The following is a 57,671-nucleotide window of genomic DNA, read 5'->3' as shown; positions in this document are numbered from 1 at the left end:
GTATCGACATGCCGGACACCCACAGTGTCGATCCGGCTACGATGGATATTCAGTTCTATTCTCCCTGGGCCTACCGCTCAGCTATCTTGCTGACACAATTTGACCGAGTGGTGTTATCGGCGATGACCGCGAAGAAGATGGGCCTCATGTTTGAGGATGATTGGACTGCCAGCATCGTGAAGTGTTCATCATTGATTCGATCAGTATTTGAGGCGAGTCGTCTTTGGGTGAATACATCAGTTAAGCGTGATGATTTGGCCGCGAACAACAAAGTGGCTCAACGTGCGGCAAAAGTATACGAGTCACACAAGCCGACTATGCCCTCATTGTCTGAGGATGTTCGTAAAGGTGAGCGTCGAGCAAAATTAGCGCCGCGTATTAAGACCGGTGAGTCTGCGGACGACCGACAAGAATCACTATCGGATATCTGACAGAGAGGAATATCGGTCATATGGCGGTCATTACTTTAAAAGGCCTTTTAATGGATAAGGGCGGTCACTCCGTTGATCGCTGGAAAGATCAGATTGTCCGGCAGCTACAGGCAGCCGATCAGACAGCTCGCAATACAGTGCAGGACTGGAATCGTTTTTATGGCCCTGAGTGTGAGTATGTCACTCTGTGTTACAGCCCAAGGGCTGGTAGTCATGTGAAGCGTTTCGATGTACCAGAAGTGCGCATAGGCGATCTACGATGGAGGGTGTTAGCCAATGGACAAGAATTTGGTTTCAGTCTTCACTCGTTTGTTCGGTTAACCTCTGGTGTCCGAGAGCGAGTAGATAATCGCGCAAAGGTCGCCGCAATGATGAGCTGCATTCAAGACGAGTCACCAAAATTTGCTGAGAGCATGTATTCCTACGATGCTGTTGGCATGAGACTGCGTGTAGAAATAGATTCGTATCTAGCGATATTCAAATCTTTGGTAGCCGCACAAGTCTGGAAAGACAATATTGCTGGTGAAGTTAGCCCCTATTCGAGTGGTAAAGAAATTCTCGTTCGATCATCTGTTGATGGCTTTGAAGTCTGAATCGTTTAGAAATGTATTTGTACGAAGTGAGATCAATTTAATAGTTGTCTGCCCCTACACTAGGGTTATACTAAAGCCACTTGCCTACAGTCCGACCGACTAAGCGAGTGCGCAATTATTCACGGGGGCTTGCCCCCGTTTCTTTTTCCTTCCTAATTTGCACACCTCTTGTTCAGTTAAAAGCTCTAACCCGTTCACAATTTTAAGTATCCTCAATCCTCCAAAATTTTATATTGAGAGGATGTCCCATGGCGCTCAGCATTTTTTCCCACGAGGGTAATGTCGGTTCATTTGAGTACAAAACCGTTCCGGTCAAAGGCGAAGATAAATCCGTTTTGAACATCTCATTTCGTGCCGATGTGAAAGCGCGTGACGAATCGGGAGAATGGAGCAAAGACAACGGGTTCTGGGTGGATGTGGAGTTCTGGGGCAAACGCTCGAAGGCTGTGGCTGAATTGCTAAAAGTGGGCGCTCGTATTGTCGTGATTGGCGAGCAGAGAATGGAGTCCTTTCAATCCAATGACCCAGCGACGCCAGGTCAAGAAATCTATCGTTTAAAAGTCCGTGCTGACTCAATCTCGTTCGCCCCAATGGGCATTGAATCCATTCAATACAAGCCAAAGGCCGGGCCGGCGAATCAAGGCTATCCAGCCGAGGATCAATCACAAGGCTAATTTTTCCATGTACTACATCGCGGGGGCAGGCGATGGAGAAGAAGACATTCCTGCAGAGACTGCGGGTACTTGAACGTGAGCTATTGAAGCTGCAGCAGTGCTCTCTGGATCAAAGCGTGAAGATCATTGACCCAGATGAAATGCTGTTCAATCGAATTGGGGTTGTGAGATCCCTAAAGCTAACGAACACATGTATCTACCTGAACATTGAAGTTGGAACAAACATCGGGTTGTACAGGTTGGAGCAACTGGGCGCGATGAACACGCCCCTACATTAAACCGGCGATGATTATGAGATATTTATTACTGATAGCACTGACATTTTCCGTAACGGCCAGCTGGGCGGGCCAAGATCCTATAGCCATCAAGACCGACCGGTATACGCTGGCTGTGATGGAGCCGACTCAAAGTTCGGTTAATCCACTCTACACGGCCGTGACCGCCGCCTTTGCGACTGATGTTATTACGATCGGTGAGGCTGTCGATGAGGTCCTTGACGGTACCGGATATCGCGTTCGGCGCAATGCCGACCAAACCCATCGAGGTATCTATCTCGATTCAATCCTGCTAAACCAGCCACTGCCTGCAGCGCATCGTGAGCTAGGTCCTCTCCCTTTGATTGAAATACTCCAAGTAATCGCGGGAAGCTCCTGGACAGTGAAAGGTTCTGACTTATCCCGCACAGTCACGTTCACCCTGAATGATGCCGCTGCACCTTCAAGTGCCTTGCTGGACATTCTGGTCGATGAGGTGGATGGACTGGCCTATACCCGGAAAGCGCCAACAGAAGTGATGGGGTCGACTGGAATGGCTGCCGGACAGTTCGAGCCAAATGCCGCGATTGGGGGCTCGACTACGAACGTGCAATCCAATGTGGCCGTCCACAGCAATACTGGGGGGCCTTCCCAACATTCTGTATCACCCCGCTCGGTAACAGCAGCAATACCTACTGGAACACCCATAGAGACGTCTACTGGGGCCTCCCTTGAGCTGCCTGATACAGCTGTCATATCCACACCCGGACTAACCCTGGCCGAAGGCGAGAGTCTGGTATCGGCGATCATGAAACTCCAGTCCCGGTTTGACTTGGATGGTGTGGTCTACAGCGTTCGAGATAAATCCTTTGATATTAACCGTCTGAATATTGGAGACGATATCGAAGTATCAGAGGATCTGATGAGCACCGAATCAATAGCGCTCAATGATGTGCTGAGTGGTTTCATCGTATCAGGCCAAGGTGATCGATCACTGATCATTACCGACAACTCTTCACTGAATGCATCCAACACCGTGGTATTTGATGTGAAGCCCGGTAGCGTGCAAAGCAATGCTAAGCGGCTGCTATCTGAATTTGGCTGGGAGATGCCTTTCAAGGATGGCTGGCAGGCTCAGGACTACCCCATTACGTCCTCCTTCCCAATCGCAATCTCGCGCGATGATCCCCGCCAGGCCTTCAGTGAACTTCTAGCCGAGTATCCCATTCAAGCGCGACTTAACCCGAGTACGACCACGGCGTATTTCGTACATCGCAATCCGATTCAATAGGGGCAGACATGCAATTCAGACAATATATTCAGCGAACTTTGGTGATGCTTGCCGCCTGCAGCGTTTCGGGCTGTGGAGTGATGGGATCATTCAATGACAGTAAACAAGGCCTGGAGTCGGCCGAAGAAAAGATTTCCGCAGCCGCTACCGATACCAGCCAGGATGCGGCGATCTATGTACAGCGTCCGGCCGCCAATCTAACGCCAATCAAAGAGCCCGAAGGTCCCGCTTGGGTAAACCAGCCCTTAGCGCATGACGTTGATGTGGCAGGTTTACCGATTGACCAGGTGTTGGATCTAGTTTTAACCGAGACCGGCATCGTGGCCCAACTCGATTACAACGTCGATCCATCCTTCCGGCTGTCTATGACCCATCGTGGCAGTGTACGTGGTGCCCTGGACAAGATTGCTTCGCTGTCCAATTACTCATATGAGGTCAGCGACACCTCTGTACATTGGAGTGCCTACGAAACCGAGACATTCACCTTACCAATCCTTGGTGGCAACTACAGCTACATGGTGGGGAAGAAAAAGCCCCGCGACGATAACGCCAATAACGGTGGATCGAGTGAAATGACACCGATTGATTCGTCGGCTTTTGATGTTGACCGCGATCAGTTCAGCAACACTCAGGCAGAAGGGTTAAATCCATTCACTGATGCTAAGACTACAGTCGAAAGCATTGTAGGCGATTACGGTGTGGTGATTCCCTCCGAGTCATCGTCGACCATTTTAGTAAAAACCACACCTGATTTGATGCGCACCGTGCGCTCCTATATGGAACCGTTAATTCAAGAGCTTTCCACTCAGGTTGTACTAGAAATTAGAGTCCTTCAGGTGACCACGGAAAACAATGCCGAGGTTGGTTTGGATTGGACGGCCGTGAAAAACACCGCCAGCAGTCAACTGAACTTTTTTGGCGAATCCCCCTTTGGTGTTTTCACTAATGATGCGCCGATTGCCTTTTCCGGTAGCCGTCAAACCGGATCAAGCTCTATTGATGTTCTGGTAAAAGCGCTTGAGCAGCAAGGTCAAGTGTCGTTTGTGACTGAACAGCGCGTCATGACACGCAGCGGTAGTGTTGCCGAAGTCGAGCTTGCCGATATCGAGGGCTATCTGGCCGCGTCTCGCACAACGAATACGACAGACGTGGGTAGTACGACAGAGCTTATACCTGGAATTCTCCAGGGTGGTTACACACTCTATTCGATGGCCAAAGTCTTTGACGAAAACCGAGTGTCGGTTGTACTAAGTAACAGTGGGTCCGAGCTGCAGCCCACCGAGACCATTGGTACTGAAACCGACTTCATCCAACTGCCTCGAATGAAACGTAATCGTTTCAACATTCAGCAAGTAGTAAGCGATGGCACAACAGTGGTAGCGGCCGCGGTTCGTCGTGAAGAAAACATGAGCAAGCAGGATTCCCCTATACGTACTGGCTGGGCTTCTACATCAGCTGGAGCCAGACACCGGGTGACCGATATCTACTTGCTGGTGACGCCCCGAATCATTCGGAATATCTGAGGTCGTCATGGGAATCATCATCGGTAATACCCGTTATGTGGTTGGCGCTCAACGTGAGCGTATTCCAGCGGCTCAACAACCCTCCAAGATTCAGATCAAGGTACAGCAGTTTAAGCAAGTTTATGAAAGTACCTATCCCTATGCGTCCATGTATGAGCGTCAGGGCTATTGGAACCTGGTGTTCAGCACCGAACAAGGTGTAGCACTGGGTGATCTGGTCAGAAGCAATATCGACGACAATAACTTTGTGTGGATTAACCAGGTAGACGATGGCTCACACCTGGTGGTCGTTGGTCATGGATCGGATGTTGACGAAAAACACGTAAAGCCTGGCGAGTCCGACAAGCTCTTTTGGAACAGCATTGTTAGGGATCTGGATCAGTACAAGGTATATCTATACGGAGAGTTGCCTGAGGATCTTAAGGGGTTTACGCAGTTTGACATCGATGAACGCTCGAATGCGGTTATCAGAGATTCCCCACTGATCAATAAACTGTCGTCTTTCACCGGCGCGACGCTAATGCCGCTGGAAGAGGCCTTGAAGAAACATACGAGTGCCGGCAACAAGCCTCTGCTTGTGGCAGGCCTGATAGCCATCGTGGCGATTGGTGGTGTGTTGTTCTTTACGCTGGGTGATAACGAGAAAGAGCAGGAGGTGGTCGATAACTTTGCTGACTACCGACAGCAGTTTCAAACCCCCTCCGCGACCGCTGTCTTCAATGACGTTTGGTCCATTACTGAGGGCATCCAGTTTATCGCGGGCTGGAACTTACGCAGCTGTTCTTTAAGTGGAAGCCATCTCAGTTGTGAATTTTCTCCCACGCTTTCCGCCTACGTCAGTGACCTGGAAAATCGGTTAACTCAGATCGGTCGAGACTTTACCGTTGATCTGGCGAAGGAGAACGCGGTAGCCAATATCGCGCTTCAATTGGAAGACAACTCAAGGCCTTACCTGATCACGCCCGTCTCTGAGTCGGAGCGAGAAGTTCGATTCAATCTGTTCTCGAACAAGGTGGTGGACAGTGTCGACTTTGATACCACCGTTCCAGGCAATCACTGGAGTTCTCGCCATGTCCTAGTCAAGAAATCCGGCGCGGGCTCTCACACCTTACTGCAGTTGGCTAAGGCCACTCGTCATCTGCCTGTGTTTATCGATTCTCTGACAGTGGATCGCGCGGGCGTTGCATACAACATTGAAGCAAATTTAAAAATCGTGGGTGCTAATTAAATTATGAAAACTTCAGAGAAGGTCCTTATTGGCATATTGGTGGTGGCCGGTGCAGCCATCGGTTACTCAGAGCTCTCTGGCGACTCGGACAGTGTAGCTGACAAAGAAATCGTCAAAGTGCCCGATCCGGTCCTGGTACCTGTTCAAGAGTACAAAGACCAATCCGTAGACCCAGTCATCCGACTTCCAGGCAATGCTGAAACCTTGATAACCAAAGAACATCAGCTGCTGGTCGCCGGTTACGACGCCAAGATCGCTGAGCATAAGAAAACCGCAGACATAGCGGAAGTCGATGTCGATAAAGCCAAGGCTGAGCTGGCTAATCGCCGTAAAGAGGGCGAAAGCCTGGCTAGTCATAACACAATGTACAACCCACAACAGCCCACAACGATTGATACAGCGGCAAGCAAATCTGAGCACGTGCCTTCACAGGTGGCCATCAACACGTTTCTCCCCGACGGCCGGGCGATCACCTCAATCAACGGTGTCTCTACCGTTGTCTCTGAAGGCCAGACCTATGCTGGCATCACGATCAAAAACATTGATCGATCTGGCCAACGGCTGACCTACACCGACGGCGGAGTGAGCAAGTCCATTGCCTATTCGAAATTGGTCGGACGTTCCCACCCGACAGTAAAACCTATGAAGTCGAGCACCAAGTAATCACCGAGAGCGCCTTATGACATCAGATATGCAGAGCATTGCGGATATGTGTGGCACCAGCCCTGTGCTGGACATGCGAGACATTGCCGGCACACCGGTTCAGGACGAACGCTTACGTTCCTATTTGGCTGACATGCAATCTTGTGTGCTCCTGGATACAGATGAGTTATTGACTGCAGACATATCCCACAAAGGCTTACAGACGGCCAGGAGAGCCAAGGATTTTTTAAAGACATCACACGGTCTGGACGTCACGATTCGCCCAGCGGAGCAACAAATCGTCTCGATGTTGCGCTCGAATAATACCGTTCCTCAAGGCACCGCCGAAGAACCTACTCAAAGTGAGTTAAACACCGTTGAGCGTTCCGCTATTCAAAGGCTCCTGGATATTCTGGTTCAGTCGGCCTACCAGGCCGGATCTTCCGATGTGCATATTGAGACCGATGAGATCCTGGGACGCTCGATCGTCAAGTTTAGGGTGCTGGGAAAGCTGGTCGAGCAAACGGGTACCAGTTTTCGCCTGACGGCAGAACAGGGCCGAAAATTAGGGGCTCTGATTGTGAACTTCGAGTCCTACCGCACCGGAGGGACGTCACCAAAGCCCTTTGACGTCAACATTCCGGTGGACGCCAGCGTCACGGTAGAGATCAGCGTGGGCGGCCGTCTGCGCAAGGTGAAGATCCGCTACGCCCACCAGCCCATGGATGATCCCAAGGGTATCAGCATTGTTCTACGGTTACTGTCCGCCGATGGCGAAGGTAAGAACCCAACATTCGTGGAGCTAGGCTACAGCTCAGGCCAAGTGGCGCTGCAGGAAAAAGCTTTTGCGTTCCCTCACGGGATTGTGCTTTACGTTGGCCCTACCGGTTCGGGCAAGTCCACAGCGCTGTCGGCCGGGGTTACCATCCTTGCAAAGGGCGGAACCCGGAAGATCATTACCTACGAGGACCCGGTAGAGAACCGAATCCCCGGTGTTTGCCAAACACAGGTCAATGAAAAGCGTCCTGAGACCTCCTGGGCAAGCTATTCAAAATCGACGATGCGTCAGGACCCGGATGTCATTGTCTACGGTGAGATCCGTGACCCTGAAGTACAGTCCAGCGCATTCCAGCAGGCGAATACCGGTCACTTGGTGTTATCTACACTCCACGCCAACAGCGGCGTTGTGGCCATTGAGCGAATGGTGGATCTTGGCGCTCAGCCGAGCCGGCTGGCCTCCCCAGGGTTAATCCGGGCCATCATCGCCCAGCGTCTGGTACCCGAGCTCTGTCCTGCGTGCAGTCAACGCTTGGAGGATGTCGTAGATAACCCCAGGGCTACGGATGATCACCGCCGTGTCTGGGATCACTTTAAGAAAATGACAGCGGAGAACAATTCAGGAGCTTTGAAACGTATTCGTACCAAAGCGGTTGGTGAGAACCACTGCCAGCATTGTGATGGCCATGGGATTAGCGGTCGCGTCCCGATTGCTGAAATCATTTTCCTGGACAAACTAGGACGCGGATACATCCGCAATGGCGACCTGAATGGCTGGCTGGATTACTTGAAGTCTACCGGCTGGAAGTCGATGGAAGACAATGCCGCCGATAAGATCCTCGCGGGGCGACTGTGTCCAATCATCGTTGAGAAGTCACTGGAATCTCCTTACGGGATCAATGCGGACAGCTTTGATTACGCGCAGTTTGATCGTGATATTGAGTCACGAAGAATCGCAGAAATTGAGTCACGCCAGGCAGCGATTGCCAACAGGTCGTTGGAGGTCGTTGAGAATGGATAATTACTTTACTGAGCTCGTTAATCTAAACTCTTTGAGCGAGTCGTTTAACGATTCACTACAAGGTTTAAAGCGGTCTTTTCGGTTTAGTCGTGCGAAGCAGGCTGATTTTCTTCGCGCGTTTGCTGGCCCCATGACAGTGGGGAAGCAACCGATTGAAATCTGTGAACACATACGCAAACACGGCTCGACCATTCAGAAGGAAGTCGCCACACTGATTCTTGCGTCGCTCGAAGAAGGTGGTGGTATTGCATCGGCTATGGAAGGATGGATCGATCCGGTTTCTTTGTCTGCACTTAAGGCGACCGAGGAAGCGGGTTCAGAAGTGTTTGTACGTGCCTTGGAGCGCATTGCGGATGCACTGGAAGTGTCGTCACAGGGGCGCGCCAAAATCATCAAGCTTGCCATCTATCCCTCGATTATCTTGATTGCGACGATCGCTATTATGATTTACCCCGTTGGGCCGGTGATTGAAAGTCTTAAGTTGATGATTCACGGTAAATCCGATCCAACACTCGACAGTATGACCTCTCTCATCGAGTTTTATGTTCATTGGTTATGGCTGGCGGCACTGATCGGTATCGGGCTGTTCATTGGATATCGCTGGTATATGGCGAACAGTATCTCCAGCTTCAGACACAGAATCGATCAAATACCGATTTTTTCTGGGTACCGGCTTTCAATTGCGAGCAAGTTTATCTCGACGTTCGCGCTCCTCAAAGAGTTCGGCATGCCTGCCTCACGAATTTTTAACATCCTGAAAGATTCTGGAAATAACTATCAACGGTATCACGCTACCTTAGCTCAATTTAACTTGGGTGAAGGTGCCATAAGCGAAGTGGACGCCATGGATACAGGTTTGTTGGATGACTCGCAAATTGCGACGCTGCATCTTTACGCCAGTGCCGATGACGACCAGCTGATCGCTGCAATGAACAAGGCCGCAGATGTAGTCGGAAAATCCATATCGAAACGTTCCACCTACGCTGCTTATCTTGTAGCTCTTCTCATTGGGGGATGGGCTTTTTATAACGTCATCATGATCGTATCCGTACTCGTAGGGTTTAACCCTAAGGATCACATGCAAATTGGAGTCTAACCATGAAAAAACCATTCTTACCCAAACGCCAGGCGGGCATAACCGCAGTAGAAATAATTGTCGGCTTGGCCGTACTTGCGCTAGTCCTCCTCTACGCGGTTCCCAAAGTGAACAGCATGTACGAAAGCAAGCAAGAAGAATCGCTCATCAGCGATATATCCATGCTTGTTGCTGGTGCCAAAAAAATGCGTGGTATTCGGAGCAGCTACTCCGGCGTTAGCTGTAATACCATCGTTTCTGAGAAGTACGCCAGCATGCCGTTCACCAGTTGTACCGGTGCTAACCCTCAAGGTGGTGACTACACGGTCAGTGCCAGTGGGTCGACAGTCACTATCACAGCAACAGGATTGGAGGCTAATTTCTGTTCGCGTGTCGAAAACGCGATCGCACCATCCTCAACAACTGCAGCGTGTTCCGGTGGAACACTGACGACGACGTTCAGAGGATAATCGTGAATCCACGACAGCAAGGTTTTACCTTACTTGAGATAGTGACCGTTCTTGCGGTCCTATCTCTTGTGGCTATTGGAGGGATCAGAGCGGCTGAAAGCTATTATCGCGATGCCGATTATAGACTCCTTGAAAGAAATGCCGCGCTTGTCATGAGCGCTCTCAACGGATACTACGACATGCATTGCAGTAGTGCATCGTTCAGTCCGACACCGTCGATAAGTCATTTGGTCGGTCTTGGTCTGCTTGATCAATCATCTTTCGCTGATAATCCATTCGGGTCTGATCTGACCGTTGAAATTGACCAAACGTTGATGGTTAAAGCCCGTGTTTCTGGAGTGTCGGCATCTAGGCTTTACGCTACTGTGGGTGGAACGCGATATAGCGGCAGCGAAGTGATTTGGGAGTCTGCGCCGACGGTTCTAACCGCCCAAGAAAATGTCTACAACATGCAGCTTAAACACATGTACGAACCAGGAGTGTGCCAATGATTCAGTATTTTAGGTCTAAAGGCTTTACCATGATTGAGCTGACCGCTGCGTTGGCTGTCCTTGGTTTGATTGCGTTGTTCGCGATTCCGAAAATCGAAGAAGAATGGGCTGAGCGCATTGTGAATAATGCGGCTAGCCAGGTGCATGACGTGCTGACGGCCGCCAGACGCCATCGTCTGGACACTCAAGCTTGGCCAAACAATGTTGGCGCTTTAGTGACTGGTGGTTACTTAAGTTCCGGCATGGCAGCGGCGCCATTGGGTGGCAGCTATACCTTCAACCAGGTTGGAGATGATTTTGAAGTCCAGTTCAGTGCGGCGCAAAGCGTCTATGCGAACAGATTATTGGCAAGACTTCCCTACGCGCGTCGAATTGGTGTAGCCAATGTGGCCACTGTGATTCCGATTCCAGGGCACGAAGTTTCCTATGCAGCACTTGATGATAAGTACTACCACCGTGACGGTTCCCGCGAACTTACTGGAACCTTTGCCGGTGGTGACCAGGACGCCGTGAATTTGCGCAATATTGAAATGACGATGCTTACAGACAGGGATGACATTACCAAGGTGCTTGATCCTTCTGACCTATCAATTATCCATAACATGGAGGCGAACCGAGTAGATGCTAACAATGTGGTAGCGGATCACACAGAAACCGGAGCACTTAACCTTTTGCAAATGGCCGGAGATGGCGATAGGTGCAATTCTTTAAGCGGTAATATCGCTATCAATGAGGATGATCGTAGATCGCTTCTTGTTTGCTATATGGGAAGGTGGATGGCCAAGGAGGAGAGCCGCTTGATTGCGCTGAGCCCTAGAATCCTTGTTCAGAGAAGAGGATATCAATCTGGGCAGCTAAACAGTACGTACGGGGGGAGCTATTTGGATGATGCTAGAGTGGCATTAGTAACGGCTCGCTGCGAGTTGGCGGGATCCCATAATTCTGTATTTACTATTCACGCTGCTGGCAGCCTACTTCTATCGGTTAAACATGCAGGCGATAGCGGTCACTCTGATAGTGCGTTTGGGATGACTCTCGCCAATGTGACTAATGGCCGTATTCGACTGACTTCCAATACCTCACACGACCACCCTTGTGAAGACGGATTTATTGTCCATGTAGTTGGGTATTCGACTTAGATTGTTTACGCTTCTGCGCGGGAAGGATGCGACTTAAAAGAAATCATTCGATAAATCGTATGAGACTGAATATCAGATTGACAGATATTTTGCAACCCCCAAACTGTAGGAACGTCATACAAGAAAGGATGTGTTCGATGAAAATTTCAAAAGCTCTTCTAGCAATTTCTGCAATCACCCTGGCTGGATGTGGGTCCGGTTCTGGCTCTTCTGGAGGGGATACGGGTGGATCCACTGGCGGTCAGCGAGGCAATATTGAGGATCGCCCAATTAGTATTAGTGAAAGCGATCGAGAGATGACCATAATTGAGATTGTTGGTGACTCTATCATGAAGCAAACGATACCTGCCTATCGTGGATTTCCCATGGAGTTCACGCTTAACGGGTTAATGAATGAACGTTTTGAGTTAACCGATATTGAAGGTTGCGGCGGTGTTCGCTCGATGAATCCCGACGCTCCTTTAGTAAGCCAATACGAAACCGTTCATAACGTACCTGGTGATTGCACGGTTACCGCTACATATTCTCTCGCTAGTGAGACACCGCATCTCATATCCGTAGATCTGGAAGGCTATGGAACATCAATTTCCCCTATGGACCTATCTGTTCCTAGTGGTGAGAGTGCTTATTTATTTGTAAGTCGCGAACCTGGCTATGATTTGAATATTACTGGCTGTAACGGCTTTCTAAATGAAGGCACCTATGTCATTGAGTCGGTGACTGAGAATTGCAAGATCACGGCAGAATCCACGCCCACCAGCGCTGAGCAGGTCATCATTACTACATCAGCAACGCTTGGCGCTCGTATAGTGCCATCGACAGCTACAGTAAATAGCGGCGACCAAGTGACTTTCGATATCGAGTCAGGCTATGGTTTCACAACAGAGGTTACAGGCTGCGATGGCACCTTTTCTGAGGGATCATATCAGTTTACGGCAACAGCTGATTGTACGATTGACGTTGTATCTCTGCCTGACAGCGATAATCCAATTTTGACGATTGAAACCTCAAACAACGAACCAGTTTTTCTTCAGATCGTAGATGAGAATGGCTGGGAAAACCCTGTTCTCGCTACGATCCCTTATGTCGTCCTTAGGGATTCTATTGAATCTATGGACATCCAGCTTGAAAGGCCATCAGGATCAATATTGTATTCAGCCGATGGCTGCCATAGAGATCCCTATCATAATGATATAATTCATGACGGTATCATCCATTTATACGACGAGCTCCCACTGGTTCAAAATGATTGTGTGCTTACCCTCGAAACTCGCGTTTCGGACTATACGCCAGTCGGCACCGCGTCATTATCCAAGTTTTTCACTGACACAATGGAAAACGAAGAAATTTCAAAAATTGCATTTGTCGGCACTGCCTCACAGTTTACGATTGACGAACCAAACAAGTCAGTGGATGAGCTTAATGGTCACTACCTTTGTGAGTATCGACGCGATGAGAACCTAGTTACTGTTTATCATAATCAAACGTATACAAAATGGAACTCCCCAGATATTGGATTATCGGAATTGTGCTGGTCAACCATAGACCTTCAGTGAAGTGATCTTGTCAAATGAACACAGTCCAATATGCGTTGGGCTGTGTTCTTCAGGCTTCACGCCTTACGACGACTATAGTATGAAGCGATCCTACAGTAGGCTTGTTTTAGCAACCCACTGAAGGGAGCTTTATATGGACAGGCAGACAGTAATATACCTTCCGAAAGCCTTTACCAAGGCAACTGAAACCGTACTTTGGATTGGTGGCGGATTCACGTTAATCATCGCATTCGTATACGTTATTCGCAATGGGGTGGTGATTCTGGGAAGCGGGCGAGATGCTGCATTAACACCCTGTGTCGTTTGGCTATCTCTAGCCTTTGCTGAAGCTATTTATAAACGCATTCCATTTGATTTTAAAGTCCGCATTTGAGGCTGCTTTTGAGCCCATCGGAAAGCTTTCAAAATCCCCTTGTTACGAATTTTCCACCCCAATACTTTGAAGCAGCGCCGAATACTGGTCTGGATCTTTTTCTTGAATTTTTCGCAATATAAAATTTGCTGTTGTCTTCATTTCAGGCACATCAACAGGCAAAACACTTCTCTCAAACACACCCTCCAAATGGGAAAACTCATTGTTTATGCGATCCGTTAGTGACGATGCCAATGCATCATCCCCGAAAAAACGCGCCAACTTATTATCTCTTTCTACGGCATTGGGGTATTTGTAGTATAAGAATGCTTCAAGAAACTTTCGGGCATTGTTTCCAAAATTGTAGTAGCAATCATGATTTTCATCACTCTCGATCTGTGCATGAGCGCATTTATAAATTTGATGAAACAGGAAGTTAAATTCTGTGACGTAGTCTTTGAGGTATCGAGGCATCAATGTAATTTTACTGACTTGATTCGTTCTAGTAATTATAAAGTATTGAGACTTATTTTTATTAAAAGCGCCGGGTAGTCTCTTCAGATACTTTAGAAAATCCAAATTGTGAGTCGAAATAAATAGTTGCTTAAAACGGTCACGCTCCTTAATCTCATCGCCATCTTCATATTTCTCTGGGGTTACAATCTCTGCATTAATAAGGCTGTAAACAAAAAATATATGATTTGCATCCAAGCTGGAAATGGGATCATCGATCCAAATGATTGGCTGATTACCTTTAGTCTCTATGTCTTCAAGCTTGGCCATGAAGTAACAGAAAGCTATCAGACTGCATTCTCCTTCGCTGAGATGGAATGCTTTATTGTCGTTTCGAATTACCTCAAACCGGTATCCAGATGACGCGTCCCCTAGCTTTTCCTCAATGGCTTTTAGTGAGAGATACTGGTGGCCGAAAAAGTTGTTCAGATAATCGTTTACCCTATCAGCCCCCTTGCTTTCATCTTTTAGCTGGGCCTTCAGTACTGCGATCTTTTCTCGTTTTACATCAACTTTTTCTTTTACAATGCTTTTAGCTTTCTTCGCTTCACCCATCGCCATATTAAATGACTCAATGGCCGTACACTCGTCTTCATACTTAATGTCGTTCGTGAATGTGTAAACCTCATGAAGGCGAAGAGCCGCACGAGCTTCAGATTGGTCGGCGCTTAGCGAAGCTGTAAGCTGGTTAGATGCGCTTCTGAGCTCCTCATAGGATTCCCTGACCGCATTCAAAGCACCTTCAACAGTCTCAGACACTTCAAACTCAAGAGGCGTAAAAATGTCATCTCTTCGCTTTTCGACCTGTTCTTCTATCGAGTCCAGACTCTCACTGTAAGACTCTGATAAGGTCGACAACTGTTCTGACAACAAATCCAAGTCGACTGTAAAGTTAGAGTAGAAATCCGAGTTTTTTATTTTCAGTAGATTAGGAGCTCGGGATCGCTCACGTTCAATCAATCCAAGCAGGGTTTCCAATGCTTGACGAAGCTCTTCAGATTCCTTATTAAAATGCTTGTCCAGCTTCTCCCACAAATCTTCAGGAAGGTCTTCGCCACAAAATGCGCACTTATCTCTTTTCTCTTGATGGTGGTCCCGACCACTCCTCACCCACAAGGCCAAGGCCGCATCGTTTAGCAATTCCTGAATTGGATCAGATGCCTGAATCTTTTTTTCAATGAGCTCCTTAGCCTTTGAAGATATAGCAGAGTATTGAAGATTGAAAGTCGGTGATTCAAGGATTTCCGATTTGGGTTCTTCTCTCAGGAGGTCGTGAAACCTGACCACCTGCTCATCAGTAAGCGGAGAGTATGTGTCTTTAGTAACAGTCGAGATGTCTGCCTTTATTCTCGTAACATTGTAGTTGGCATCACCAAACGTTTTATTATGCTTGATTCCAGTGCCTGCCTGATTGGCTTTATCACGTAACTTCCCCTCCAGTTCGGACGACTTATCGTCATGGTCTTTTTGGGCTCCGTTGAATTTTTCTTCAGCCCCTAGGAGTTCTCCCAGTAGCCCATACTTCTCCTCTTCGCTCCCAAGTTCGGCTTCATGCTTCTCAATTTCTTCCTCAAGCTTTGTGTTGTCTTCCCCCAAGATGGCGAATGAATTGATCGTCCGCTCGTCATCAACAATGAACCGAAGATTGTCCCGAACAAAGTCCTCATTGAAAACCCGAACTATTTGACCATGATTGCTTAATGAGCTTTGCGTGGCAGTGCTGCCGCCATCAAAAGACAATTGAAACTTAGGTGAACCATATTTGTCTGATATCGTGCCGGTTTCGAGAGCTCTGATTATCCGCGAGAGTGTTGTTTTACCAGAGTAGTTCCGGCCATATAGGATGTTTAGTTTTTTAAATTCTGAGATGTTGTTACCTGCACCTCGCATAGATGATGACCACTGAAAATCATCATAGACCGCCATCCCTTTAATTGAGTCTATTTTTTTAATCTGTCCACTCATGCGTGTCCTTTTTGGCTATACTTAACGCCCCAAAGCAAAAATATGTCCCGCTGACTTGGATTGTTATTTTCCTAGTTCGCGCCTGACTGCAATAGCTTCAGTATTTGCCAACTCATAAAATTTGCGTTTTGCGACTGCTGTGACTGGATTGGCTAACTTTCTGACGTTGCACAGCTTCCATGCTAGCCAACCTTCTTCAAAATCTGACTCATCACAACCCGAGAATTTGCAGTCCTCGATTTCCCAAGGTTTGCATGAAATAATATCGACTATTGCCACAACATGCCCATCCGCATCCTCTTCCCCGCACTTCGTCAGACGCTTTCTGTTTTGTACTAAAGCAACATCTCGAATCGGTAGCACTTCTGGCTGCCAGGACCTAATTTCCAAAGACTTACTTTTGTTAGCAATCATCGCCCCCCAAGGAGCAACTACGGATAAAGCTTTCAATTTATCCTCCAAAAAACATAACGCCACGTTAAAGGGCTCGCGTTTTTTTGCGCGCCCAAGCCGAAGGCGAATCAAACGCCTTGTTGGCTTTGTCATGACAAGAAATCAGATATTGACTTCCAGTTATGATAGAAATCACTATATCTTGGACTCTTAACATAGCCGTAAAACTTCATATCACTAACGATATGATTTTTATCTATAATCCAAATAGGCCAGCTTGGTATAGGCCTATAAATTTCTTTGGTCTTAAAACTATTATTCTCCGCTGAAACGTTTAGCTTCTTGTGTTCATGGAAGGACTTATCTACTAAAACCAAAAAGTCAAAATCATCACTTGAAACTTTAAAGGTTGAATTTCTATTGCTTCGAAATTTAACCTGTAGCTTACAAGAAGCTTTAGATTTTGGGTTTACAACATGAATATCGTAACCTGGCATATTTGGGCTAGCTAGGGAAGCTAGATATCCAAATTCTAGCATGAGGTATGCAGCGATTAGATATTCAGAGCCTTCCCCCTTAATTGAAGCATCTCTTTTTAAGTCTAGTAGGTCTAATTCACCAAAAACTTTCGGCTGGCCATCAAGGTTTTTGCTTGCCCATCTGAGTACGGTTACAAGACTGTTTTTGAAGTCGATTGATAATAACTCATCATAATTATTGTTTTTTCGTACAATCTTGGCGGAGTACTCTTCTCTACCGCTGCCTTCAGTCCAGCGTGTCACCCACAACTCTACAGGTTCGGATTTATAAGTATACCCAGTTAATTCTCGGTCTGCGATGAAGCCATCTCCATCACTATATGAGCTTGTAAAAATCATTCCAATTACTTCATGAAGCTAACAGTCTATTAGACGGAATTTCGATTACCAAACACAGAAATCCACCCCTTTTCCGAGTTTATTTTCAAAAAATCATACCAAGCTCAACAGGTTAGCGCATCTCTTTCTGCGTTTTGTTCCTGCGAAAACCAAGCCATTATGTTCAACGAGACCTCAGCGAGGTCTACTATGTACTTACGAGGTTAGCAAATATACCCATATTTCAATGGGTTAGAGTGCAGACTGTGGAGAAACTATGACTAATGAGTTTGTTACTCATAGGACACTGCCTTCGAGTTTATCGACAAAGCCATTATATCCGCATACACAAACAGTAAAGTGTTGAGATGTTTGTGAAACCTGCTCCTTTGCCGAGAGGTCGCGCGACCCGGGCTTCATATTGGCCACCATTCGATTTGAAGACGGGGTTTACAAGCGTCTAAACTTTGCTAGAATCAGAGGTGCATAGTGGCCACTGCTACCAGTGGTACCTTTGTTAGAGCTTTCGTGACGCGGCAGCAAGCTCAGGGTTCATCCCGGCGTTCATATCTAGCCTTCGGGCCAAATCAGTTATACCAACCCAATGGGGAGCATCTTCCCGTTGGGGACAGGTGTCTCCCCTTTTTTTGTTCCTAAATTCAGGAGAGATATCATGTCTTACAACCAATCAAACGATCAACGTTACTTCAATCTTCACCTGGAAGGCTTTGCCAACCTGTACGATGCACGGATGGTTACCCCCAAGCCGGGGCAGTCATTTGAGCCATTCCTGCAAGTTCGCGCCACCTTCCTTCAGGGTAAGGCCGAAGACGCTCAGCCGGTATTTGTCGACCTGAAGGTCACTGGCAAAACCGCTAAAAAGATCATTGAGAAGTTCCAATCCGAAATCGCTGACCGTGACAAGAAGGTCAATGCCGTCCTTAAAGCCGGCGATCTTCGATTCACAGCCAGCTCTCCCGGCCAAGGCCAGGAGGTTCGGGTGTTCACCAGTGCTCGTCTACTGTCCATCAAATATTTGAAGGTAGATGGCCAACAAGTGAACCTGGAGCAATTCAATGATGCTGGTGCTCAAGCAACCGCTGGCGGTTCTTATCAGCCACAAGCGCAGCAAGCCAATCCGGCCGCGGCAAATGCCAACTTACCGGATTCTGTGACGCTGGATCCAGAGGCACCTGATTTCAAGCAGCGTAAAGCTGAATTGAAAGCGGCAGGCTACTCTTGGAACCGCGATCAGGGCGCTTGGGTCGCTCCTCAGAGCCGTCAAGCTCCGGAGAACCAAGCTGCTCCTGCACAGGGCGATGTAGTAAGGCTGGATAAAGGTCAGCCTGATTTTGCTGCTCGTAAAGCTGAGCTGAAGAGCCAGGGCTACCGCTGGGATCGTGATCAACAAGCATGGGTTCGTCCCGCGGCTTGAAAGTCCATTCCCATCCAAGTGGCCAAAGGCACCTGGCTGGCAGCATCGCTGTCAGTCCGGGTCGCCTGGATCTTCTACAGTGCTCTGACGCGCTGATTTGCCCCTCTGGGCGATTTAGCGCTTATGTGGAGTCCCGCTTAGCGGGTTCCCTAGAAGGTTTTCTGAGCCTTTTAGGGAGCCCGTTGGGCGTAACAAAGCATAGGAGCACAGTATGAGCACAGCTACGGCATCCATTGGTAACTCTCAGTCCACCGTTTACCCCAACTACCAACGAGCCGTTGGGGAATGCATTACCCAGTATGCCTCTGGTGGCTTAGCACGGTTTGTCGTGCGCTCAATCAGGGGTATCCAGGTATTCAGTGATTTCGATATGACGGTCCGGTCATCCGAGGTCATCGCTACGCTATTCGATATTGAATCAGGTAGCGCGATCCACGCTCCCAAGGAGGCGGCATAGCCGGCGGTGCCGGCATGCCCCATATTTCACCAGGTTCCGCTGGTGGGCTGATTTTGGTAACATGCTGCGCCTTCGGACAAGAGCCGCTGTATTACTCAAGACGTGCGATCACCACGGTTTCAGTAATCCAGTTCTCCCGTCCCACTACGGATTTAGTGGACCTTAGCCGCTTATGCGGTTTGATTCAGTCGTACCGGTGAGATACTGAACAAGGCTCTGTTCTGCCCCACAGCCAGGCCTTTCCGGTTGACAGTCAGCAGGTACCCTCCAACCGTCCTGACTGGCTGGTTAAACTCGACGATGTGAGAATCGTCCCTTCCAATGTCAACCGAGGTCACACCCGTGGCCTCGGCCTAAAATCGCTTCTGGCAAGGCCTTTGTGATGAGCATACCGGGCAACAACTGGTGTTTTTATCACAGAGGCCATGCCAGCTTGCCAGGTCAACGTACCGCGACACGTACAGGCGCGGGCCATAGCACAATATTGTGCGCTGATATCCAAAGGGTCCGTCACCAGGCGGACCACTTAAGGGCCTTGAATCAGGGTCTTTACGTGGTCTGATTGTGCTGCCGGCGAGCCTAAACGCCGACCCTTTTAGCTGTTCGTGGATCTGAGCAGGCATTGCCTGTGATAGCAGCAATACGATCCTTTTTTCAAACTGTCCGCCCACTGGGGAATACTCCCCATGGGGTGTTCCCTGTCTTAACCAGGAGCATTCCCATGGCAACTTCCCCACGTTTCAACATTGGCTTCTTTCGAGTCGCCGAATCTCACATTGACGGTGAGTATCACATAAAGGTTTCTGACACCCGTACAGGTGGCACGTCGACCTTTGGTGAGCTTTCACTACTGGAGTATGACGAGCTCTTATCGGGGCTTGAGTCTGACCCATCAATTCACTGTTTGGCCAATCTCACTGATCAATTTCAGGAGGTGGCCAATGGTTAACTTGTTGGATCTTCGATACCTCATTGACTGCAAGAAGAAAGTCAAAGAACTGGCACAGGATTCAGAGTATGCCCAGCAAATCCTGGACTGGCTCAACGCCAATCCAGAGATGCGCGATGAGCTCTCTGAGGTGTATGTGACAGCCATCAAGACCGTAGAGGTTCAGACGAAGCCTTAGGGCTTCTCTGACCTCTACATCCCGTTAGGAGTGTTTATGTCTAAGGAACATATCAGCCTGGCGTCCCGTCACCGCCATGCGATGACAGTGGCTTCCAGGCCAAAAGATCGTGAAACCCACACTCGCAACATGTGGTACCGGACCTACCGGTGTTGGAGAGTGGTCTTCCAGGCGGGCATTATGCCGCCCTCGTCGGATGAGCAGTACTATGCCGGGGATAAGATTGGATTTTCTGCGGCTAGAGTATTGGAAACCAGGGCGTAGTCAGAGTGCGGTGTGGAGCTATTCGTTCACACCGCCGCCCTTTTTAAGGTTGATGTCGATGAGATGCCGTAGCAGCGCTTCGGCGGCCGAATCACCGGAGAATTGTTGTTTGCTGAGCTCCACGTTCTGTTGATATTGGTCGTGGCTCAAGAACCGCTTACGATTGAGACCGGCCAAGTCTTTTAAAGCCTTTTGCTCTCGTTTGTCGAGATATACAGTGCCAGCTGGTTTTGCTTCGGTGGTTGCGATAGTAAGCATCAATTTGGCTCGGTTTCATGCGTGAAAATTAAGTCTAGCAGAATCAGGTAGCAACTCAATATGAGGCTGTAGCCTCAGGCTTGTAGAGTACTTCAGGCGATTCTATACTGACCCTACCGATAGAATGGAGGTCACCAATGAGCATTGATCAGGACAGTTTGAGTATTCCAAACGATCATCTCGGCAACGTCATCCAAGGGATGATTGATCGAGGCAGCCTTAAAGCTGAGCAAGTAAGGACGTGGACGTTTGTGGAACTGTACCAAGCGGACCCGGCCGATTTAACACCCCTGGAGCGTCAAACCCAGGTTGAGTATAAAAATTCAGCCGTATGGGCTGAGCTTAGAACCAAACATGGATTGCAGTAATGGAATTTGATTCTGTGCCTCACAGTAAAGCGTTTCTAGCCAGTGTTAACTTAGACTTGGCTCTGCGGGGAAAGTCGAGAGAAACGCCCATCCACTGGACTTTTTTAGGGCTGTGCAAGGCACCGCCAGCGGAGCTCACGCCAACCGAGCGCAGGCTACAACTACAGTATTTGAATTCACCAGATTTTAAAGATCTGCGCGAAAAATATAATATTCCTCGCGCGTTAGTTCCTGGTGGCAACTGCCTTTAGTTGCACCTTGAAATGCGGTTGTGATGCCTGAAATACCGCACCCTTAAACGGGGCATCTTCCTTTCAAATAGTTTTTCAACCATCCCACCATGGGCACAACTTGCCCATTGGGATAAGTGCGTGCCCTTTTTCATTTTAGGAGCACTCACTATGTCACTATCAGCTTTTAAAGTAGCCGACAAAGAAGGTACTTACATCACTAATGAGCCTGTCTCTGAGGCAGAAATCATTGAGATGGCAAGCTTTATCGCAACTCAAAGAGTTGTTGGTCTAGATGCCCTCACCTCTCCTGATTTAACCCGAAAGTATTTGCGAGCGAGAATGCTTCCATTAGAGCATGAAGTGTTTGCGGTACTTTTCCTCAACAATCAGCATCGTGTTATTAAATACGAAGAAGTGTTCAGAGGAACTTTAGATGGTGCGTCTGTGTACCCTCGCGAGATTGTGAAGCTGGCACTGCAATACAATGCCGCTGCTGTAATTTTTGCTCACAATCACCCGTCAGGTGTCTCAGAGCCAAGCCAAGCAGATCGAAAAATCACCGAGAAACTGTGCTCTGCATTGGATCTCGTCGATATTCGTGCTTTGGATCATCTTATCGTTGGGGCTTATGAGGTTACATCATTCGCAGAGCGAGGGCTCATGTAGAGCCAATACCAACTTATCCTTTCAATAATAAATTCTGCTACTAACCAACTTATGTAATTGCAGAATACTCTCACCACTTCCTCTGCAGGGAATCCCCCCTGCAGAGGTGGATTCCCTCAGCGGTCATTTCCTGGAGGAATCATGTCGTTTAATACCTCGAACTTCGTTCGTTTGTTCAAGACCATTGCGCCACACCAGCACCGATACGAAGTCTTCCGCGACTTTGTGATCCTATCCGCATGCACGTTACAAAATGCGGTTCGTTTCGATCAGGCCATTGAGGATGAGTATCTGCAGGTGGTGGGCAAGTACCAAAAATCTGACCTTGAGGCTATCTCACATCTCTTTGCTGAGGTGGTCATGGGGCTGGAAAAGCAAGTCGGTGACTACCTGGGGGCAACCTACATGTCGCTTGAACTGGGCTCTGATCACATCGGGCAGTTTTTCACGCCCTACGAGGTTAGCCGGATGATGGCCAAGGTAACGGCCGGTGATGATATCGCTCTTCCTGAAGGACAAGATTTCATTACCGTCTCTGAGCCGGCCGCTGGCGCTGGAGGTATGGCCATCGCCTTTAGTGAGGCATTCATGGAGGCCGGATTCAACCCGCAAACCCAACTTTGGGCGTCTTGTTGGGACATCGATCCAGTGGCGGCCAGGATGTGTTTCATCCAGCTGTCGCTATTGCATATTCCAGCGGAGGTGGTTGTTGGCAACACGCTGAGCGGGAAGGTGTACCAGGTAATGTATACGCCAGCCCACCATTTAGGCCTTTGGGATCTGAAGCTTCGCGGCCGCAAGAATACGGCAGCCAATTCAGCCGGAACGCAGGACGCTACCTTGCGCACTGCCGTTTAATATTAACGCCCCTCGATGAGGGGCACACCCTAAGCGCATCACTAGGTGTTTTTAGGATGTGAATCACGGTGGCAACTGCCTTTAGTTGCACCTTGATAGCGGTTCGTTTGCCTGAAAAACCGCACGGGAAACCGAGGCATATCTTGGGCGTTACGCCTACAACCCAACTGGGGGACATTCCCCCAGAGGGGGGAAGTCTTCCTATCTTAGGAGGCTTTATGCAATCCAATGCAGCTGAAGTACAACCGGTAACGGCCGAGGCCGTACCCGCTGAGGAACGAATCGACACCTTACCGTCGTTCTTTCCATCGTGTTATCTGGAGTTCGAGCTGATGGTGTTTGATGTGGCTCGCACTATTTCGAAGACCTACCAGGGAGCCTCCGGGTACTGGCAGTTCTATCGCTTATCCAACGGAGGCTTTTACATGGCCCCTCATTGCGATGGTGAATTCGAGGTAACCATACCCTTCGGTAATGGCTTCCGGGGATCACTCAGTGCAGATGCTTTTGGCGTGGCCGTGACTCTGTATGCGTACTGTTTCATTGCTGAGAAGTTCCCGGATGCAGATCTGGCGGATCATTATGCTCGGTTATATGACTACATGTCCGACCACAAAGAAGCCGGCACCATCTGGCAGGCCATTGACTGATTTCATCATCGTTTTATTCAAATCCTGAGCCCTCATCGAGGGCTCTATCTTTTTCATTTAGGAGTACTTCTATGTCTTACGATCGTTACAAGAAAATTGATAAGCGTCGCGTGATCGACTCGCCAAAAAAAGCCATTGCGTATGTGAAGGCACACTCGATAAAGACAAGAGAGCGCATGCTGTTCTGTCTATACCTGGATGACAACCTGCAGCCATGCTTTTTTGATGCTTATCCTGATGAGATGCAGATGGAAACTGCTACGGCTCAGCGCGATATTTTGCGCAAGGCCATTCAGCTGGGTATCGAGAAAGTGGTGATCGTCACCATGCTTGATTTGGAAAACAGCCAGGTGGGTGATCCGCTCCAGGATCAGTACGAGCTGGTAGAGGCATTGAATGTCGCCGGCATCGAGGCCTTGGATCATGTCATCATGACCCCAGTGGGCTTTATGGAGGCTACCCGGTCAGTTATCACCAGCGTAAAACGCAGCTGGCGAAAGGTTCGGCGTCTTCCAGCGCCAGCCGCTGCTTAGCCTAGTCTATAGCCGCCCCTCGGGGCGGCTTCATTCCACAGGTCTATACTCGCATAGACTTGACCAGCAAACCTCTCAGAACTCGAACATCTATGCGTCACTTAAATGATTATTCCGAAATATCTTTTAGGGTATTTATATTGCAGTGTCGAGAGATATAGGGCACACGTTTTGGTGATTCTCGAATTCAACTTGTGATGCTAAGGGTACTTCCCTTATAGCTATTGGCTTGTCTCTCGGGACCGCTATCGACGCGTAGATTAGTAGCCAATTACTCTTTCCCCAGTACCATGAATTCACATGTGGAGATATAATTCCATAAATTTCAAAGTGTTACGATGCTTTTCTTACCTTTCTTCAAAGAGCGGGATCGCGTTATTCACTACAAAAATGTTATGAAAAATAATCAAATAGGGGGGGAGAGATGCCTAGAAGAATGACTCCATCACAGATTCGTAGTGCAATCCGACAAGCTCAAAGCAAGCGGAAGCAGGCCATTGACAGGTATAATCGCGAGGTCCGTCGGCACAACCAGAACGTGAAACAGGCAGTCAACAATTACAACAATGAAGTAAGAAGGTACAACGCCAGGGTTCGGGCGAATCGCCAGAAAATAGCATCGGAGCTTAGGCGTCTCCAGTCCTCCAGCACAGCTCGATATCAGATCGTAAAAACATCCGCAATAGCCTTAAACAGCTACTATGAACGACTAGACGCAGGTGGAAGTGCACTGGAAAACGTACATCATGGCGGAGAGTTCTTAGATTTATCTGAGCGTGAGAACGCGAATAGCTTAGCTCTATCGAATGCCCTTGAGTCTGAAGCTGATGAGTCAAGCATTGACCCGTCGGAACTTCTACGCACCGAAATTGATGGGATGCTTCAAAAGTTATCATCAGACCTTAGTAATCGATGGAAAGGTGCTCTTTTCTCGTTGAATCCACAGAACCCTGATGCCGCACGTCATTTCTGCACAAGCGCCCGGGAAGTGTTTGTTCAGATACTGGATATGAATGCACCTGATGAAAAAGTATTGGCGTCGTATCCCGACTGTGATACGACGCCAAGCGGATGCCCCACGAGAAAAGAAAAAGTACGCTATTTGTTAGGCCGCTGCGATCTTTTGACTACTGAAGCAGTTGATTTTGTTGACGAGGATGTAAAGAACGTCTTAGCACTTTTTCGTGTGTTTAATGATGGCACTCACGGCTCTTCAGGTAAGTTTGGGTTAAATAAACTTTTGTCAATTAAAACTAGGGTTGAGGATGGTATTACTTACTTGTTCTCTATTTGCCAGAATACATAGCGAAATTGTTAATGTTCTGACATTACCACCACTAAATTTTAGCTTTTCGCGTCGCTTAAGTTGTAATTTTTAGAATAAAAATCTGAGGAAAAACAAATGAAAGATTATTCAATAAGGGTCGTATACAAAATGGACTCGGGAAGCGAAAAAATTATAGATCTTAAGTGCGACAAATTTCCAGCTGCATATTTAGTGGATAGCTTTGTCTTGGAATCAATTGTTTCCCAAGAAAACCCAGATGTGGAGATCTATCCTTTGCTTAAAGATTATCCACGTGGTTCTACGGCAAGAAATAAAATGCCATCTAATAAGGAGCTTATGAGAAATAATGGCATAATCTCTCTTCACTATGAGATAGAGGGCGTTACTTTTGAGATTTCAACATAACGTTTTTTCCTTATGACGTCTGTTTGGTTAGATTACCCCGTTATCATGTTTCGGAGCCGGTTACCGGGTGATAATATCATTGATATATTGATGTTGTGCGGCGCCTAGATGTTAAAGGTTTTGTGAGTTGATCTTTAGATCTAAGGAATCAAAGGTGTCTTGAGGCTAATCAAGACAGAGGATCTATGAAGAATGTCGAACTGGATAGATTTTTAGAAAATACAATATCCCAACTTCGTTCCGATATTAAGACATGGGCAAAGGATCGAGATCTTTGGCACGACACCAGCTTCTCCGATCACCTTTCGCACACTGATAGGGAGCCAGGGTATGAGCCTGTTATCACTCTACTTCTCACCGATGGACCTCTATGTGATATTTTAGCGGGCGAAGATTCATTAATGCTCCAGCCTGAGTTTGACGATTTCCTTCACTCCAAAGGGTTTTGGTATGATTGCGCCAATCCCAATACTTATGAAATATACGTTTTAGATGAAGCGCTAAACTCTAAATTTGCAAACTACTTTCATTGGCGGTGGGTCTGCAGTCTCATTCAAGAAGATACAGCGGATGTTTACGAGGAAATTTATTCTCATTTTAAAAAAACGCCTAACGACTTGAATAGACTTGATTGGCGACGTTTTGAAATATTACTCTTCCGTATTTTCCAGAATCACGGCTTTCGCGCTGTTTTGGGGCCTGGGCGCAATGATGGGGGTATCGATTTACAGCTTTTTCAAACCGACCCGTTAGGCGACATCATGACGATCGTCCAAGCTAAGCGATACGCCATGAAAAACAAGATTGATCAAACACAAGTGGCAGCGCTGTACGGGATAAGTGTTGTAGAAGAGGCTGAAAAAGCTCTATTCGTGACAAGTTCAGAGTTTTCGCCAGTCGCGAAAAGGTTTGCAGCAAGAACCTCTGGGGTCCTAGAGTTAGCAGATCGCAATAGTATCGTCGAATGGTGTAACCGCGCAGAAAAAGGTGTGATACAGAATAAATCACTCTTGGTAGAGCCCGATCATATCTCAAAGTTAATTGGAGAAGTGGCCGGTGTGAGAGATGGCAGAGTCGTTCATGGGCACACTGGTTACTCAACCATTATGAATAGTTTCGCTTTGGTTGTTAAAGAAACCAATCACGCGGCTCTATTGATGAGGCTTCCCGCAAAGATTGTCAGTCATGACGGATATCGACAGGTAGGTTTAGAGGTGCCTGATTTAACAGGCAAGTCGCCTCTGGAGTTATTAACAAAGAACAGTGTCTGGCGAGCGAAACGTTCGTCCGATGACGGAAAGGTTAGATATTGGGATGGCAGAGTTCTCTATTCCCAATGGGACGGCCAACCACAGAATTTCGACCATTTAGATTGACCTGAGTACTTCAGTGTAGCAGTCACCAAAAGATATTGCCTACCAAGTTACTATTAACACTGGATCTGAGGAAGCTGGGACCATGAGTTCAAATAATTGGGAGAACGAAAGAATTGTCGCATCGCCCACTTTTTCTGAACACCTTCCGCAGCCGAAAAGGCGGTCCCGCTTCCAAACCGTTTATTGATCGAATCCAGTGTCGCCATGATTTTTGTCGATCGGAGTGGCTGTGCTACCTGAAATAAGTCTCCCTGGCCATAAGCCGGATCGATGAGGTCGATCAGTCCAACACCTGATTTAAGGTATTGATACCCCTCTTTGTAGAGAGATTGAATTGCTTGCTTGGCGGCACGTGTAATTAGGCGTGTGTCGTCGGTCGGGTAAGGCAATTTCACCGTCACAGACTTGGAGTAGCGTTTTTCCGCAAAGGGCGAGGTTTGCAGGAACACCAAGATCTCACGCACCAGGTGTTTTTGCTTTCGGAGCTTTTCGCAGGCACGCCTGGCATAGAGTGATGTCGCCTGCAGGATGGGCTCTATCGAACTCGCTTTCTCGCCAAAGGATCGCGTACAGTAGATTTCGCGTTTTTTCGGCGGCGCATCCTCAAGGGGGAGACAGGAAACTCCGTTCAGCTCCTCGATCGTGCGCTCCAGGCAGACGCTGAAGTGCTGACGGGCCCGCTTGGGGCTCATGTTGGCCAATTCCCAGCCTGTGGAGACACCGAGAGTATTCAGTCGCGCCGTGAGGCGCCGGCCGACACCCCAGATGTCATCCACTTTGGCCCGCCTAAGTAGCCATTCACGCTGTTCCTCCCGCTCCAAAATACACACGTAGTCCAGGGCGGGAATTTTTTCGCGGCTCGGTTAGCCAGTTTGGCGAGCGTTTTGGTTGAAGCCATGCCGACGCCCACTGGAATTCTGACATCGCGCCAGACGGTTTCACGCACACGGTCGCCGAATTGCTTCAGGTTGCCATCTGGACACCATGGACGAATGAACACCTCATCAATGCTGTAGACCTCAAGGTCCTTGGCAAACTCCTGCAGTGTGGCCACCACCCGGCCAGACAGGTCGCCATAGAGTGCATAATTGGAACTGAAGATTGCTACGTTGTGCCGCTGTAACAGCGGCTCAATTTTGAAGAATGGCTCTAGGTCGGGAATGCCAAGGGCTTTGGCCTCCCGGCTTCTGGCCACCACAAACCCGTCGTTGTTCGACAGTACGACGACGGGTTTTCCCCTGAGGTCGGGCCTGAACACCTGTTCACAGCTGGCGTAGAACGAGTTGCAGTCAACCAGGCAAAACATGGTGATACCTCACGGATGCCACAACCACACCCTCTGAAACCCAATCCATATCGGCGCTACACTCAATGGGCGGATAGAGATCATTACCAGAGAGAAGCCGGCGATATTTGGTATTCAGAACTTTGCAGGTCAGCTCGCCCTCGACGGCCGCGATAATCACGTTACCGTGGGCAGCCTCGATGGAACGATCGACAATCAGTAGATCACCGTCGTAGATACCAAGTTGCTGCATGGAGTCGCCCAGGGCTCGCACAAAGTATGTCGCGGCCGGTCGTTTGATCAGGTGTTCGTTGAGGTCAAGAGGCCTCTCCAGGTAGTCGTCTGCTGGCGATGGAAAGCCAGCGCGAACCCGGCACCCATACAGCGGGATTTCAATAGCAAGCCTGTCTATCGCGAGGGGGATAATCTTCATCGCATACCAATACTGTAAATATGTACAGCATAGTGACAGATTTGCTAAACTCGTCAAGGCTATTTAATCAGCTAAAGGGGTAGATTTATGTGTGGACGTGTTTTCGTCGCGCCCTCAGCCGCCTCTGAGCGGCTTTTGGCCGACTACGGGCTGGACGGGGCCCAACTGCCTACATTGGCTAATGTGGCGCCCACAGAAGCTGTTCCGGTACTCCACAGAGCTGAGCAAGGTTATGCTCTAGGACCAATGCGATGGTGGCTGCACCCGCACTGGTCGCCAGACCCGCCTAATCAGGCATTTAGCATGTTCAATGCGAAAATTGAGACCATAATGACCAGCAGAGCCTTCCAGGAACCGATACGACACCGAAGGGGTGCAGTATTGGCTGCCGGTTTTGTGGAGTGGGAAACCCGATCGGCTGGCAAGCAGCCGTATTACATCGCCACCGACGGCGTCCTGAAGCTCGCCGCTATCTGGGATTGCTGCCAGAGTGTCCTCGGTATCGCGGGAAGTCCACCATCAGTAACTATGCATGAATGCACCGAGGCCCTCTATTGATTCGGTTTCTAGTATCAATTACAAAATTTGAGGATTTCTCAATAAGATCATAATCAAATACATCATGATCGGTAGCAATAACTATACAATCGAACGACCTCAATGTACGACTGCATAGATCTACTGAAGTAAGAGAATAACTATAGCGTCTTTTCTTTGGAAACTTGGGAACATAAGGATCAGAATAAGAAATCAATGCACCCATTTTACTCAGCTGATCAATTAGTTCAATTGCAGGGGATTCACGCGTATCATTAATATTTTTTTTATATGCAATGCCAAGTACCAATATGCTACTTCCTTTAATCGCTTTTCCATAATTATTCAGAACACTAGAAACCTTTTCGATTACCCACATAGGCATATAGTGGTTAATCTCCCCAGCCAATTCTATAAAGCGTGTATTTACCCCATACTCCCGTGCTTTCCACGCCAAGTAAAATGGATCGATCGGAAGGCAGTGCCCTCCAAGTCCCGGGCCCGGTCGATATGGTACAAAGCCGAACGGTTTCGTTGAAGCAGCGTCAATAACTTCATTTATATTGATACCCATCTTATCTGATACAATTTTCATTTCGTTAACTAGTCCAATATTAACTGCTCTATGGATGTTTTCTAGCAACTTACTCATTTCTGCCACTTTCAATGAACTTACTTCAACCATCTCCTGAACGCCTATTTCATAAAGGGCCTTTCCCACTCTCAAACACCTTGACGTTGCACCACCAATTATTTTCGGTATATTAGCAGTTGAGTATTCTTGATTACCTGGGTCTTCGCGTTCTGGTGAGTAGACTACTGCAATATCACTCCCTACAGACAACCCGGTGGACTCGACCGCAGGTACAACTACCTCTTCTGTGGTACCTGGCCAAGTAGTACTCTCTAAACCTAGCACTTGTCCTTTCCTAATATAAGGACGAAGAGCGTCAAGCGTCTTCTCAACAAAACTCAAATCGGGTTGTCGATACTGATTAAGAGGCGTTGGAACGCAAATTAAAATGGAATCTAGCTCTGATGCAGCCTTGTAATCACTAGTGGCAGAAAAACCTAGATTTAACGCTTCAGCAACTTGAAGATCTGAGACAGTACTAATATAGCTTTTCCCACCAGACAAAATTGATATCTTCTTTGGATCTATGTCAAATCCGACCACCTTCACCCCAGCATAAGTAAAACACATCGCTAGTGGAAGCCCCACGTAACCTAGTCCAAAAATGCCAACAACGCACTCTCGCTTACGAATACGATCTTCTAGCACTTCCAAGCAATCAACGCTGTTTTTAAGACTCATAAACCAATCCAACTTGAAACCAAGGACACGAAAAACATACATTTTAAAAATGGCACGTCAACATATAGAATAGCAGTGGGCAAAACCATCTAACGAAACATTCAAACATTTCCGGAATTTACATATGAAATTAAGACAAACACAGTAAACCCACCGACAGAGTTCGACACTACGACTAAACTACACTGCAGGCCATTCACGCGCGGAGAAAATTTACATTACTAACATAAAAATATAACTTAAACACCTCAAAATATATTGTTCAATGCATAGCTTCTATTCTTAAACATCTCAGAAGAGAGCGAATCTGAATAATAGGAGTCACGAAAATCTAGCGCTACGGAATCAATGGGACACCTTTACTCAGCACAGCCTCCATTTCTAGTTGAGACAACAATCCAAGTTGACATACAGCCATCGCATCATCTGATATCGACCTACCAAACACCAAATAATCGTCCGTTGACAATCTAAAACTCAAGTCTTTATCCAACATGCGCCTGAACGGGTAACTCTCGAAAGAATAAACGACTCCAAGAGCAATATTACTCGACAATGAAAGATTTAGAGGTATACGTTTTTTACTCAGAATGGAAAATCCGACGGGCGAATTAAGTATTGATACACCATGCTGAATTTCGTCCAAAGCAACAAACTTTAGAAACTCAAGTGAGCTTCCGCAATCATTAAACTCTCCCAAATGAGCTTTTTTCTTTAGGTTTGATCTTTCCGCAAAAGTAAAAAACGACTTAAATTCAAGCGCCCTATCAATATTAACATTTCCATACAGGTCAACAGAATGAAAAACCCCAGACTCACAAGCAGCAACAAACCAAGGTCTATAGAATTCAGATCCATGCCTTGCATTCAATCCAATTTCGGGTTTAATTAAAATGGACTCTCCGTGAGATTGACATTCCCGAAAAATCAACTCGAGCCAACAATCGAACTCAATCCCAAGAGTCAGGTGATCCGACAGATCGAACGAGAGCTCAGCGTAACATACATTATCTAAAACTAAATTTGATATAGCACTTTTTATATAATAACAATAGTTCGAGACACACCAAGCCGACGACAGTAGATTTCGAACTGAATCTTCAAATTCATCCCAGCCTAAAAATCTTGATTTAACTTCAAGTACGCCAGGATTGATCTTGAAAATATCAGACCTTGAAGCACTTAGTATTCCATGCGCGTGATACTCAGCCTTTTTACATCGAACAAATGGATTGCCAATCACGTTAATAACTCATCTAACAAAACACCAAAATCATAGTTGTGACGATATTCCAAACTTCGACCCACTTGCCCCACGTGATCAAAGGTATAATGATCTATAACATCTAACCGGCAATTCTTGGCCTTCTTTAAATTTACTACAGTGTCAACGCTACACGCATTAACAAACGTGACTTCGAAAATACTGCAAATAATGCGTGGCTTATAGTGACTCCTAGTTTCCCCTCGCGTTACAATATCCTCGCCAATATTAGAAATATTAAATTTTTGTTTAGTGTTATATCGAACACCGATAGATGTGGGTAATGATGTAACAAAACTTGTACCAGGATAACAATAAACAAGATCATTTCCGACAAGCTTTACCCCCCCCTCCTTCAGCAAATTAAACACTAGCTCAGTCTTGCCGGACTTAGAAGCACCCAAAAGTAATACACCTTTACCAAGTAGCTCAACGCATGCTGCCGGAAACTCGATGAAACCAAATTTTAAAAGCCGCAATCTTACTATACTTCGAATAAGACGATAGACAGCCATATCAATATTTCTACAATATTTTATGGATAGAGTCTCTTCTCCATCAGTTACCACAACCCCTTCTGATTCCCGCCTAACAAGCACAACTAATTGTGTTAAATATTTTCCCGTATAAATCGAATAGTCTCCAATCGTTTCCAATGGAATACACGAAATCACATCAACCTTAAACATGGCCATAAGTAAACTATACTGATAACTCATAATCACAGATCTAAATAAATTTCCTTATACACAAGAATCAATCTATCTAAAACATCAATCTTTTTTTGTTCAAACTCAAAACTATTCGAATAGAATCTGAAATTTTGCTTGTAGATTCTTATATCTTGCGCTTGAACATTTAGATAGACCTTCATCATAGTCAGAAAGTCATCTCCCTCAATACCATACTCACTCAACAAAACACGGAGTTTAGCGCATGTGAATGTATTGGAAAGAACAAACGGAAGAAAGATCTTGAACTTTTCATAATCAGTAAAAAATTTCCTAGAGTTATCCCAATCAATAAACAATAGAGAGCTTCCAAACAGTACATTTTCCATCCTAAGATCCCCATGCACCATACCAACTCGTACGAACTCACCTTCCGCCAACATCCCCATAGAAGACAATCTACATAGAAAATCTTTTCGCTTATTGAGCAATCCTTCGGCACGACCATCCAAACGCAAACAACTTCTCGCCTCAGCTAATTTATTCGATGGAAATCGAGCATAATTGGAGTCTACAGAGTGAATAAGAGAAACTTTTGATATCAAATCTCGATGAAAAAGCGATCTAATTGGTGGGTATGGACAATACTCGTAAATTGAAAAATATGAAAACCCTAACGTTTCTACAACTTTTCCTGTTAAACTTTCAATAGGCTTTACAACTCCGACTCCAGCTTGCGACGCTCTTTCCATATTTGCGAAAGAAGCATGCAGCCTATCCAAAATGACGTGCCTAGAATATATTTTAATTATATAAGTACCAGAAGCACCTTTTGCCTTATAAATTATATTCCAATCATATCCTGAAGATAAATAATACAGATCATTTATCAATATCCCGTACAGCCTCTTAATACAACCCTGAATATTCCACTTATCCAACTATCGTTTCCTTATTAGATAGTTTTCCACCACCAATATGTCTATGCCAGAAGTGAAAAAGCTTTTTAGCGCATCCTCCAAAGTCGCCACGATGGGCTCGCCATTTAAATTAAACGAGGTATTGAGCAAAACTCCGTGACCAGTCAATTCTCTAACCCTCTCAAGGAGATCATAAAAAACACTATTGGAATTGGAGTCAACTGTTTGAACCCTGCACGTACCATCTACGTGAACACCAGCTGGAAATTTTTCCTTGAACTCGTCTGTCGCCATGGTAGTCTTTTCCATAAAATAACACGGCGCGCGATTAGGAAAGAATTTACTGTAATCCTGATCTAGTACCGAAGGAGCGAAAGGTCGAAAGGATTCTCTATATTTAATCTTCCTATTCAATCGGTCTTTATTTTTTACATCTCTCGCATCCGCCAATATTGATCTAGAGCCTAACGCTCTTTGACCAAATTCCATACCCCCCTGAAACCAACCGACCACCTTACCCGCGCAGACTTCCTTGGCGGTAACAAGGGAAATGTCATCATAGTAAGAATAATCAAGTCCATACTTTTCTAATTTTCTTTCGACTTGAGCATTCGTAACAGAAGGCCCAAATAGATTGTTCTTAATACTGACCTTCGATTGCAAAACATGAAGAGCCGCTCCGAGACACGTCCCCGTATCATCCGGAAACGCGTTAACATATAGATTTTCGAATATCTTAGATTCCGCTAATTTCCCTACCAAGACTGAATTCATAAAAACCCCACCAGCCAAGCAAATGTTGTTTACTTGAGGGCTAGCATCTTTAAGTCGCCTGATTATCTTGAAGACATACTCTTCAACAACAGCCTGCACGGCAAACGCCAGATTTTTATGTGCACTCGTAATAGGATCGTTTGGCTCTCTTCGACACTGAAACAGCTCATCAAAAATATCTGTATATGGTGCACTAGAAGCCTTGTTGAAATAATCAAAATAGTTTCTATCCACAAGGAAAGTATCGTTTACAAAATAGGCAACCTTCTTCACTAAACTAATAAAATAGGACTCAGAGCCGTATGAGGCGAGCCCCATAACCTTCCATTCATCTTTATCAATTTGATAGCCCAAATATGATGTAAATGTTCCATATAGCAACCCTATTGAATTTGGATACTGAAATGTTTCCAAATTCTCAAATTTTCTCCCCGAAGCCCGTACTACAAGACCGCTATCTTTTTCGCCACGCCCGTCCAAGCTAAGACAAATAGATGTATCAAAATCACTGAGGTAAAAACTACTTGCAATATGACAGTAATGATGTTGAACGAAGATCAAATTGACACTCTTACCATCAATATCAAATGTCACTTTAAGGTGGTCTGACGAAAAATTTGTTTTTGCGAGCTTGTGAATCGAAGAAATAGTGTTGACCAGCATTTCTGGAAACCATGATGGAGAGTTTCCAGCCACCCTATTCCAATTAGTCATATCAATATTAGGATTTGCATTAAGCGCAATAACATCTAAATCAGAGAATTTCAAGCCTGCGCGCAATAGACAATACTCAATAGCGAGAAATGGAAAGCTATTACAATACTTAATGCGATTAAGACGTTCTTCAGTAACTGACGCTACGACTTCGCCATCAACTATTAGCGAAGCTCCAGCATTGTAGGACAAATATGAAACTCCAAGAATCTTCACCGCTTACCCTCAATACACCCTGAAGAAATACTGTTAACGAAACTTCTAGTCGAATACTCAACAAAGTTCTTGAATTTTCCATCAACTCCGACTTTTTTTAAAATTGACATATCGAAAAGGCTAGCTTCAAGATACCCTACCCCTTCTGAATCCAATAGATGTTGAGCCTCGTGATAATCAGACGCACAGTTAAGAGTAAACACATAAGAATAATTGGAATCGAAGGCTCGATTAGAATCCTTGACAAAAAGATCACCCCTATGATGCTTGATTGGTCTAAGATATTCATCTATAAATCGACTACGCTCTTTCATCACTTGAATGCCCCCAACAAGTCGTGTTAGCAGTAATATTTCCTGGAGGTAGCTAAGACGATCAGATTTACTATGCTCGTAGTTTTCCATTCCACTTTTCCTACTTTCGTAATCCATAAAGGGACCACTGCCTGAATATGAGTGTAAACCGCCCCCCTCACCCGCAGAAAGCAGCTTAGTGCCTGAAAAACTAAATAAATTGTAGAGACGGGAATGCATCTTAAGCGAGTCATACTCGTTAAACGGATAAGACTGACACAGATCCCTAACAACATAAACGGAACTATCGATACCAGAAAGAAGAGGAAGAACATCCGCGTACTCCCCTCCCATATGAGGGAAAACTATTAACTTGGTTCGGTCAGACACCCGCTCAAGAATCGACTTCGTACATGGAAGCTGTGAACTAGTCATTGTATCAACTAAAATTATTTGACAGCCTTTTTTCTCCACTGCCAAGTAAATAGAATAGAATACATTTATCGGTAGAATAACCTCATCTAGAGCGCATAGCCCGATTTTTTCTAATAATAGTTCAAAGGCCCTTGTTGCACTGCAGAAAAAACCAACGCGCCCTCCACCCAGTTTTCCAACGAACTCATCAACCAATTGTTCTCTAAGCTCATAGATTTGGATTCGTTTAGAATGATAATCATCTAAATAGCCTTTAAATGTATTATACTCAGTATCACTTAAACTTGGCCAAAAGGTACTCATCCTCCCCTCCGTATGCATGCCCCCACTCCTAAACATTGCCATCCGAATACCCCATCATTGACTCTACTAAATCTACAAATATTGAACTTGTATTGTCTCTCTGAATGACCCTATAAGAAGGCAACTTTGAAAAATCTTCATAGAACTTATTAACAAATCGCTGGTTAAGGCCACTACAAAATTTCCAAAAATCATGATCACCGTAAATATTACTTAATCGATTAGATTTGAGCTGACGCAACCTTTCCTGCTTAGATTCAATCCTGTAGACTTCTAGCTCCCCACTTCCAGGCTCATAAGTGGTATAGATAAAACCCTGTAAGAATGTTTTAAAGGTAGGCCTTACCCCAAATGTATTACACAACTCCAAAGTAGACATATTTAATCGATAATAGTGGTCAGCTCTATCTTTCATGGAAAACAAATTGGCCGTTCCTGGCCTAACATTTACAGAAATTGGTAGAGAAAAACAAAAATATTCGGAATTATCGGACCGAAGTAGAACTTTATCATTAGCCTGCATGTCGAACTTTTTCGTTTTCAATAGATTCAGCATAGATGTAGTTTTTCCTGAGTGCTTATTTCCGGAAACACAAACAGACCTACCACCTCTAGACACTGACGCAGCATGAAATGGGACACATCCACGCGCCATTAACTCCCAAAACACAACACATCGAATAATTCTATTTACAGAAAGCAATAAGGATTGGCTTACGGAACTTTCTCTCACCAACAGCTTTTTGTTCTTAAGGTCTACTTGATAACGAATATTCGCACTAGCATTATGAACCTCATGCACATCATCACTAGAGAACCAATTTTCATTACTAAATATTTTACCGATCATTAATGGTTCTTTGTTATTCTCACCGAAACAAACTTGCCAATGCTCAGACATATTCTGATGCGCATCGTCTAACCAACCTCTAAAAAATTCTCTCGTAGAGCGAAGCATATTTTTATTATCGATTGAAAAAACGATTCCATGAATCGACACATAGGCTTTCATCCTTTCACCATACACCTATTGATTAAGACGGGTATGTAGTTCCCAGAGTGCATTGACATTACTATCCCACTTAAGCTTATCAACTGCTTCCTCATATGAGCTCCAAGTATACTCCGTGTGTTCAATCGAAAGGCATACATCCATAGTTTTGGACTCCACACCGAATGCATACTCTGGTATAACGAGGGAACCGTCCGTAGATGCTAATTCAGGAAAATACCTGATTGGAACGGTACACATGGAGTCGAGTGAAATATAATTAGCATTCATTGGGATCCCAGCCTCTTCAAAGGCCTCTCTCCTTGCGGCCTCTAGAGGTGACTCATTCATCTCGCCTCCTCCAGCAATTCCCTGCCAACACGAGTTATCGCTTCGCTTTAAAATTAAATAGCGCAGCCCGCTTTTTTTCTTAAAGTAGGAAAAAACTAATACTTGATATCTATCTCTCAATGTTCAATTCCTCCGATAGCGCTTTAACATACCCAAAAGCTTTTTCTTGGCCTACCTCATAGCTAATTGAATCGAAGCGCTCAAGTAATGCATTTGACCTCGTCTTAAAAGGATCGCATACATCTGGGCAAATTTTAGGCATTCCACACTTCATTGATAATCTCAACTCCCCCTCCCAAATATCGCTAAAACTATTTGCGACGGCACTGCCATAATTATGACCACCAGGCCTTGGGTGGTAATTACATGGATAAAGACAGCCATCTGACCCTACAGCCGCCATCATGTCTGTAATCCTACATTTTGAAAAGTTTCGATCGAAATCCACCCCCCTGTCAAAAGTATGAATTCGAATAAAATCAAAGTCTTCATCGACCAGATCTTGTTCAATTTTATCCAACAAGGCTTTACACTCTAAAACCTGACTTGGACTCAGTACACGACTTCCAGAGTTATCGGTTTTCACTCGGAAACAATCTACTCCAATTTCCTTTACAAGCTTGGCTGCGTCATACACTTGAGAATAATTTTCCGGATAAAGAATAAATGAGGTATTGACTCTAAGGCTTGATGAAGGATCTCCGTTTCTCTTACTCACAAGTTTAGATAGATTTTCAACAGCCTTGTGAAATCTATCCTCTCCCTTTTTTGCATCACCAAACTTTAACCAGCCATAAACATCTGCAGTAGAAGCATCTAAACTGAGATGGACATAGTCAATTCGCGAGAACACATCTATCACCCGCTGATCCATAAGCACTCCATTGGTAAAGATTCCAACTCGCTTTCCCGACTCAACCGCCATGTTCATTGCTTTCAAAACTGACGCTTTACTGGAAAGCGGCTCACCAATAAGTCCAGAAAATGAAATTGTATTGATACCAAACTCTCGCTCTACCATTTTTCCATTCTTCAAGAATGACACCTTCTTCTTATAGTCCAGAATCCCTTGAATTAGCGATTCCATATTCTGGACATTAGACAAGATATTTGGAAGGGTTTCCTCAGCTGTTTTCGAAGCGTCAACTAAGTTAATAAGGCTTCCGCTCTTAGCGATAATGGGAACATGATCGCCAATACACCAAGCACATGCTAAATTACATGCACTAGACGGATGTATTAGTACCTCATATGGTGGAATTATCTCCTCACTCTGAGCACTTGCTTGCAGCCAATCTTCCTGTCGCATCAATACATCCAACTCATTGAAACGACCCGGAATATCTGCTCTAACAAAATTAGAGAATGGATTCTCACCAGACAACTCTTTCTTTTTCCCGCTACGAATCATTTCCACCTTCCTTATAACTTGCATATTTTGTCACGCAATTCAGAAATTTTAATCCGAAAAACAAGACCCATTTTCAAAATTGTTACAGCTAATCTATCAATACCTAGCTAATAGAATATAGCGCCCCGCATATACTTAAACGCACTCGCGATAAAAGAACTTAAACCAAATAGAACTGTCACTATTACTAAGTTTTATCATCTTTGACTTTCTCTAATTCTTCTAATGTCCTGGAATACTTGATATCTTTCTTATTCCTTCAGAGCTCACTTAGCCTGCAGACTGATCAATTACAAGTAAAACTTCTTTAACGCATAATCATTTGTGGTTTCTACACCGCCTAACGAGGCCCGGAGTAGTCGTAAAAAGACATCATTCGAATCAGCCACGTACGCTTCACCATTAGTAATCAGTATGTAGTTTTTCAAACCGTTTAGTTGAACATAGAAATAATTGTTGGGAAAACTTCTGGCACCAGATAACTCAAGCTCTTCCTTTAGCAGGTCGTAAGAACTAAATGGAAACTTAAAATAGATAATCAGCTTGTAAGTCCATACTTCTATAAATAAATCAGATAGATATTGTTCTAAACTGGTGTAGCTCCCACTCCAACTACAATATAACTTTTCAAAATTGATCGCAGCGGACCCACAGAGTTTACCAACGGTATTAGCGAATCGATCCACAACCCACTTTCTCTTTTCGTACATATCACCCATAGAAAAAAGAAGTTGCTCCGCGCAAACCACTAAAAGCTCCCTGGCCCAAATTCCAGCACAATTCATCTTGCTCGACTTAATCGCCCCCTCGAAATCTTCATATATACTCGTACTATACGACTCATAAAAGGCAAATCTTTTTTCTAGAAAGCGATCTCGATCGAAACTTTTTAGTTCAACTTCATAATTTCTAGGATTGAGTATAGGTTTAGAACTAATTATCTTTCCCGTTCTCATGCCACCCTTTATTCGGGCTTTATCATTAATTTGTCTTACGTAATCACGAAACTCAAGCAGACTAAAAACAGTCATCTCCACGCGTCGATCATATAAATACTCTATAGCGTAGTTTTCTGAGCTTCTCTTGACATCGTCTTTGTAGTCAGTGACTAGAATAAGGTCCACATCAGAAGTTCTGTTAGAAAAACCCTCCGCAATGGATCCCGTCAACAACAGGAAACCATTTGGAGAGACAAATTTTTCGTATCTTGAAACTATCTTACCAATATCAAAACCTGAGGCTCTCATTTCAACCAATTCCACTTTTACGTCATCGTGCCATAAATTTTAATTGAAAATACCGAAAAATTATCAAAACAACTTCCATAAACGAACCTGCAATTAAACGTAAAAGAATATTCCTACCTATTCTGTAAACGTAACTACAACTGTATATACCCAATCTCAATTAAGCTACCGACTAATTGATACTATCCTATCAGCGCTTGATATTGTTTCCTGCCTATGCGCTACAATTATCCTAGTAATATCTAACTTTGCTATATTTTTGCTAATTTCCTTCTCTGTCTTTTCATCCAAATGACTTGTAGCCTCATCTAAGTACAATATTTTTGGTTTTTTGTACAACGCTCTTGCGAGAACAACTCGTTGTTTCTGCCCACCACTTAACGAATTTCCCATATCTCCAATTCGCGTCCTATATCCCATTGGCATCAACTTAATTTCATCATGTATCATTGCAACCCTAGCCACATGTTCAACAAGCTCCATATCAATTCTCGGAGAAAAATTCGCAATATTGTCGGCTATGGAACCACTGAGCAACTGATCATCCTGCATCACCGAAGAAACATATGAACGATATTTCGAGATACTACTGATAGATCTACCGCCCAATCGAACACTTCCTTTCTTAGGCTCAAGTAGTCCCAACATACATTTCAAAAGCGTGCTCTTTCCACTTCCGCTTGGCCCCACTATCGCTACCGACTCTCCCTCACCAACACTAAAGTTTAGATCCTCAATAACACACACATCCTTTTGGTAAGAATAGGTAAGACCGGAAACCTCAATTTCCCAAGTAGAAACTTCATTATTATCTAAACCCGTATCTTTCATTAAAGATACATCTGGCGCCTCTAAAACAATGTCGCCAAGCCGAGCGAAATGCAATCTCAGTGTTTTTATGTTCAACAACTCATTGAACATACGGTCTAATGCTTGTATCAAACGAGCTTTGTAAGCAAAAAACGCGAAGAACATCCCCAGGGACATCACCTCTTGAATTACAAATATTGCACCAATAGCTGCCACCAGAATATTCTCTGCGCCATATATCACCACCTTAATAGCATTAAAGAGCATACCCCATTGGTTAACTCTTATATCAGAGTTAACCAACATAGAAAGCTTTCCTCTCCATAGCTGGTTACGTAATGGCTCTAACTGATTAAGCTTAATAACCAAGGAAGCCCGAACCGATTCAATCAATGTAGAGTCTAATTGTGCCTTTGAAAGAATTCGCTTTTTACAGCATTCCAAATATCTATTGTGCAAAGAAAGCCTTATAATTACAAACAGTGAGAATGCAGACAACACCACTAAGGACAATTCAAAACTGTAAAGAAACATGGCAACAACTATCATTACTGCCATGACCCCATCCACAAGAGAGCTTACCAAACTTTTTGACAAAACTAGACGGACCTCATCCATTGAGGAAAACCTACTTATAATATCTCCTACTTTTCTCGACTCAAAGAATGAAAATGGAAGCTTCATTAAATGTTGAAATAAATTGGAAGCCATTTGCATATTGAGGTCTGATGACATTTTTAAAACACAGAAGTCCCGTATAGCCTCAACCGCCACCTGCAATAGAAGCAGCAAAAAGAAACCTACCGCAATGGACACGAGTAGCCCGCTATCACCCGATCCAATTCCCCCATCCACAACAAACTGGATCATCAAGGGTGATAGCAATGCCAGCAACTGGAAAACGATTGAGACAGAAAACACCTGAACCATCGAGCTACGCAAACCTACTAGCCCAGACCAAAAACTCTTCAACCCCACCTTCTTTCTATCATCTTTTTTCGCAAAGGAACTACTTGGAAGAACCTCGACTGCCACTCCGGTATAAGCTTTCGAGAAGCTATCAAAAGTACAACTTACTTCTCCGCTAGAAGGGTTATGTATGATAACTCGATTGCGCTGAACGGACTTAATTACGACAAAGTGCTCCATTCTCCAGTGAGCAATTGCCGGCAACTTTAGTGCCCGAATATCGTCTAAACCTGCCTTTACCGGTCGACAGTTTAGCCCCATACTTTCTCCTACGTCCATAAGCTCTACCAGGCTCATACCTTGACGTCCAATATTATGACTTTGCCGAAGGGATGCTAAATCATAGTGGCGTCCGTGAAACCCCGATATCATACACAGACAAATTAGACCACACTCTGCATACTCCTCCTGAAGAATAACTGGAAGGCTTTTCCCAACCGAAAAACTGATAAAGTTCATATTAATATTCTTATTTACCCAACTTTTTAAAGTACTGCTCAACCCATTTATAAAGTTTTTGCTTTCTTTGAACGACCTTCACATTAAGGAGCATCCCCAACTTGAGCTCCATCTTTTCATTTAGCTCTGGCACATCACTAAATGCCAAGGTAACTTTATATACTGGAATTCGACTGGAAACGGGCGCAAACAATGTATCACTCGGCAGGGTAGGCTTTTCTCCGATACTCACAACACTTGCCTTTAAGTACCCATATTTTTCGGCTGGATAGGTATCCATTTCTACTCGAGCTTCCTGACCCAAACTTAGATTCTCCAGTGCAGGCATAGGGGCCCATGCCTCAATAGTGTATTGGGAATTTCTCCTTGTAATAGACATCAGAACATTTTCATTTGTTAGAGAATCTCCCCTTTTTGCATCAAGGGCGATAACTTCTCCATCTAAAGGGCTAACTACTTTAATCCCCTCGCTGCTTCCCAATAATGAGTTTTGAGAGGCTAGATCAATCAAGCTAAAACTAATACTTAGCTTTTCTCTAAGCTCTAATCCATCAATCCTAGAAATCTCTACATTTAATGATGACAACTCTCTTCGCCGCTCAGATATCAAGCGCTGCTTATACAAAACTCTCTCATTAAGGCCAAGCTCCTCCCGCTTAACATTTGCCCATTGCAGCTCGGAAATCAACGATTTCTCGTAAAGAGAAGCGTTAGCCAACTTGACCGCCTCGTAGATCGTCACAGCCTCTGAAAGTTGACTCAACTCTTCAATCAACAAGTCTATTTCTTTTGCAATTTTTTTTCTTTGCTTCAGTAACTCCCCTCTATATTCATTAAACTCTTTATCATTCGCTCGCTGCTTTTCGCCAATCAAGACCTCTAACTGTTCCAATTGCTGATGCAGAAACTTGTCGTAGTCCGAATACTGATTCTTTTGTATTCTCGCTACAACCTCGCCCTTATTAACCAGATCTCCGTTGGCTACATACAACTGAACTAAATTGTAGCCATTGCGCCCATATATGTTACTCACGCCCTCTCCGGTCGTGATCCAGCCTTTTAAATTTGATGTGCTGGAATACGACAGCAAAAAAGCAGCAACAACAAACAATAAGATCAATATCAAAATTGCAAAAAGCACCGAGGTAACCGCACGAGAAGGAGATAAAACCACGCGGCCACTTAGTCGATCATTGAAGCTCTCAACGGCTTCCGATCTAAATAAGTCGTTAGGCATTGTTTTTACACTACAAAACTATGAAAAGGCTTAATCTCTGAAAAGTACTAGAGAATTTCTTTGAATGTTATTGTTAATATTTTCAATTTAATTACTAAGTTCGGACAAGAGCTGCAAAATGTAGCACCAGCAAGAAACAAAACGGATATAACAACGGCAAAAATACATAAGCAGTCCAGATCATTCCTTTATGTTAGCCTTCAATACTAGCGAAGGCGTTGCCCTTGATTTTCAAGCAAACACCACGGCGTGGAACTTAGTCCAAAACTAGTACATCTGTGTAGTACACTTCTCAACCTAACGCCCCTTAGAAGGAGATCTGCTTTAGCAGTCATTATGCAACTAGATCTCGGCAACTTGTGCAAGCGCGCCAAATGAAAAATTCACAAACAACCCAATTGATAGCGAAAGGGAGCAGGCATTAGAACACCCTCCCTTAAACACTACTTCGTATCGTCGCGTGACCATAACCCTTCGGGCCTGTAAGGATGTGCGAATCGTCAAAAAGGCTCGTATATAGGTGCAAATTGCAAACACACGCCATGAATTACCGACAGTGAGTCGAAGCTGAGCCACTAAGGACTGTAGATCGAAAAGGAAACCGGGGCGACCACCCCTCACTGTTTTCAGCGCCAGCCGCCAGGAGTTATTTGGGGCTGATAGACACCCTCACCGCGGCTCCCGGGACGCCGCCTGGATTAGCCCCTGAGTCGTCTTGAATTCTTGCCCACCAAACACGCCTGCTCGTAAGTTAGCTCGGCGGCTTGTCAATTAATGAACCTTGCTTGACTCTAAATGCACCAACGACTCTTATTAACCTCACATCAACCCTCCATGTATTTATATTATTTATTCTCTATTTAAACCAACCCCAAGAAAATACCAGCGCCCACGGTTTACGATACTAAGAACCATCAAACTTTGTCAACCATACAATACGACCCACTTCTTCAGTCTGCCAACAAAAGCTTCTCGACGGGATTGTAGGCGCGGGCATAATGAGGTTACAAGCAAACCTCCATAGAGTTGAATGCCGCCAAGTTACAAAGCTCCACCGACATATGGTCAAACAGTTATTGGTTGATCACATCCAATCGACCATTATGAAGATGAGCCAAATGAGTTCAGACTTTATTTATCTCAACACCGAGAATACAATAGAGCGTAAATGCACCAAATCAAATCCTCGAAGAGATTGACGTGATAAATATAATAAAGCGTAGACAGAAGCAACCGCAATTTTCGGTTATTATTCCTACTTACAATAGGCCACTACTGTTACTTAAATGCATTGAGAGCCTCCTAGCAGACGCTACTAAGTACGACTATCTAGCGGAATTAATCGTTATAAACGACGCCTCAACCAAAGACTACACAAGGGTAATTACTTCAATTAGGGCGCGCACACCCCTGCAGTACCAAGTAAACAAAACTAACACTGGCGTTTCACAATCAAGAAATATTGGAGCAAAATTAGCTTCAGGAAAGTGGTTATTGTTTTTGGATGACGATGACGAAGTCTACCCTGGCTACTTGGATGCACTTATTAATAAAATGGCGTCAAACCCATCGATATCATTATTTTGGGGTGGCATCTACTCCAAGAGAGCCGACGGCGAGTTCAATTATCTATATTGCGGAAGAGTCCTTTCTCAAGAAGAGAGTCTCAGAAGATTATTAACTGCAGGCATTTCCTTTGGAGTCACCATCAGAAGGAAAATATTTCTAAGCATCAACGGATTTGATGCAAGTCTTCCCGTTGGCGAGGACACAGACTTGTTTATCCGAATCATAGGAAATAGAGTAAAGGTTTGCTCCGTAGAGCATATAGCAATAGTGAAAAACGAAAAACATGAAACTAGACTATCGGCGAACTTTACTAGATACTCTGAGGACTCCATATATGAGAAGATAATTAACAAGAACCTGAATATTTTTAAAGCTCACCCATATGCCTATATAGACATAGTCTATTGGGCACTTAGGGTCCACCTACTAAACAATAATATAAGAAAAGCCAGACCGCTCATAGATCATCTTGAGAGGTTTGGGTATTCTATTGATTACATTTCTAAGAAACACAAAAAGAATATGAGATTAGAAACCCCGCAAAAAAAAGGTAAACATCTAAAGAAAATCATCACCAGCCATCAGACAGATGAATACTAGGAGAAACAATTTTTTGTCCAACCAGAGCCCTCCGAGTGTGGTACTTGTAGGCTCGGGAAGTCACGGTGACGTAAACCCCCTTATTGATATATCTTTGCAACTAAAGCAAAGCGAAATCACTCCTATAATACTTACCAATGATGTTTATCGAGATCAGATCAATGACCTATCAATAAAATTCATTTCCACAGGAAGTGCTTCTGAATATGAGAAATCACTTCGACTTGAAGAATCCAACCCTTCAAGTATAAGATATAGAAACCTATTTCAAGAATATATCGTCCCAACATATCTACGCGAATACGTTCGGACCCGCGATTTACTCAAGACTATACCCAAGCCTCTGGTTGCCTCTCCTGCCAGGGTTAACGGGGCAATGCTGGCCAGTTTAGAAACTAACACCAAATATTTGAAGCTTACGCTCTCACCTTGCAACTACGAATTTAATGACACAACAACAAAATGGTTATACAAAAAATTCCCTAATGAAAGCATTAATTCACGACTAAAGCGCAGCATCTTCGGTTACAAAACGAAATACCACATGTATAAGCAAGTAGAGTGGATGCTCAAAATTATTCATAACAATACGACATCACCAAATTTCAGCTATTTCAAAATCATGCGCTTCATGGCCAGCAATCTTTACGACGAGATCGGCTTGTTTCCAGAATGGCTTCTGAACTGTACCTCCTCAAACCCAGAGCCAACCTGTGGAGCGTTAGGCTTTACCAATGTAATGGACCCACCCATGGAGTCCACCCTGCCTAACAAAATACAAAATTTCTTAAAGAAGTTTCCTCACCCCATAATTTTCACATGCGGGACCAATGTCAAAGAAGCAAACAAATTTTTTTCGGACGCCGAAGTCATTTTAAAAAAACTCGAAAGACCAGGAATATTTTTATCCAAGCACCAAACCTCCTTTAGCACATCATTCGATCAGATCCTGAAATTAAACTACACCCCCCTAAGACCGTTACTTTTAGTGTCAGATGCCATTATTCACCATGGTGGAATCGGAACCTGCGCGGAAGCTCTTTACGCAGGAATTCCTCAATACATAAGGCCGGTAGAATTTGACCAATTCGATAATGCTAGACGGCTATCGGAAATCGGCGTTGCGATGAGTCAGCCAGCATCAAATTTTGACATCAACAAGGCGGTGAATGACATTACCTACATGCTCTCAAATACACCCACTAAAGATAGTATAAGTTGCTATTCAAAGAAGACAAGAGAATCGAATTCCTTAAATAACATCTGCAACCATATAGTAACAAGCCTCGAAAGATAAATACTCCGATATCCCTTCCACACCCTAAGGACCCAACTTTAATGAAACCAAACATCCGATCAATCCACCCGCTTTCGCATGACTATCTTCGGCACCGACCTTGCTTTCAAATATTCTCTCGTATAGATGGATTAGACGAAAGCGGTCGAACTATTCTTGAAGGTCGCTCCCCCTCCTTCAAGCCACCCAAGAAAGATTATGTCAGGTGTAGCTTTCGAGACTCTCGTCATCTGCACATAAACCCTATGAATAGAGGAGCACTTAAATCATACTCTCTGCAACAGAGGGAGATACACCGCGAAATACAAGAAATATGCGTATCCATCGAAAAAGACATGGACACATCATGGAACAGTTTAACGTCACTTGAAAAATTAAATATTTTTTCATACATTGGCTTTCGCTACTCCTCTTACTGGACAATATCAAAGAACAATACGCCCCAAAATAATGATTGTGTTCACTTAAAATCATCTTTAGCTACCATCGCAAAATTTTGTCACGGAATAATTACTCTAACTTGGCACATACTTAACAAAATCAACGAAAATGACGAAATTGAGGCTATGCTCGAATCTCTGACCGATTTATCAATTGATGACATGTTAGACATCGCCAATAGAGATAATTTGCTGATTGGGAGATTCGAAGTATGCGCAGCACCGCCAAGAATTATCCGGGATATACTTTCGATGGTAACAATAAACCATAAAATCATATCAGAAATTAACTCTGGCAATCATTTGGGCCTTGTAAGACATTCAAAAGTAGTAAATGAACTGGAGCTTTTGTTCTTACTATATTCAACTGCCAGACTAATTTGCTTAAAATTGAAACACAAATTTACCATAGAAGAAGTACTTTCTAACGAAAACATACTAACTATTCCTGGCATTTCATATTTCAATGTGTCTATAGAAATGGCAAACTACAACCGCCCACTAGATCATGCATTTTACAAGACACTTCATATGCGATATTGGTTTTCTTATAACCACTTACCTGTAGCAGAAAATATTTTCGCAAAGTTAATTTTAAATAAAGAAAGCTTCAACCCAGAAAGCTGGATCTCTTTCAGAAACACAACTCTTCAGATTACCAACAATCTCAACAAAAAACTTTGCAACAATACTAATAGGCACATCAATAGTGTCACCAAAATCACCACTCAAGATTTTGAAGTATTTTTTGGCACTGATCCAGCTTCCTCGATTGGCTGACTCCCCCAATCAAAAACATTCGTCAAGCGACCAATATAAACCTCAATAGTTACTTAGGATTTGTCTCAAACCTGACTGTCGACTTAGCCCACACCCCGCCAGAAAATTAGCATTAGGAGAATCGAAAGCGGACCCAATGACACAACTCCCTTTCATGGCAATATTGAGGTGACATATTGAATATTTGAAACTGTCAATGCAAAACCGCACATTCGCTCAAAATCCTTCCTCCAATTCTCTCACTCCTTTTAAGACACCTTGACTCTATAGCGCCAGGAAATCACAGCTACTAACCCGCGCTCGCCTCTCAGGTAGAAGCAGTTTGCGGATTATGATCGAAAATCTGAATATTCAAGCTCTTCCTCTCCTTGGTAGCAAACCACTCTCTCAGTGTACGTTATTGCGCGTTAACAATACCCCCTACAATTAAATGGCTTCCTGCTCTACAGGCTACCGAGCCGCAGTAAACATAAAGCGCCATGGCCCAAATTTCTCTTGGACACACCCACTGTACGCTTTAGCCGCCTGCGCCATTGCACTGTGACCCTCTAACGCGCCATAGTTAGATTTAGCGCAATCAAAGCTTCCATCAAGACTACATGTAGCCCTGAATCATAAGCTTCTAGCGATCACCGCGAGTAAAAGCATGTAGTGTACATAGGAAAACCAATCGTGGTTCCAAAGGGGAGCATTGTCGCCATCTACAAGGAGGGGGTAAACTGACTACGCGTGTCATATTTCTCAGACTGTTATATAGAGATATACTTAGTGAAGCGTCAAGGGTAATGCAGATTATCGTGCTCCCCCCCCCCTCCATCAGCCAATTAAGGATAAAGATGCGCCCACGAACCAAGCGAACGAGCCTGCAGGCGTGACTATCACTCAAAATCTCCGTCCAATTCCGCCGGATCGGCCACCCGGACGATGAAGCCGGAAAGTGTTACGTCTTATTGGCCAACAATATAAGCAATCAGCCAACACTATTATATAGATTTATTTGGTTCGCCGGGATGCTGAACTGTCGATTATCTAAATCAAGCAGAGTCTTAATACAAGTAGTTTGTCGGCAACAGCAAGAATGACACAGATTTGGATTCCGTTATGCACCCCAGTACTGCGCTCATCCTTTAAGCTTCAGTCAAGAGTGCATTGGAATCTGCATCAAATATTAAGGCTTTCACAGAGCAACCTGCTTGAAAAGTGAGATCTTTTGAATCTGGCTCAGAAATGATCCAGCAAGTCCATATGCACGCAATACAAACACCTTACATTGACATGAAAGTTAATGACCAGCAACGCTCTTGACAAGCAACCGCGAGACTTTGTATGGTACCAAGGCTCTACGATTAACTGGTGGAGCTTAGGAGACAAAACTAACAGTGAATAAATCTAATATCATGGAGAGTATTATATGAAGTTTTTGGATGCAATAGATACTTTTAAAAGTAAACTGGGCTCTAAGAGTGGTAACACTAGCCCCAAATTAGTGAGTTTAACAGACGACGAGTTGTCCTTGGTTTTTGGGGGGTCCAAGATGACCACTAGCGATCGTACAATTGGTGGAGGCACCCCCTCATATAACCCACAACCACCACAACCCCCTATAACTTCGGGTGGTTGGTATTAACTAGACTGTATGGGTGGGGTGGGCTGCCCTGCCCACCCATACATGAACAGATACAGCCTTATGCACGTTAGACAAGCTCTTCATGCTCTATGGATGCCTATCGCCCGCCCTGAAAGCTTGCTAAAACTCTACTTTTAACAACACCTGTAAGCCACATCGATTGCTGCACTCAATCACAAAGACCAATGGGATCGATAACTTTTTGGCAATTGCGGATTTGGTCTCACCGGCGTTCGCACGTTGCTTGTGCTCTGCTTTCGCATCTTTATTGAGAGCTGATTTCCTGCCGAGATATTTGCCGGCCGCTCGCGCTTGCTCAATGCCTTCGCGTTGACGCCCCAGAATTTAAACACGCTCGAATTCAGCAAAAACTCCCATCGTGCTGAGCAGTTGCATGACCACCGGTGAGTCATTACCCGTGAAAGCCAGGCGCACTTTAACAAACCCAATAGACACACCTCTACCGGTCACAGCGAAGGTCATCCAGGCTAGGCACGCTGGTAATACCGGCATCTCTCCACAATAGAGTCTCCAGAATGCGTGACCATCGGCCTAGAGGCGAAGTAATACGTACACTTTAGCAAGTTAATTCTTGGACACCCTGGGTTGCCGGAACTTCTCCACATTAGCAATAAATAGCCATTTTCTCTCGGTGCCGGAATTTCTCCACTATTACTCACAAGGACCAGAAAGGGTACGAGCCAAAGTAAAGCGCAAGCGAGCAAACAAGCGAAAGAGCGGCAACGGAAAGTAAGTGTAGCCCCAATGTTGGCATTGAGGCATTTTTTATGTTATCGAGTGCCAAAAGCTCCTATTAAAAAAACACCTTTGAAATCTATCACCGATCGCGGAATGCTATAACTGTCAAAGTAGCAAACCCAATATTTTATTGTTTTAACAGCGTAATCTGTTAAATCTTCAGTAGTGCCATCCGTAAATGTCACAACAAAGCTTGGATTTTCTTGGATTTTAGATTCTCGATATTCAAAGTCTCGCTGAACACTTTCCATTTCTTCCACTATGTCCTGACCGAGGTAAAACGGAACTCTTTTCGTTGTTGAAAGTGATGATTCTTTTACGTCAGGAGTGTATTTAGTAATCTTGAAATGCTTTACCGAATTGGCTACATCTTTCGCAATAACTAAATGCTTCTCGGCATCCCACATTTGATTAAGCTGCTTTCTTTTATCTTGCTGAGACAGATGTTCAATGCACCAATCTCGTAGCGAATGAGCAGTAACTGAAAAATTAAAGAAATGATCCATTATGTTTTCTAGATTCTCTTCGAAAGCGATCCTATTTCCTTCTCTGACCAGCTTAAGAAGCATATGTTTTGGTTCGCTAATCCCGGAAATAAATGAAATGTTAGGCCTGTTTCATAATGTAATTAATATGGCATTCTCAATGCTTTAGGTTCTTGTAAATGAAGTCAAATTCAGCCAGGAACTTCGCTTTTTCGTCCGGAATAGTTTTTAAAAAATATTTAAATAAATTGGTAGCCCTGGCTCCCCACGCACCGGAATCAAGCTGTTGGAGATACCACTTTTTGGCCGTAGTTCTACCTGATTTTATGTCGTTGAGATCGAATTCTGAAAAACACACTTGCTTAGAGTATCCGTCGCGCTTCTCTTCCCAGAAGGGGCTTTTGTCGGATAAGCCAGACAAAAATTCAGCCAAAATAATCTCTGGGGAGTGGTCTCCTGGCAAACAAATATAATTCTTCAGCTTTGATCTATTAACTTCCTTCTTTGCGTCACCATCAAGAATCACAATTGAATTTGGATGTGAGAAGCTCTCCACCTTTTTCTTTCCGAGTTGGATTAGGTTGCCACAACCTAGAGTGATGTCAGGAAAGTGTAAGTTTGGATACTTTCGCCCCAAAATTGCCTTGGCAAAGTGGGCGCATTCAGAATCTTCAGTATGGACAAAAAATTTACGTGCTTTATGAGTCTTTCCTATGCTGACATTTAAATTGTTAACAATAGAGTTGTAGTCAGGATTCTCATGGACCACAACCTCGCGATCGACTTTCTTTAAGTAAATTATGCCAAATTGAGGGCTTCTGCCATTAGCATTTTTTAATTTATAGACTTTATCAATAGTGTGTAGGGAGTGGGTTGTTGCAACAACTTGAACGTCAAGTTTTTTGCAGTGAGAACTCAAAAAATCTATCAGTTTAATCTGGCTGCCAGGGTACAGTGTTGCGTCTATCTCATCGATCGCAAGGATCCCGCCCTTGTAGTGGTCCTTAAAATTTTCCTTTAATCGCTGGAATGATATGAACGCGAGCAAAATTCTACTGATATTATCTTGGCCAGCTGAATTAGTGTTCCAGTCGTAGTAGTCGGTTGTGACGCCCAATGTGTTTTTTGAGTGGCTGTGCAGATAATCTATTTCCTGAAGCGAGTCCATGCCCAACAGAATTTTATTGTAATGTTTTGAAAACCAAAGTTTTTCTTGGTCCGTTAGAGAGATGTTGTTTTTTTTAAAAATTCCAGCTTCAGCAATGGGTATCAATCTTTTTAAGCTTAAAAAAATTACCGGAATTTGAACATAACCGCTACCTGCATCTCGCTTTCCTTTTTGCCAGAATCTGATGCCTTTCTTGGTACCTGAGGTTTTGGTGTTTCTAGGAATGCTTTCTATCGTAAAGCCCCCAGACTCATCAATGTCTGGGTGTATGCTGTTATCATGAAAAAACAAAGTCCATAGATGACTTCCCGCCGTGTCCAGAGTGGGGGATAGCCTGAATTTATCTTGAAACGCAGAACGAAAAGTTCCTCCTGTAAGTGGGCTTTCAGTTGAAAATTTATGCCCAGCGTTCGGGATAGTAAATGTTTGGGTTAGAATCCCCAGTAGCGTACTTTTTTGAGTTCCATTCTGGCCGGCAATTAGGGTGATGTACTCACCAAGAGAAAACCCAACATTTTTAAATCCTCTAAATTTGGCAATCTCGACCTTTTTAATAATCATGTAATTTAAACATCCTATTTGCAGTCAACGTTAATCCAAATATCGACACAGGATAAAGCATCATTTATCAGAAAAAATTTACATAGCACGAAAAATCTCATCCTTCTCAGCTTGGAAAGATATTTTCGAAACATTAAGGTCGTGAGGAATTGAAACCTTGTTGCTCGCGATTAATAATTCGGTGCCTACCCGCTTAACCCCCGCGCTGTAATTTAGATTAAACCTATATTGCCGCTTACTTTTATATAACTCCTGAATTTCAGGAGCATCATCATAAGTTAGTATCCACGGCTTGCCCAATCTATTTAGCAGGCTAGCGATTTTCTTGTGGTCCTCAGGATTATAATAATTTGTGTAGAGTGTGGAGCCTTTTACAAAATAAGGAGGGTCGATGCAATACAAGGTTTTGGCTGGCAATTCACCCCTAGTTGCCTTTATGAAATCAATTGCGTCCAGGTTATATAGATTTATCCTGTTCTTATATTTTTTGATTCTTAATATTTTATCAATTAAACCTTGCTTGTTAAATCTACAGTCCAGCTTATATTTCCCGCCTTGCTCGAGACCGCCAATAACGCCTGCTTTCAAAATAACACCAGACCTGTTAGTCCGATTTAGAAAGAATGTTGAAAATGCTACATCCAGGTTGTTCTGATTATCCCTATCCTTCTGGATTTTCCGTTGCCGATACCACTCATCAAGAGTGATATCTACTTTTTCTATTCTAGAGATAAATTCTTCCGTATTCTTAAGGATCGCATTCCAGAAGCACCAGATTGAACGGTCAAGATCGTTTAAGTGTATGTAATGTACATGTCCCTTAAAGAGCAAGGATAACGCTAGGCCTCCACCGCCTGCGTATGGCTCTGCATAATGTCCTCGGCACAATTTGTTATCTTTAATGATCTCAGAGACCATGCTAACAATATTTGCTTTGCCTCCGGGATACCTTAAAGGTGAAGGAGTTGATGCCATACTAGAATCCAAATAATTAACAGTTCTGGGCTATTCTACCATTATGTACACAGCATGGCCATGGCTCTACAGCTCACGAATCATGTACGCTACAATTTCACTAATGTTATCCCATTGAGTGTGTAGCTCCATTTTCGTTGGGTAATGACCTGCGTGAGCAAATGCGCCCAGTGTTTTAGGTGAGAGCACATTGTTTGGGTTAGAGTTAACTCTTCTTAGTGCTCCTAAGGCCTGCTTTTCTCTTCCATTTAGTTGATGCAAAACTCCTTCAATATATGGAATTATTTTGGTAAGTACATCATTTGTTTTGCTGGGCACATTTCGGTCAATTTTTGACTCATAAAAGCTTTTGTATACTTTCTCGAGAAAGGCTCTCGTAATCAATGAAACGGCTAATGCATAATGCTCCGTTTCAATGTTCTTCATCTCTCTGAATACACGTCTCAATATTTTATCCGAAATTGTTGGATTGAAATCGTAAGGTAGAATATATTTCCTCTTGTCTGGATCTTGAGTTTGCGAACCCCACTGTCTTGGTTTTCCATTATCTGCATAATTTTGATTTTCACCTGAGGTAGATATATCGGCTTCTTGATCCGCCTGTTCGATGGAACTAGAAATGTCTCCATTTCTTGTGGGCGATTGATTATCTGCGATGGACGGGACGGAAGACTTATCAAACGATTTTCGGTCTGACAGTTTGATTTTTTCTGCTCGACTTACTGGTGCATCCCCCTCGTTGATTAGCCTGCGAGCGTAACCTTCCCATGAGGCCTTGTTGGTCCTTGAGTTGACATCTGTAGTGTCATCAAGAATGTCTTTCAAAAAACGTTCGATAACCCTATCAAAATCATCGTAAGTTACATTTATAACCACGCTGGAATCTGATCTTCCAGAGACTACTCCTATTGTTTTCCTAAAATAAGGGTTTCCCAGATATCTGGACGCTGTTGTGAGGATTTTCTTCTCTCCATCTGGACGTGTAATTAAACCAAGCTTGAATGCATATTCAATAATCGACAATGCCAACGCGTTGGAATCTTTTTTCATACGACGCGTGTTGTGTCTAGTTTTTTGTGTTGAGTTCCACTGCCTAATTCCGACCCCGCCTTGTTCTCCTTCATGCCTACGCTCGATCCAGATATCAGCAGCATCTCGATTTTCCAGCTGTATGCAGGTTATGTCCGTAGGCACCAAAGTGCTGGCTTCAGAAAGCTGCTTAAAGTATTTTGATGCCCCAGCGGGAGCCGACTCTGGATCATTTAGTAACTTTAGAGAACACAGGCGTCTATTCCCTTCCACCGCTATATAGTTATTATCCTTATCTTTAATTACACCCAGTAATTCGAGGGGGTTTAGTCCGTTCGCAGCAATATCTCGAGCCAACTCCCGAACTTTGTCTGATTTAAGCAGCTGCTCAATAATTTTGTCTTGATCCTGAATAGGATCATGACGCGGATTTTCCGGATCTAGATAGATATCCAAAACATTAATAGTTATTATCTCTGGCATGCAACGCTCCATGTATGGAATTAAAGATATCTTGGTGGATTCGTGGCGCTCAGGCCAAGGCCTCTCCTCGACGAAAATAAGGTATTTGAAGGTTCGAGAAGGCCATACCCCCCTTAGTGTAAGAAACCACCAACGAAATTATATATCCGTTTTCGTCAATGTAGATGACACCTCCTATAAGGAGGGAGCATCTAATAGCTTGTGTTAATTAGTTATATTCATGCCCAATTACGCGTTTAATTGATTATTCTACAATAAATGTCGCCTCCCATCACATTTCGGAAATCCACTACAACCCCAAAAGTCATAGCCGGACTTGCCGCCTTTCTTCCGGCGAACCAGCTCCTTCCCGCATTTCGGGCAAGGTGTATCAGACACTTCCTGTTCTTTAGGTTTACCTGGCTTACCATTTTGGTCTGGTAGGGTCACTTTACACTCAGGGTAGCCAGAGCAACCCCACCAGGCTTTCTTGCCAGATTTACCCGGGCGGCGAGTCAGCTACTCCCCGCACTCCGGGCACGGGTGATTCATTCCGGCCGGCACCTCGACTTGGACGTTATCCATATTGGTGAGCTCTGCGGTCAATCGATCATCCAGAGTCGCGATCACACCCTTGTAGCCGGCGCGGCCTTCCGCAACCTCGTCCAGCTGGGCCTCAATGGACTTGGTGAAATCCAGCTCGATAAAGCTAAAGCGACTGGCGACCAGGCAGTCCACCACCAGGTATCCGGTATCGGTCGGTACCAGGTACTTGCCGGCCGAGTCATAGGCGACGTAACCGCGGGACATGATGTTCTCCATGATCGCGGCGTAGGTCGATGGTCGGCCAATGCCTTGCTTCTCCAGCTCTTTGATCAGTTGCGCCTCCGTGAAGCGTGAGGGTGGCTTGGTGCGCTTATCCAGGACTTTGCCCTCAGCAATTTTGACCAACTGGCCCTCCTGCAGTCTGGGTACCGGATTGGCCGCTTCTTCAGGATCTTGCTTAGACGCCGGCGTATCATTGGCATAGACCGTCCTCCAACCTGGTGAGAACTCGGTCCGACCCTTGGCCACGCACTCGACGGGCTTACCCTGCAGCTGCTCGCCAGCCCGGAGTTTAACCGTGCGCACCGCGTATTTGGCCTCCTGCAGCTGCGAGGCCACGGTACGCTGCCAGATCAGCTTATACAGCTGTTGCTGATCCAAGGTCTCGCCAGCTTCGACCTGGTTAATGTGAGTCGGCCGGACGGCTTCGTGCGCCTCCTGGGCATCACCTTTGACTTTCCAAGTGCGTTAACGATCGACAACGGGCAACCCATTCGCTCGGCCGTAGTCCTGGATCTGCGCAAACGCTTCCTCAGATAAATTGGGAGTGTCAGTCCGCATGTAGGTGATGTGGCCTTGCTCGTAGAGCTTCTGAGCGGCGGCCATGGTGGCCTTCGGCTTCATCTTGAGGCGGCTGGAGGCTGCTTGCTGAAGCGTAGAGGTGATGAACGGTGCTGGAGGTGCCTTGGACTCCTGAGTCTCCTCACAAGCGATTACAGACGCCTCCGTGACATTTGCCACCCATTCGGCTAGGGAGCGATCAAGCAGGTATTCCTGCCCCTCCCGGAGGAACGGTTTGACGTCCCAGTCAGCAAACCAGCCACCGAGATCCCATCGGGCACCATAGTGATCTGTGGCGACAAAGGCCTGAATGGCCCGTTCACGATCAGCAACGATACGTACGGCCGGTGATTGCACTCTGCCGGCGGAGAGGCCTCGCTGCTTGGTCACATCTCCGAGCTTGGGTGATACCCGGTAACCCACGAGCCTATCTAGGACGCGACGCCCCTCTTGTGCGGCCACACGGCGGTAATTGATCTTTCCGGGCTTACTTATCGCTGCCTTGATGGCTTTAGCCGTAATCTCAGAGAACACAATCCGCTTGGGGTCCTTGAGTTTGAGAGCCTGCTGCAGATGCCAGGCAATGGCCTCCCCGGTAATCCCCCCATTTTTAACCGAAGCTAAAAGTAGAAGGCTATGCGGCTAACGCCAGTTTTTGTACTGGCGTTATGCCACCCAAGGCCATGTTCGGCCTTTCGTTGTTGTAAGTCCATAACCAGTTGGTAGCGTGTTGCT

At 45.0% G+C, this 57,671-nt stretch carries 57 protein-coding genes and 1 pseudogene (1 of these 58 running past the window's edge); 32 read left to right on the top strand and 26 right to left on the bottom strand.

Features of this window, described 5'->3' with window-relative positions:
• From QWI17_RS09430 to QWI17_RS09365, 14 genes are all read left to right on the top strand, one after another.
• On the top strand, nucleotides 1-431 hold the 3' portion of the coding sequence (locus QWI17_RS09430) for a PFL_4669 family integrating conjugative element protein (protein ID WP_302722258.1). Its footprint begins 421 nt before the window's first position; 431 of the gene's 852 nt are visible here — the last part of the coding sequence; the start codon falls outside the window, past its left edge; its stop codon occupies nucleotides 429-431.
• A 20-nt stretch (nucleotides 432-451) separates the two neighbouring features.
• On the top strand, nucleotides 452-1,024 hold the full coding sequence (locus QWI17_RS09425; RefSeq protein WP_302722257.1) for a hypothetical protein: 573 nt from the start codon (nucleotides 452-454) through the stop codon (nucleotides 1,022-1,024).
• Nucleotides 1,025-1,272: 248 nt separating this feature from the next.
• The gene (locus QWI17_RS09420; RefSeq protein WP_302722256.1) at nucleotides 1,273-1,698 is read left to right on the top strand and encodes a single-stranded DNA-binding protein; all 426 of its coding nucleotides are present in this window, start codon (nucleotides 1,273-1,275) and stop codon (nucleotides 1,696-1,698) included.
• A 291-nt stretch (nucleotides 1,699-1,989) separates the two neighbouring features.
• Nucleotides 1,990-3,243 carry a PFGI-1 class ICE element type IV pilus protein PilL2 gene (gene pilL2, locus QWI17_RS09415; protein WP_302722255.1) on the top strand — a complete coding sequence of 418 codons (1,254 nt, stop codon included), beginning with the start codon at nucleotides 1,990-1,992 and terminating at the stop codon, nucleotides 3,241-3,243.
• An 8-nt stretch (nucleotides 3,244-3,251) separates the two neighbouring features.
• Complete coding sequence (locus QWI17_RS09410) at nucleotides 3,252-4,766, top strand: hypothetical protein (RefSeq protein WP_302722254.1); 1,515 nt, start codon at nucleotides 3,252-3,254, stop codon at nucleotides 4,764-4,766.
• 7 nt (nucleotides 4,767-4,773) lie between these two features.
• Complete coding sequence (locus QWI17_RS09405) at nucleotides 4,774-5,994, top strand: hypothetical protein (RefSeq protein WP_302722253.1); 1,221 nt, start codon at nucleotides 4,774-4,776, stop codon at nucleotides 5,992-5,994.
• A gap of 3 nt (nucleotides 5,995-5,997) precedes the next feature.
• Nucleotides 5,998-6,657 (top strand): hypothetical protein, encoded by a 660-nt coding sequence (locus QWI17_RS09400; protein WP_302722252.1) that lies wholly within the window; start codon nucleotides 5,998-6,000, stop codon nucleotides 6,655-6,657.
• A gap of 16 nt (nucleotides 6,658-6,673) precedes the next feature.
• Nucleotides 6,674-8,434 carry a GspE/PulE family protein gene (locus QWI17_RS09395; RefSeq protein ID WP_302722251.1) on the top strand — a complete coding sequence of 587 codons (1,761 nt, stop codon included), beginning with the start codon at nucleotides 6,674-6,676 and terminating at the stop codon, nucleotides 8,432-8,434.
• Complete coding sequence (locus tag QWI17_RS09390) at nucleotides 8,427-9,530, top strand: type II secretion system F family protein (protein WP_302722250.1); 1,104 nt, start codon at nucleotides 8,427-8,429, stop codon at nucleotides 9,528-9,530. The genes QWI17_RS09395 and QWI17_RS09390 overlap by 8 nt, the downstream gene beginning before the upstream one ends.
• 2 nt (nucleotides 9,531-9,532) lie before the next feature.
• Nucleotides 9,533-9,979, top strand: coding sequence for a hypothetical protein (locus QWI17_RS09385; protein ID WP_302722249.1), 447 nt, complete (start codon nucleotides 9,533-9,535; stop codon nucleotides 9,977-9,979).
• Between the two features lie 2 nt (nucleotides 9,980-9,981).
• Nucleotides 9,982-10,470 carry a type II secretion system protein gene (locus QWI17_RS09380; protein WP_302722248.1) on the top strand — a complete coding sequence of 163 codons (489 nt, stop codon included), beginning with the start codon at nucleotides 9,982-9,984 and terminating at the stop codon, nucleotides 10,468-10,470.
• Nucleotides 10,467-11,609: a competence type IV pilus major pilin ComGC gene (locus QWI17_RS09375; RefSeq protein ID WP_302722247.1), complete on the top strand. Its 1,143-nt coding sequence runs from the start codon at nucleotides 10,467-10,469 to the stop codon at nucleotides 11,607-11,609. Before QWI17_RS09380 ends, QWI17_RS09375 begins: the two co-directional genes overlap by 4 nt.
• 137 nt (nucleotides 11,610-11,746) lie before the next feature.
• Nucleotides 11,747-13,165, top strand: coding sequence for a hypothetical protein (locus QWI17_RS09370; protein ID WP_302722246.1), 1,419 nt, complete (start codon nucleotides 11,747-11,749; stop codon nucleotides 13,163-13,165).
• A 133-nt stretch (nucleotides 13,166-13,298) separates the two neighbouring features.
• Nucleotides 13,299-13,538: a hypothetical protein gene (locus QWI17_RS09365; RefSeq protein WP_302722245.1), complete on the top strand. Its 240-nt coding sequence runs from the start codon at nucleotides 13,299-13,301 to the stop codon at nucleotides 13,536-13,538.
• A 42-nt stretch (nucleotides 13,539-13,580) separates the two neighbouring features.
• Here QWI17_RS09365 and QWI17_RS09360 read toward each other — a convergent pair whose 3' ends face one another.
• From QWI17_RS09360 to QWI17_RS09350, 3 genes are all read right to left on the bottom strand, one after another.
• Complete coding sequence (locus QWI17_RS09360; protein WP_302722244.1) at nucleotides 13,581-15,995, bottom strand: AAA family ATPase; 2,415 nt, start codon at nucleotides 15,993-15,995, stop codon at nucleotides 13,581-13,583.
• A 63-nt stretch (nucleotides 15,996-16,058) separates the two neighbouring features.
• Entirely contained in the window at nucleotides 16,059-16,445 is a 387-nt protein-coding gene (locus QWI17_RS09355; protein WP_302722243.1) for an ASCH domain-containing protein, read from the bottom strand.
• A 92-nt stretch (nucleotides 16,446-16,537) separates the two neighbouring features.
• Nucleotides 16,538-17,266, bottom strand: coding sequence for a hypothetical protein (locus QWI17_RS09350; protein ID WP_302722242.1), 729 nt, complete (start codon nucleotides 17,264-17,266; stop codon nucleotides 16,538-16,540).
• Nucleotides 17,267-17,918: 652 nt separating this feature from the next.
• Here QWI17_RS09350 and QWI17_RS09345 point away from each other — a divergent pair.
• The 5 genes from QWI17_RS09345 (at nucleotide 17,919) to QWI17_RS09325 (ending at nucleotide 20,528) form a co-directional block, all read left to right on the top strand.
• Complete coding sequence (locus tag QWI17_RS09345) at nucleotides 17,919-18,680, top strand: DUF3577 domain-containing protein (RefSeq protein WP_302722241.1); 762 nt, start codon at nucleotides 17,919-17,921, stop codon at nucleotides 18,678-18,680.
• Nucleotides 18,681-18,891: 211 nt separating this feature from the next.
• Entirely contained in the window at nucleotides 18,892-19,137 is a 246-nt protein-coding gene (locus QWI17_RS09340) for a hypothetical protein (protein ID WP_302722240.1), read from the top strand.
• Between the two features lie 721 nt (nucleotides 19,138-19,858).
• A complete protein-coding gene (locus QWI17_RS09335) occupies nucleotides 19,859-20,086 on the top strand; it encodes a hypothetical protein (protein WP_302722239.1) in 228 nt (75 codons plus the stop codon).
• Nucleotides 20,079-20,264: a hypothetical protein gene (locus QWI17_RS09330; RefSeq protein WP_302722238.1), complete on the top strand. Its 186-nt coding sequence runs from the start codon at nucleotides 20,079-20,081 to the stop codon at nucleotides 20,262-20,264. The genes QWI17_RS09335 and QWI17_RS09330 overlap by 8 nt, the downstream gene beginning before the upstream one ends.
• 36 nt (nucleotides 20,265-20,300) lie before the next feature.
• Nucleotides 20,301-20,528 (top strand): hypothetical protein, encoded by a 228-nt coding sequence (locus QWI17_RS09325; RefSeq protein ID WP_302722237.1) that lies wholly within the window; start codon nucleotides 20,301-20,303, stop codon nucleotides 20,526-20,528.
• Between the two features lie 18 nt (nucleotides 20,529-20,546).
• Here QWI17_RS09325 and QWI17_RS09320 read toward each other — a convergent pair whose 3' ends face one another.
• Complete coding sequence (locus QWI17_RS09320; RefSeq protein ID WP_302722236.1) at nucleotides 20,547-20,786, bottom strand: hypothetical protein; 240 nt, start codon at nucleotides 20,784-20,786, stop codon at nucleotides 20,547-20,549.
• A gap of 137 nt (nucleotides 20,787-20,923) precedes the next feature.
• Between QWI17_RS09320 and QWI17_RS09315 the strand changes: the two genes are divergently transcribed.
• The 9 genes from QWI17_RS09315 to QWI17_RS09275 all read left to right on the top strand — a co-directional run bounded on the left by QWI17_RS09315 (nucleotide 20,924) and on the right by QWI17_RS09275 (nucleotide 27,163).
• The gene (locus QWI17_RS09315; protein ID WP_302722235.1) at nucleotides 20,924-21,154 is read left to right on the top strand and encodes a hypothetical protein; all 231 of its coding nucleotides are present in this window, start codon (nucleotides 20,924-20,926) and stop codon (nucleotides 21,152-21,154) included.
• Entirely contained in the window at nucleotides 21,154-21,405 is a 252-nt protein-coding gene (locus QWI17_RS09310) for a hypothetical protein (RefSeq protein WP_302722234.1), read from the top strand. The genes QWI17_RS09315 and QWI17_RS09310 overlap by 1 nt, the downstream gene beginning before the upstream one ends.
• 150 nt (nucleotides 21,406-21,555) lie before the next feature.
• On the top strand, nucleotides 21,556-22,053 hold the full coding sequence (gene radC / locus QWI17_RS09305; protein WP_302722233.1) for a RadC family protein: 498 nt from the start codon (nucleotides 21,556-21,558) through the stop codon (nucleotides 22,051-22,053).
• Between the two features lie 141 nt (nucleotides 22,054-22,194).
• A complete protein-coding gene (locus QWI17_RS09300) occupies nucleotides 22,195-22,911 on the top strand; it encodes an N-6 DNA methylase (RefSeq protein ID WP_302722232.1) in 717 nt (238 codons plus the stop codon).
• 218 nt (nucleotides 22,912-23,129) lie between these two features.
• Nucleotides 23,130-23,561, top strand: coding sequence for an antirestriction protein (locus tag QWI17_RS09295; RefSeq protein WP_302722231.1), 432 nt, complete (start codon nucleotides 23,130-23,132; stop codon nucleotides 23,559-23,561).
• Between the two features lie 71 nt (nucleotides 23,562-23,632).
• Nucleotides 23,633-24,094: a JAB domain-containing protein gene (locus tag QWI17_RS09290; RefSeq protein WP_302722230.1), complete on the top strand. Its 462-nt coding sequence runs from the start codon at nucleotides 23,633-23,635 to the stop codon at nucleotides 24,092-24,094.
• Between the two features lie 436 nt (nucleotides 24,095-24,530).
• Entirely contained in the window at nucleotides 24,531-25,400 is an 870-nt protein-coding gene (locus QWI17_RS09285; protein ID WP_302722229.1) for a pPIWI-associating nuclease domain-containing protein, read from the top strand.
• Nucleotides 25,401-25,496: 96 nt separating this feature from the next.
• The gene (locus QWI17_RS09280) at nucleotides 25,497-25,787 is read left to right on the top strand and encodes a hypothetical protein (protein WP_302722228.1); all 291 of its coding nucleotides are present in this window, start codon (nucleotides 25,497-25,499) and stop codon (nucleotides 25,785-25,787) included.
• A 185-nt stretch (nucleotides 25,788-25,972) separates the two neighbouring features.
• A complete protein-coding gene (locus QWI17_RS09275) occupies nucleotides 25,973-27,163 on the top strand; it encodes a restriction endonuclease (protein WP_302722227.1) in 1,191 nt (396 codons plus the stop codon).
• A 53-nt stretch (nucleotides 27,164-27,216) separates the two neighbouring features.
• On the opposite strand, the gene QWI17_RS09270 is transcribed toward QWI17_RS09275, so the two are convergent.
• The 3 genes from QWI17_RS09270 to QWI17_RS09260 are packed head-to-tail and all read right to left on the bottom strand — an operon-like array spanning nucleotide 27,217 to nucleotide 28,881.
• Nucleotides 27,217-27,939 carry a DinB/UmuC family translesion DNA polymerase gene (locus QWI17_RS09270; RefSeq protein WP_302722226.1) on the bottom strand — a complete coding sequence of 241 codons (723 nt, stop codon included), beginning with the start codon at nucleotides 27,937-27,939 and terminating at the stop codon, nucleotides 27,217-27,219.
• Entirely contained in the window at nucleotides 27,894-28,469 is a 576-nt protein-coding gene (locus QWI17_RS09265; RefSeq protein ID WP_302722225.1) for a Y-family DNA polymerase, read from the bottom strand. The genes QWI17_RS09270 and QWI17_RS09265 overlap by 46 nt, the downstream gene beginning before the upstream one ends.
• On the bottom strand, nucleotides 28,453-28,881 hold the full coding sequence (locus tag QWI17_RS09260) for a LexA family protein (protein ID WP_302722224.1): 429 nt from the start codon (nucleotides 28,879-28,881) through the stop codon (nucleotides 28,453-28,455). Before QWI17_RS09260 ends, QWI17_RS09265 begins: the two co-directional genes overlap by 17 nt.
• Nucleotides 28,882-28,968: 87 nt before the next feature.
• Between QWI17_RS09260 and QWI17_RS09255 the strand changes: the two genes are divergently transcribed.
• Nucleotides 28,969-29,439 (top strand): SOS response-associated peptidase family protein, encoded by a 471-nt coding sequence (locus QWI17_RS09255; RefSeq protein WP_302722223.1) that lies wholly within the window; start codon nucleotides 28,969-28,971, stop codon nucleotides 29,437-29,439.
• Here QWI17_RS09255 and QWI17_RS09250 read toward each other — a convergent pair.
• The 12 genes from QWI17_RS09250 to QWI17_RS09195 form a co-directional block, all read right to left on the bottom strand.
• Entirely contained in the window at nucleotides 29,408-30,733 is a 1,326-nt protein-coding gene (locus QWI17_RS09250; RefSeq protein WP_302722222.1) for a nucleotide sugar dehydrogenase, read from the bottom strand. The two genes, QWI17_RS09255 and QWI17_RS09250, sit on opposite strands and share 32 nt — an antisense overlap.
• A 337-nt stretch (nucleotides 30,734-31,070) precedes the next feature.
• Nucleotides 31,071-31,976 carry an amidohydrolase family protein gene (locus QWI17_RS09245; RefSeq protein WP_302722221.1) on the bottom strand — a complete coding sequence of 302 codons (906 nt, stop codon included), beginning with the start codon at nucleotides 31,974-31,976 and terminating at the stop codon, nucleotides 31,071-31,073.
• Complete coding sequence (locus tag QWI17_RS09240; RefSeq protein WP_302722220.1) at nucleotides 31,973-32,716, bottom strand: hypothetical protein; 744 nt, start codon at nucleotides 32,714-32,716, stop codon at nucleotides 31,973-31,975. Before QWI17_RS09240 ends, QWI17_RS09245 begins: the two co-directional genes overlap by 4 nt.
• Before the next feature lie 2 nt (nucleotides 32,717-32,718).
• Nucleotides 32,719-33,609, bottom strand: coding sequence for an aminoglycoside phosphotransferase family protein (locus QWI17_RS09235; RefSeq protein WP_302722219.1), 891 nt, complete (start codon nucleotides 33,607-33,609; stop codon nucleotides 32,719-32,721).
• A complete protein-coding gene (locus QWI17_RS09230; RefSeq protein WP_302722218.1) occupies nucleotides 33,610-35,292 on the bottom strand; it encodes a carbamoyltransferase family protein in 1,683 nt (560 codons plus the stop codon). It lies immediately after the preceding gene.
• Nucleotides 35,289-36,323, bottom strand: coding sequence for a DegT/DnrJ/EryC1/StrS family aminotransferase (locus QWI17_RS09225; RefSeq protein WP_302722217.1), 1,035 nt, complete (start codon nucleotides 36,321-36,323; stop codon nucleotides 35,289-35,291). Before QWI17_RS09225 ends, QWI17_RS09230 begins: the two co-directional genes overlap by 4 nt.
• Before the next feature lie 28 nt (nucleotides 36,324-36,351).
• Nucleotides 36,352-37,335 carry a hypothetical protein gene (locus QWI17_RS09220; protein ID WP_302722216.1) on the bottom strand — a complete coding sequence of 328 codons (984 nt, stop codon included), beginning with the start codon at nucleotides 37,333-37,335 and terminating at the stop codon, nucleotides 36,352-36,354.
• Between the two features lie 15 nt (nucleotides 37,336-37,350).
• Nucleotides 37,351-37,785 (bottom strand): NUDIX hydrolase, encoded by a 435-nt coding sequence (locus QWI17_RS09215; RefSeq protein WP_302722215.1) that lies wholly within the window; start codon nucleotides 37,783-37,785, stop codon nucleotides 37,351-37,353.
• The gene (locus tag QWI17_RS09210) at nucleotides 37,775-39,076 is read right to left on the bottom strand and encodes a radical SAM/SPASM domain-containing protein (RefSeq protein ID WP_302722214.1); all 1,302 of its coding nucleotides are present in this window, start codon (nucleotides 39,074-39,076) and stop codon (nucleotides 37,775-37,777) included. The genes QWI17_RS09215 and QWI17_RS09210 overlap by 11 nt, the downstream gene beginning before the upstream one ends.
• A gap of 290 nt (nucleotides 39,077-39,366) precedes the next feature.
• Nucleotides 39,367-40,338 (bottom strand): nucleotidyltransferase domain-containing protein, encoded by a 972-nt coding sequence (locus tag QWI17_RS09205; RefSeq protein ID WP_302722213.1) that lies wholly within the window; start codon nucleotides 40,336-40,338, stop codon nucleotides 39,367-39,369.
• 150 nt (nucleotides 40,339-40,488) lie between these two features.
• Nucleotides 40,489-42,561, bottom strand: coding sequence for a peptidase domain-containing ABC transporter (locus QWI17_RS09200; protein WP_302722212.1), 2,073 nt, complete (start codon nucleotides 42,559-42,561; stop codon nucleotides 40,489-40,491).
• A 10-nt stretch (nucleotides 42,562-42,571) separates the two neighbouring features.
• Nucleotides 42,572-43,798 carry an HlyD family secretion protein gene (locus QWI17_RS09195; RefSeq protein ID WP_302722211.1) on the bottom strand — a complete coding sequence of 409 codons (1,227 nt, stop codon included), beginning with the start codon at nucleotides 43,796-43,798 and terminating at the stop codon, nucleotides 42,572-42,574.
• Nucleotides 43,799-44,998: 1,200 nt separating this feature from the next.
• On the opposite strand from QWI17_RS09195, the gene QWI17_RS09190 reads away from it, so the two are divergent.
• The 3 genes from QWI17_RS09190 to QWI17_RS09180 all read left to right on the top strand — a co-directional run bounded on the left by QWI17_RS09190 (nucleotide 44,999) and on the right by QWI17_RS09180 (nucleotide 48,484).
• Nucleotides 44,999-45,967: a glycosyltransferase family 2 protein gene (locus tag QWI17_RS09190; protein WP_302722210.1), complete on the top strand. Its 969-nt coding sequence runs from the start codon at nucleotides 44,999-45,001 to the stop codon at nucleotides 45,965-45,967.
• A 13-nt stretch (nucleotides 45,968-45,980) separates the two neighbouring features.
• Nucleotides 45,981-47,264, top strand: coding sequence for a glycosyltransferase (locus QWI17_RS09185; RefSeq protein WP_302722209.1), 1,284 nt, complete (start codon nucleotides 45,981-45,983; stop codon nucleotides 47,262-47,264).
• Nucleotides 47,265-47,599: 335 nt separating this feature from the next.
• Entirely contained in the window at nucleotides 47,600-48,484 is an 885-nt protein-coding gene (locus tag QWI17_RS09180) for a hypothetical protein (RefSeq protein ID WP_302722208.1), read from the top strand.
• 1,972 nt (nucleotides 48,485-50,456) lie between these two features.
• On the opposite strand, the gene QWI17_RS09175 is transcribed toward QWI17_RS09180, so the two are convergent.
• The 7 genes and pseudogenes from QWI17_RS09175 to QWI17_RS09145 form a co-directional block, all read right to left on the bottom strand.
• The gene (locus QWI17_RS09175; RefSeq protein ID WP_302722207.1) at nucleotides 50,457-50,624 is read right to left on the bottom strand and encodes a hypothetical protein; all 168 of its coding nucleotides are present in this window, start codon (nucleotides 50,622-50,624) and stop codon (nucleotides 50,457-50,459) included.
• A gap of 278 nt (nucleotides 50,625-50,902) precedes the next feature.
• Nucleotides 50,903-51,376, bottom strand: coding sequence for a hypothetical protein (locus QWI17_RS09170; protein ID WP_302722206.1), 474 nt, complete (start codon nucleotides 51,374-51,376; stop codon nucleotides 50,903-50,905).
• Nucleotides 51,377-51,512: 136 nt separating this feature from the next.
• Nucleotides 51,513-53,084 (bottom strand): AAA family ATPase, encoded by a 1,572-nt coding sequence (locus QWI17_RS09165; RefSeq protein WP_302722205.1) that lies wholly within the window; start codon nucleotides 53,082-53,084, stop codon nucleotides 51,513-51,515.
• A 78-nt stretch (nucleotides 53,085-53,162) separates the two neighbouring features.
• The gene (locus QWI17_RS09160; protein WP_302722204.1) at nucleotides 53,163-54,059 is read right to left on the bottom strand and encodes a DNA adenine methylase; all 897 of its coding nucleotides are present in this window, start codon (nucleotides 54,057-54,059) and stop codon (nucleotides 53,163-53,165) included.
• A 66-nt stretch (nucleotides 54,060-54,125) separates the two neighbouring features.
• Nucleotides 54,126-55,571, bottom strand: a complete 1,446-nt coding sequence (locus QWI17_RS09155) for a ParB N-terminal domain-containing protein (RefSeq protein WP_302722203.1) — start codon at nucleotides 55,569-55,571, stop codon at nucleotides 54,126-54,128.
• Nucleotides 55,572-55,820: 249 nt separating this feature from the next.
• Nucleotides 55,821-56,069, bottom strand: a complete 249-nt coding sequence (locus QWI17_RS09150; RefSeq protein ID WP_302722327.1) for a topoisomerase DNA-binding C4 zinc finger domain-containing protein — start codon at nucleotides 56,067-56,069, stop codon at nucleotides 55,821-55,823.
• A pseudogene (locus QWI17_RS09145) lies at nucleotides 56,070-57,470 on the bottom strand (type IA DNA topoisomerase).
• Nucleotides 57,471-57,671 lie beyond the last annotated feature (201 nt).

The organism is Gilvimarinus gilvus, assembly GCF_030518155.1.
GTDB lineage: Bacteria > Pseudomonadota > Gammaproteobacteria > Pseudomonadales > Cellvibrionaceae > Gilvimarinus > Gilvimarinus gilvus.
This window is presented reverse-complemented; position numbering and strand designations above follow the sequence as displayed.

Coding starts and splice junctions, on each gene's coding strand:
- QWI17_RS09320 (WP_302722236.1), bottom strand. CDS start 20,786: ATGCTTACTATCGCAACCACCGAAGCAAAACCAGCTGGCACTGTATAT.
- QWI17_RS09370 (WP_302722246.1), top strand. CDS start 11,747: ATGAAAATTTCAAAAGCTCTTCTAGCAATTTCTGCAATCACCCTGGCT.
- QWI17_RS09410 (WP_302722254.1), top strand. CDS start 3,252: ATGCAATTCAGACAATATATTCAGCGAACTTTGGTGATGCTTGCCGCC.
- QWI17_RS09260 (WP_302722224.1), bottom strand. CDS start 28,881: ATGAAGATTATCCCCCTCGCGATAGACAGGCTTGCTATTGAAATCCCG.
- QWI17_RS09400 (WP_302722252.1), top strand. CDS start 5,998: ATGAAAACTTCAGAGAAGGTCCTTATTGGCATATTGGTGGTGGCCGGT.
- QWI17_RS09345 (WP_302722241.1), top strand. CDS start 17,919: ATGTCTTACAACCAATCAAACGATCAACGTTACTTCAATCTTCACCTG.
- QWI17_RS09365 (WP_302722245.1), top strand. CDS start 13,299: ATGGACAGGCAGACAGTAATATACCTTCCGAAAGCCTTTACCAAGGCA.
- QWI17_RS09350 (WP_302722242.1), bottom strand. CDS start 17,266: ATGATTTTTACAAGCTCATATAGTGATGGAGATGGCTTCATCGCAGAC.
- QWI17_RS09405 (WP_302722253.1), top strand. CDS start 4,774: ATGGGAATCATCATCGGTAATACCCGTTATGTGGTTGGCGCTCAACGT.
- QWI17_RS09425 (WP_302722257.1), top strand. CDS start 452: ATGGCGGTCATTACTTTAAAAGGCCTTTTAATGGATAAGGGCGGTCAC.
- QWI17_RS09375 (WP_302722247.1), top strand. CDS start 10,467: ATGATTCAGTATTTTAGGTCTAAAGGCTTTACCATGATTGAGCTGACC.
- QWI17_RS09195 (WP_302722211.1), bottom strand. CDS start 43,798: ATGCCTAACGACTTATTTAGATCGGAAGCCGTTGAGAGCTTCAATGAT.
- QWI17_RS09265 (WP_302722225.1), bottom strand. CDS start 28,469: ATGTTTTGCCTGGTTGACTGCAACTCGTTCTACGCCAGCTGTGAACAG.
- QWI17_RS09250 (WP_302722222.1), bottom strand. CDS start 30,733: ATGAGTCTTAAAAACAGCGTTGATTGCTTGGAAGTGCTAGAAGATCGT.
- QWI17_RS09385 (WP_302722249.1), top strand. CDS start 9,533: ATGAAAAAACCATTCTTACCCAAACGCCAGGCGGGCATAACCGCAGTA.
- QWI17_RS09360 (WP_302722244.1), bottom strand. CDS start 15,995: ATGAGTGGACAGATTAAAAAAATAGACTCAATTAAAGGGATGGCGGTC.
- QWI17_RS09310 (WP_302722234.1), top strand. CDS start 21,154: ATGGAATTTGATTCTGTGCCTCACAGTAAAGCGTTTCTAGCCAGTGTT.
- QWI17_RS09170 (WP_302722206.1), bottom strand. CDS start 51,376: ATGGATCATTTCTTTAATTTTTCAGTTACTGCTCATTCGCTACGAGAT.
- QWI17_RS09200 (WP_302722212.1), bottom strand. CDS start 42,561: ATGAACTTTATCAGTTTTTCGGTTGGGAAAAGCCTTCCAGTTATTCTT.
- QWI17_RS09315 (WP_302722235.1), top strand. CDS start 20,924: ATGAGCATTGATCAGGACAGTTTGAGTATTCCAAACGATCATCTCGGC.
- QWI17_RS09285 (WP_302722229.1), top strand. CDS start 24,531: ATGACTCCATCACAGATTCGTAGTGCAATCCGACAAGCTCAAAGCAAG.
- QWI17_RS09335 (WP_302722239.1), top strand. CDS start 19,859: ATGGCAACTTCCCCACGTTTCAACATTGGCTTCTTTCGAGTCGCCGAA.
- QWI17_RS09395 (WP_302722251.1), top strand. CDS start 6,674: ATGACATCAGATATGCAGAGCATTGCGGATATGTGTGGCACCAGCCCT.
- QWI17_RS09280 (WP_302722228.1), top strand. CDS start 25,497: ATGAAAGATTATTCAATAAGGGTCGTATACAAAATGGACTCGGGAAGC.
- QWI17_RS09220 (WP_302722216.1), bottom strand. CDS start 37,335: ATGAAAGCCTATGTGTCGATTCATGGAATCGTTTTTTCAATCGATAAT.
- QWI17_RS09295 (WP_302722231.1), top strand. CDS start 23,130: ATGCAATCCAATGCAGCTGAAGTACAACCGGTAACGGCCGAGGCCGTA.
- QWI17_RS09420 (WP_302722256.1), top strand. CDS start 1,273: ATGGCGCTCAGCATTTTTTCCCACGAGGGTAATGTCGGTTCATTTGAG.
- QWI17_RS09255 (WP_302722223.1), top strand. CDS start 28,969: ATGTGTGGACGTGTTTTCGTCGCGCCCTCAGCCGCCTCTGAGCGGCTT.
- pilL2 (WP_302722255.1), top strand. CDS start 1,990: ATGAGATATTTATTACTGATAGCACTGACATTTTCCGTAACGGCCAGC.
- QWI17_RS09390 (WP_302722250.1), top strand. CDS start 8,427: ATGGATAATTACTTTACTGAGCTCGTTAATCTAAACTCTTTGAGCGAG.
- QWI17_RS09275 (WP_302722227.1), top strand. CDS start 25,973: ATGAAGAATGTCGAACTGGATAGATTTTTAGAAAATACAATATCCCAA.
- QWI17_RS09180 (WP_302722208.1), top strand. CDS start 47,600: ATGGACACATCATGGAACAGTTTAACGTCACTTGAAAAATTAAATATT.
- QWI17_RS09325 (WP_302722237.1), top strand. CDS start 20,301: ATGTCTAAGGAACATATCAGCCTGGCGTCCCGTCACCGCCATGCGATG.
- QWI17_RS09155 (WP_302722203.1), bottom strand. CDS start 55,571: ATGCCAGAGATAATAACTATTAATGTTTTGGATATCTATCTAGATCCG.
- QWI17_RS09225 (WP_302722217.1), bottom strand. CDS start 36,323: ATGAGTACCTTTTGGCCAAGTTTAAGTGATACTGAGTATAATACATTT.
- QWI17_RS09165 (WP_302722205.1), bottom strand. CDS start 53,084: ATGATTATTAAAAAGGTCGAGATTGCCAAATTTAGAGGATTTAAAAAT.
- QWI17_RS09175 (WP_302722207.1), bottom strand. CDS start 50,624: ATGCCGGTATTACCAGCGTGCCTAGCCTGGATGACCTTCGCTGTGACC.
- QWI17_RS09330 (WP_302722238.1), top strand. CDS start 20,079: ATGGTTAACTTGTTGGATCTTCGATACCTCATTGACTGCAAGAAGAAA.
- QWI17_RS09240 (WP_302722220.1), bottom strand. CDS start 32,716: ATGAGTTATCAGTATAGTTTACTTATGGCCATGTTTAAGGTTGATGTG.
- radC (WP_302722233.1), top strand. CDS start 21,556: ATGTCACTATCAGCTTTTAAAGTAGCCGACAAAGAAGGTACTTACATC.
- QWI17_RS09290 (WP_302722230.1), top strand. CDS start 23,633: ATGTCTTACGATCGTTACAAGAAAATTGATAAGCGTCGCGTGATCGAC.
- QWI17_RS09210 (WP_302722214.1), bottom strand. CDS start 39,076: ATGATTCGTAGCGGGAAAAAGAAAGAGTTGTCTGGTGAGAATCCATTC.
- QWI17_RS09300 (WP_302722232.1), top strand. CDS start 22,195: ATGTCGTTTAATACCTCGAACTTCGTTCGTTTGTTCAAGACCATTGCG.
- QWI17_RS09160 (WP_302722204.1), bottom strand. CDS start 54,059: ATGGCATCAACTCCTTCACCTTTAAGGTATCCCGGAGGCAAAGCAAAT.
- QWI17_RS09340 (WP_302722240.1), top strand. CDS start 18,892: ATGAGCACAGCTACGGCATCCATTGGTAACTCTCAGTCCACCGTTTAC.